This is a genomic window from Paenibacillus pectinilyticus, assembly GCF_001700435.1.
GTDB classification, from domain to species: domain Bacteria; phylum Bacillota; class Bacilli; order Paenibacillales; family NBRC-103111; genus Paenibacillus_E; species Paenibacillus_E pectinilyticus.
On the sequence record NZ_LYPC01000019.1, the window covers coordinates 57672 to 107162 of the forward strand.

The window sequence follows — 49491 nt, forward strand, 5'->3', positions numbered from 1 at the left end:
TTCGCGGAACTCATCCCATGTTTTCGGAGCATGATCAATACCGGCCTTCGCCAAGAGATCCTTGTTCCAGTAAAAGTGCTTCGTTCCTGAATACCACGGCATAGCCACTAAATGCCCATCATACGTCACTGAGCCAAGGGATGATGGCGTCATTTTGCTTTGTACATCCTTAGGAATGACATTGCTCAGATCTTCAGCGAGATTGCCTTTATAAAATTGTCCCGCCCATATCGTATCCATCTCTACAACATCAAGATCTGCGGAGTTCGACATCGCGGAAAGCGTGATTTTGGAATATAAGGAGTTGTAGTCCACGCCCATAATATTGACTTTAATTCCTGTCTGCTCGGTGAACTTCTTCACCATGGCAACCCGAGGGCTCTCTGCGCCTTTGGATACTGCCCAAAGCACATTAATTTCTTGGCCTTTCAGAGAGGGATCGCTGGTCTTGCTCCAATCCAACCCAGTAGCCGTCTGGGATCCGCTGCTATTTCCTTTATCCGTACTTTTCGCGGTTCCCCCCGTATCCGGTGTCCCGGCACAGCCAGCAAGCAGCACCAAACTCATCGCAGTCATCGTCAACACTTTCCATTCTTTCTTCATACCTACACCTCCGAATGATATACTTGCCTAATTTGTTCCTATGAATTGAATAATCAAAGAGGATTGCATGGCAGCAAACATCGCCGCCTAAACTAAAACAAATTCAAACAATTCATCCTGTTGTTATAACAAATTAATCCAGCTTGATGCTCTTATTTACGGATCCCCCCAAAATCGTATCGCAACAGTCCTTCGAGATTTATCCAATACAACAATAAGCAATTCATTACGTTGTAGTAACAAATATGGATACAATCAACTTCAAATGACTGCTTTTATTAACCGAGTATAGTATGCTCACTGTGTTTGTGTCAATTATAATTACATATTTTTTGTTTTAAAAATTTGTAAGCGATTTATAATGAGGTTAAATTTCATTTGTGTGAGGTTAAATGACACGTCTTTATTAATAGTAAATAAATTTTTAATTTCAAGCTGGCTGTTATCTTATGTAAATTTATATTGTTGTTATAACAAATTTTCAATGGTATGATGATGAAGGACAGTTCATATCTGGAGGTTATTCACTACAATGAAAAAAGAGGGCATTGCACTTTATTATACAGTTAAGGAAAAGCTCCACGAAATGATTGAAGAAGGAAAATACGCACCAGGACAGCAATTTCCTACTGAATCTGAACTGTGCGAGAAGTTCGGTGTAAGCCGTACGACCATTCGACAGGCACTGAGTCAGCTGAAATTAGAAGGACACATCTATCAGGTTCAAGGAAAAGGTACATTTGTCTCTTTACCTAAACTCGAACAGTCCGTCGCACCATACCGCAGCTTCAACGAGCAGCTCAAAGGACGCGGCCAACAAATCGATACGAAAGTTGTTGAACTTACGGTCGTATCTGCCGATAAGCGGCTCGCGAAGAAGCTCGAGATTCTCGAACAGGATGCTGTGTTCCGTCTTGAAAGAATCCGATACGCGGATGATCTCCCGTTATTGTTTTCGATCACCTATATCCCATGGAAGGTGACTCCTGGGCTTATGAAGGAGGATTGCTTCGGTTCCTTGTATACGCTTATGAAAGAGAAATTTGCTGTCGAGCTGTCTCATTGCGTGGAATCCATTGAACCTATCCTCATGGATGAAGCCATCGGCAAGCATTTGAACACCCCCGTTGGAGCTCCTAGCTTCTTACTCAATACGGTCACTTATGCGAAGAATAACAAACCTGTAGAATATTCACACGAAGTGTTTAGAGGGGATCGTGCTAAATTCACTATTGAACGGAAGTTTTGATCGATTGGGACCCGTCCTGCTGTTATTCACCGGGTAGCTAGGCTCCTCCCTTGTTTGGACTTTCCCCAAATAGATGGAGGTAAAATACGAAAATAGCAGACCTACGTTCCGTAACTCTACGATCTATCGAGACTTCACTGAAATAGCGGAAACACGTTCCGTATTTCAATCGTCTCCCGAATAAAAACCGCAAAAAGAGCTGCCGCAGCAGCTCCTCCTTAACCAACTTAAGCACTAGTCCCTGGCCCCGCCACGGGGACCACTTCCTCATGGCTCGACAGCACCTCACGCTTCATAAAGAAGCATGCGATGAACGCCACCACCGCGAACCCAATGCCGATTGTGAAAATATGCTGAAAGCTGTCAGCAAACACGGTTTTAATCCGCAGCATGAGATCTACCGGCAGCCCTTTCGGGATGCCGCCATTCAAGATCGTTTCCGCTGTGCCAGCTGGGAATTGATCCGACATGCCTGCAAGCCCTTTCGTAATGTTCCGTGACAGCAGACTGCCAAAGATACTAAACCCTAGCGTCGTACCGATCGCTTGGAACAATTGCACGGTCGCTACGCCCACGCCGCTATGCTCCTTCGCGACCGACTCCTGCACGATCAGATTATCGGAGCCGAACAATACGCCGATGCCTAGTCCCAGAATGAAAAATCCTACGATAATGTACATCACCGTCGTATCCACATGAATCCGCGACAGCAGGATATAGCTGGCGATCGGGAAAATGAACGAAAGGATGAATAGGTTTTTATACGCTACCTTTGTGATCAAATTCCCACACAGAATGCTCGCCGGAATGGCCCCTGCCATGAAGGCAAGTGACAAGTAGCCGGAGGCTGTCGGTGTCATGCCCATGACATTTTGCGCGAAGAACGGGAATCCAGACATACCGCCCATCACCCCCAGCATCGTGAGGAACACGATAATGGAGAGCACGACAACAGAGCGATTCTTAAAGAGCGTGAGTGGAATAATCGGCTCCGCCGCTCTCATTTCAATCTGGATAAAGAGCGCCGTGAATCCAACGAACAACGCCAGAAGTCCAAGAATCGCCGGCGACGTCCACGTGTAACCTTTGACATCAATGAGAACCGGTGCCAAGAGCAAGGCGAACATCGCGAGCACCAACGTACAAGCGCCTGACCAATCGATCGATTTTTTCTCCGTTTTTACTGACTCGCGCAGTCCCTTCACCATAATAATCGCCGAGAAAATACCAATCGGAATATTGATGAGGAAGATCCAATGCCAGTTCACATGGCTAACGAAGTAACCGCCTATCGTTGGACCCAGCAGTTGTGGCAGGATGAGCAGCGGTCCAATGAAGCTTTGCAGCTTCGCACGCTGTTCCAGCCGGAACGTGTCACCGATAATAATCATCGCAAGCGGCATCAAGCCGCCGGCCCCGATTCCCTGAATCCCTCTGCCTATGAGCAGTACGGTCATCGAATCAGCCATCCCGCAAATGATCGACCCCGCCAAGAACAACACAACACAGCTCAAATAAATTTTCTTACGACCGTAGATGTCGGCCAGCTTCCCAAAAATCGGCATAAACATCGTAATGGACAGCATATAAATGCCCGCCACCCAGCCATACAACGACAACCCGTGCAGTTCGCGGATAATCGTCGGTAATGCCGTAGAGACAACCGTCTGATCTAGCTCCGAGAAAATGAGCCCCAGCATCAGACCAATGAGTACTAGTTTCTTATTGCTTCCTTGCTCCGTCATAAGTACCTCCTATTTCTTCTATTCATGGGCTTCACCAGCCTGGAATTCACGTTGATTGACTCTTTTATCATAAAGCAACACCAACTCCCACTCATCAGGCGCAAGCTTTAACCTTTCCTCGGTCTACAGATGTAAATTGGCAAGCTATGGTATACTGTCCACATATCTTACTTTTTGAAGGAGTTTGCGTACCGGTGGACGTGCTATTCAAGGAACTAACCGCTCATCACGACATTACCATTTACGATACAGACACCTTCGCAGGTGAAAAAGGACGCTTTCGCATCCTAGAATTCTCCAACCACGCCATGCAGGGCGCCATGGATCTACGACAACCGGATCGCGTGCTTTTCGAGTATCCGCGGGCGATGATTCATCTCATGCAGGCAAATAACCACAGCTTTCAGCGGGTTTTCCTGATCGGGCATGGGATCGGCTCCATTGCCTCTCATCTGAAAGAGAAGCGCTTCACCGTCGCAGAGCTGGACGAGCATGTCGTCGCGCTGAGCAGACGCTACTTTGGCTATAGCCAAGACAATGTACGTATAGGCGACGGTAGACAGCTCCTCCGTGAAGAGTCAGCAAGCACCTACGACTACATTCTTGTCGATGCTTTTACCGAGAAGGGCACGCCCCTGTCGTTAACGTCATTAAGCTTTTTCCAAATGGCTGCGCAAAAACTCGACGCCGAAGGCGCTATCCTCCTTAATCTGATGGGTAAGGGGGAGCAGGACCCGCTCCTTGCCGCGATTCATACCACACTTCACGAGGTATTCCCGTATGTCAAAGCTTATAAACTTCCGTCCGAGGGACGTCGCGATCCCCAGAATATCATTCTGATGGGTCAAAATAAGCCGATCACCGCCAATCTACGACAGATGGCAGGCTTCGTCGAAATGATGCCAGGCTATGGGCATATCCTGATGGATAACGAATAAAAACCCCATTTTTCCACATCTGGGGAGTTGTTTGCACCCACTCGTTTATAATAAAATGTAAGAAGAAAAAAGTTCAATAGAAAAGGTGTCATTCATGAGCATATTAAATGTAGAACGACTTAGTCACGGCTTTGGGGATCGCGCGATCTTCAACGATGTCTCTTTCCGCCTGTTGAAGGGCGAGCACATCGGACTTATTGGCGCAAATGGTGAAGGGAAATCCACCTTCATGAATATCATTACCGGCAAGCTGCAACCGGACGATGGGAAAGTGGAATGGTCCAAGCGCATGCGCGTTGGGTACCTCGATCAACATGCTGTGCTGACCAAAGGCATGACGATGCGCGACGTACTGAAGGGTGCTTTTCAATATCTATTCGATATGGAACAAGAAATGAACGATATGTACGGCCGCATGGGCGACGTTAGCCCAGAAGAGTTGGAGCGTTTGCTCGAAGATGTAGGAACGATTCAAGATACGCTAACGAATCAGGATTTCTACATGATCGATGCCAAAATCGAAGAAACGGCCCGCGGTCTGGGTCTGACAGATATCGGCTTAGATAAGGACGTAAACGATTTGAGCGGCGGGCAGCGGACGAAAGTTCTGCTTGCGAAGCTTCTGCTCGAGAAACCAGATATTCTGCTCCTCGATGAGCCTACGAACTATTTGGATGAGCAGCATATCGAATGGTTGAAGCGCTACCTGAATGAATATGAGAATGCCTTCATCCTCATCTCACATGATATTCCCTTCCTGAACAGCGTAATTAACTTGATTTACCACATGGAAAATCAAGCTTTAAACCGCTACGTCGGTGACTATGACCATTTCTTAGAAGTTCATGAAATGAGAAAGTCGCAGCTTGAGTCCGCGTACAAACGCCAACAGCAGGAAATTTCTGAACTGAAAGATTTCGTTCAGCGTAACAAAGCCAGCGTCGCGACACGTAACATGGCGATGTCCAGACAGAAGAAGCTCGACAAGATGGATGTCATCGAACTGGCCAAAGAAAAACCGAAGCCGCAGTTCAACTTCAAAGAAGGGCGTACGGCAGGCAAGCTCATTTTTGAAGCGACAGATCTGGTTATCGGGTACGACACACCATTGTCCCGTCCACTTAACCTGCGTATGGAGCGTGGGCAGAAAATTGCGCTCGTCGGTGCCAACGGTATCGGTAAGACGACGTTACTTCGCAGCATTTTAGGCGAAATCCCGGCTCTATCCGGATCTGTGCATAAAGGTGAAAACCAACAAATCGGCTATTTCCAACAGGAAATTAAGGAATCCAATAACAATACGTGTATCGATGAGGTTTGGAACGAATTCCCTTCGCTCAACCAATTCGAGGTTCGCGCGGCGCTTGCCCGCTGTGGACTCACGACGAAACATATCGAGAGCAAAATCGTTGTACTCAGCGGTGGCGAGAAAGCGAAGGTTCGCTTGTGCAAGCTAATCAACCGCGAAACGAACCTGCTTGTGCTCGATGAGCCGACGAACCATTTGGACGTCGATGCCAAAGAAGAGCTGAAGCGTGCGCTTCGCGCTTACAAAGGCAGCATCATCCTGATCTCTCACGAACCTGATTTCTATCGCGATGTCGTGACAGAAACGTGGAACTGTGAATCCTGGACGACGAAAGTATTCTAAATGTTAGTAAAGGGAGCTCACTTACTCGCCTCGGCGGTAGGCGGGCTCTCGTTCTATTTCCGAGTAACAGAAGGAAAAGGTTGACCAACTCTAACGTTGCATGTTAGAATAACATTTACTCAGGTCCGTAGCTCAATGGCAGAGCAACCGGCTCTTAACCGGTAGGTTGTGGGTTCGACCCCCACCGGGCCTATATAAGTAATCCCCCTCGATCTTTAGCGGATCGCGGGGGATTTTTTCTTTGTGAAGCATGTTGTGTGTGATACGTTCTGGACAAGTCCCTCCTTTTAATGATACATTATGTATCAGATACATATCAGATTCTGATTACATTTGTATCAAAAGAAAGCTAAGCCACGATCTGTATCACACCACAGAAAGCGAGGATCCCTATGCCTGACCTTCGTTCCTTGTTCAGGAGCAAAATGCTGATCTTGCTGCTCATTCTATGTTTCTCTGACGCCTTATTCACGGATGTAGGCCTGCATCTAAGCTTCATCGAAGAACTCAACCCGTTCATACGCAGTTTATACGAATGGCATGTAATCGCTTACTATGCAGTTAAACTTATTTTCCCTGTTACCTTAATGATCCTATATCCGTATATCCACCAGAAAATGTGGGTGCATCCCGCTCTGACACTAACCGTCATCGTCTATGCTGGCGTCAACGCATATCACTGTGTTTGGCTAACCTACGGACTGACTTATCTTGCGGGACACGTTTAGATCTAATGATGGTGTGCCAAAAAGGGGAAAACCGCATGCTGATTGTCTGTGACGATGCAGACCCGTAAGGCCCTTTTTGGGCGTTTCGACGTCAGCAGCTCCGACCAAGAGGCGATACTACCTGCGGTAACGACCTTTTTGGGCGTTACAGCTCGGTTACGAGCCAAGGCTCGCCCCGTAACGCCCTTTTTGGGCGTTACGACCCCAGCAGCTCCGCCAAAAAGGCGATACTACCTGCGGTAACGACCTTTTTAGGCGTTACAGCTCGATTACGAGCCAAGGCTCGCCCTGTAAGGCCCTTTTTGGGCGTTACGACGCCAGCAGCCCCGCCCAAAAGGCGAAATCACCTGCGGTAACGACCTTTTTGGGCGTTACAGCTCGACTACGAGACTGCTGAAAAAACAGCAGTAGACACAAACAAGGATCTAAGCGCACAAGCCGCTTAGATCCTTTTCCAGCAATCGCGTCAATCTCGATCACTATGCGAAGATCCGTTCCCTACTGTACCTCACTCACCATAACAGCCTTGCCCTTACCCAGTATGCCGTCTATCTCCTGCTGAACACGCAGTAAGCGTGCACCGCAAACCTCCGCATCCATGCCATGTTCCAATTCCTTCTCCATGCTGAGCACCTCCGCCACTAGAGCTTCTGCGTAGAAATTCACGGCAATCCCTTTCAGCGTATGGATCTTCCTGCTTACGATGGCTTTCTCCCCGCTGCTCACGAGCAGCATAACTTGCTCATAGAAGCTGCTATAATCTTGTCTAAATTTCTCTATCATATACTGGAAAATATGAAGCTTATGATCAATATTCCGCATCAATTGCTCGGTATCTACACCTTGTATCTCTAATAGCCAGCTGAGCCCTTGCCATTTCGTCAGCATATCGGTCAGCTGCCCTTCCGTTACAGGCTTGGTGAGCAGATCGTTCATGCCCATCTTCAAAAGCTGCATACGATCCTGCATCAGCACATTCGCGGTGAGCGCAATGATCGGAACGCGATTCAGGCTTTTTTGCTGCCGCAGCTTTTGCGTAGCTTCATAGCCATCCATCTCCGGCATATGAATATCCATCAGGATGAGTGCCCACTCCTGACGATCAGCAAGCGCCAAAGCTTCCCGGCCATTCTGCGCGATCACCACGTGATAGCCTAATTGCTCTAAGAGCTCTGAAATGACAAGCTGATTAATCTCATTGTCCTCCGAGACAAGAATGTTCCCTCTGGACGCAGTGACGCGCTTCTCCACGGAGCGAGTCACCAGGCAAGGTTCCGTTGCAACGGAGCGTGCTTCCTGTCCCTCCAAATTCTCAATGGTCATCCTCAATGTCCTTCTGCTTACGGGTTTCACGAGCACGGCATCTGCCTGTAAGACCACCGGCAGCTCAGACATCTGTTCTCGGCCATCTAGCGTAGTATACGCGATAACCTTTGTGCGCGAGCGATCGATCGGCGCCATTACTCGCTCTAAGCCATCCTGCTGCTCGAGGTCTGCCATTTGCATATCGAGCAGCAGATAATCAACAGGATTAGCATTCCACGCATCCTGCTCTAAAGAAGTCACCAACTCCGACGCAGTCGTCACGGTATCCAGTTCTAGCTGCATGCCTCCGAGCAACGCTGTCAGGTGCTGCGCCACAAGCGGATGATCTTCGGCCACTCGCATACGCCGATAAGGCGCATCATTCTCGCCGATCATCCTAATGCTTGTATCCTCTATAGCCTCTTCGGAACGGACTCGTCCTAGCAGCAAGCTGAAATAAAAGCAGCTTCCTTGGCCTAGAACGGTATCCACCTGCAAGACGCCGCCCATCGACTGCACTAAGTGCTGGCAAATCACAAGACCTAATCCCGTCCCGCCGTATCTGCGGCTCATCGACGTATCCGCTTGTGAGAAAGGAACGAAAAGCTTGGTCAACTGTTCCTTCGAAATACCAATGCCGGTATCCTCCATGGCAAATGAGACTAAATAAGTTTCATCCGCGGTCTCCTCGAGCGCTACTTTTAACCGTAGATAGCCATTTCGAGTGAATTTAATCGCATTATTCGTTAAGTTGATCAGGACCTGCTCCAACCGGAAAGGATCACCATTCACCAAATCGGGCAGATCCTCAGACGTATCGAGCATAATCTCGATCGGGCTCATGCCTAGCGAGACGCTCGCTAGATCTGCTACCTTTTGCAGGGACGCCTCTAAAGAGAAGTCTACGGTTTCTAACGACATTTTACCTGCTTCCAGTTTGGAGAAATCAAGAATATCGTTAATCGTAGTTAACAGCACATTGGAGGAAGAATCAATTTTGGTCAAATAATCCTGTTGGATCGCCGTTAATTCGGTTCGTTGTAAGAGCAGCGATAATCCGATAATTCCATTCAGCGGTGTCCGTATTTCATGACTCATTCTAGCTAGGAATTCGCTCTTGGCTCTGTTCGATTGATCCGCCTCTTCACGTCTCTTCAGGTCCGTAATGTCGTGAACGGTGCCCATTACACCCTCAATTTCGTTCTCTCCATCCTTGAAAAGAGGGGATAACGTGACGTTATACGCATGTTCCGTCCCGTCGGGATGCTGTAGATGAATGCCGAATTGCTGCGTTTTCCGCGCAACAATCGTTTGCTCAAAGCCTCTCTCCCATTTCTCAGGGTCGTCCATCTGAATCACATCCGACAATTGACGTCCCTTCACTTGGCTGGAATTCATCTGATACGTAAGGTACATCTTACTGTTCGATGAAGCAATGGTCCCATCTAACCGAAACCGGAAGATGAAATCCTCTGAATTTTCGACCAAAGTCCGATACTGCTCATCTCTCGTCCTCGCCTTATTTAAGGCTGCACGATGATCCGTAACGTCACAAGCGGAACCGATTAATTCCATCACAACACCATATTTATAGATCGGCTGTAAACTGACTAGCAGCGTATATCCATTAAGGGAATCATACTCGTAGGTAACCCGCTCCCCCTGCCACGCTCTATCATACTTTTGCTTGATCATCGCCACAAAGTTCTTATCCTGAAATGCCACATCATCGACACGTTTGCCAATGAATTGTATCGGCCGTAAACCAAGCTGCTCCAGCAGTTGGCCCTCGATCACAATGTAAACGTATTCACCGTGATGTTTATGAAGCTTGAATGTAAAACCAGGTTGATACCGCAGCATGTCGATCAACTCATCTTCAACTTGACGAATCTGCTGTTTATATTCGCGAGTACGAACCAGATAACGTATGAAAATACTAACGACGAAAGCGCATACCATCTGATACATAATGTATATCGAGATCGTACGGAGCGGCGTCCCGTATAGTAACCACATACACGTATAGTAAAAAACGAAGAAAAAGGTCACTCCGTACAGCCATTTCAGCCAAAAGGAACGCGTCCTTGCGAAGATGATAGCCGTTCCGGAAACCGCAGCTAAACCGATAATCAGCAGCGGGAGATCAATGGCCCCCTCAAAGATGAACCTGCTGACCCATAAGCACACAAACGTAATAAGTATAGATAAGAAGCCGCCCATATAAACCGACAATAACAAACCTATCCCTCGAAAATTCAGACTCACATGCGGATCAACGGACACACTGAATCGCATCAGCAGTATCACGAGTGCACCATGTACTAAACCACTGTACACTTTGAACAACCAGGTAGGCTGTTGATCTAGCTTCGTTAATAGAAAGATTTGTTCAACAAATACGACAAACACCGTAATCAAAGCAAAGTTTATTATCAAATCTTGTAGCAAAGCTATCACCAACCTGTTTTCGATTCCTGCAAGAACGTCCTCATTTCTCGTCGCTTACTCATTGTATCCTACATTTCAGATAAGATGAACTAGCATTTCTTCAATATGCTGAACCTCAACCGGTTTACTATAATAATAGCCCTGCACGAATCGGCAGCCATACGCCCTTAGCGCTTGCAATTCCTCTTCTGTCTCTACCCCTTCCGCCACCACGAGGAGATTCAGGTGCTTCGCCATCGTAATCATCGTATTCACGATCACCGCGTTGACGGTTTGGTTCTGTAAGTCTTTAATGAAGGATTTATCAATTTTCATTTTATCGATAGGGAAATCACGCAGATAACCGAGGGAACTGTATCCTGTTCCGAAGTCATCCATCGCAATGCGGACCCCAAGCTTCTTCAGCTCGCCAAGCGTATCAGAAGCCAGCCTGGCATCCACGCTCAAGCTTTCCGTAATTTCGAGCTCCAAGTACTTCGGTTCCAGACCCGTTTCCTCCAGAATTTCAGCAATCGTCAAACTCAGCCGGCAATCGTTGAACTGCTTCCTGGATAAATTCACAGCCACAAACATCGGAGGAAGACCTGCCTTCTGCCACTTCTGATTCTGTGTACATGCCTCCCGCAGCACCCATTTGCCGATTTCATGGATAAGTCCACTTTCTTCTGCGATTGCTATAAATTCAGTTGGCGGAACGTGACCTAGATGTCGGTTGTTCCAGCGAAGCAGACACTCCAATCCAACCACGCGGCTCGTATGAATTTCAACTACGGGTTGATAGACGAGCTTAAATTCCTGCAGCTTGAGCGCCTTACGCAAATGAAATTCAATATCCATGCGCCTGCGCAGCAAAACTTCATTGAACATTTGGGAGCTTATCTCTGCTAATTCGGCATTTCCGTCCATTTGAATGGCTGCAGGATAGACGCCCTTAACCCCATTTTGAATCGTTAATTTGCACCGCTCTAAGAAATAACTGATAATCCCCTCTCTATGTAAACCTTCAACAAGCATGTCTTTATGAAAATAATCTGCTGCCCCTAATCGCATCGCCTGGATGGTTAGCACCGAGCCCTCCGATGTAGACGTGCTAAGGACAATGACTGGAGTAGGACTATGTTCCATAATGAGCTGGAGAGCCGTAAGACCTAACAATTCAGGTAAAGCCATATCAATCAGGACTAGATCCGGTTTATCACATAGCATACAAGCCAATGCCGCATGTCCATGCGCAGCAATCCCGACCAAATTAAACTGCTCATCCTGCTCGAACAGGGTCTTTACAACCTCCTGTGAATCTATTGATTCACTCACTAATAGTACCCCGTACCTGTCCCTTGGTCCCATTTTCCCGCCACCTCTACCCGCCATTCTTACTTATAACCACATTGTAGCTTCCACTTATTAGGTTACTTACTTAAATCTTATGAATTTAGACCTTTTTTTTCGCTAATATTTTACTAACATTTCATAAAATTTCGTTGATGAAAACGGTTTACTCTTAAATTTCGACAGCGTATAATGGATATATTAGCAAATTATTAGCGAGGTCACTCACCACTTCACATTTTACAAATTTAATTAGAAAACTATGCGTTAGGGGGGACTTCTAATGGACAGAGTTCTATTAATTGAAGACGATGATATTATCGGTGAGATGATTTGTATGTATCTGAAAGAGGAAGACTTCGTCGTTCTTAGGTGTCACAATGGACAAGAGGGCCTTGCAGCTCTGCATCATTTCCAACCCGACCTGATCCTATTGGATCTTATTCTTCCTGATTTCGAAGGCACAGAGCTTTGTAATTCCTTGCGAGGGTTAACGCCTGTTCCTATCATTATCATCTCTTCCAACTCCAAGGTAAGTGAGAAGATTGAAGCCTTTACCGTAGGAGCCGATGATTATTTATGCAAGCCCTTCAGTATGCACGAAATGAAAGCTCGCATACAAGTTCTGTTGCGTCGGTTCAAAAGAGAACTACCTGCAGAACAACAGCAGTCTCCTCCTCCAGAGCCTGCTCCCAGTCCGCAACGCGTAAGCGTGCCTGCTACGGAACTGCAAATTAATTTAGAGAAACGTACACTCCACGTACGAGGCGCTTCGATTGAAATGACCTTCTCCGAGTTCGAACTGATTCGTTTATTAGTCGAACACCCCGAGCGTGTATATCGACGCGAGGACTTAATCAATGCCTTACGCGGATTCGACTCCTACATAAATGAGCGTGCGATTGACGTACATATAACGAATTTGCGCAGGAAAATCGAAGTCAATCCCAAAGAACCTAAATACATTAAGACCGTTTGGGGCGTAGGCTATAAATTTGTGATCTAAATAAGCTGGTTCATACACCAAACCCGATCCTAATTAGGATCGGGTTATTTAACCTATTTTTAATAAAATTTAACAAAAATTGGTGGACTACTTTTCCACATTCTGTTAGTATTGGAATTCCGAGCACGATTCAGCGATAACCATACTAGAAGAATTATGGGTGAGGTAATGACATGCACATGGATATGAAGGACGACGCCAACGAAGTTGCCAACAATCTAGAGAATGCTTACCATTCGATCAATCAGACAGAAGATATGCGCGTGAGGAAGACGATCATGGGATTACTTATTCCCAGTGATCTCGATGTGATTCACATTGGAGCGCACAGTATCCATATCTTTATTCGTCAGGATGACACCACTTTCAGGATTCAAGGCGGTATATGCGAGCTTAATCAACAATTCGACTTACTGGAACCTCCGCATCAAAGACAGATTGCCACTTGTATCAAATGGCTTTCTTGTCGGCTGCCACCATCTTTACAAACCTTCGCTGTTATAGGTGATGGTGTTCAAGCGTTGTGCCCGCCTCAAGTGGAGCTAGAACAACATATGTTTTGCCTGCGTGAAGATTTCATCCGCTTCGCACAGCACATTGCTTTTCAAGAGGCTCGTATCCTACAAACAAACCCAATTGGCGACTCCAACTGTTTGCAAAAAGATGTTGCTCTGCATTGTGTAATACTAGCAGGATTGTTCAAATCAGGTGCCTCGAAATTTATGCCCTACTTCTGATAACCCCTTATCCGCGGCTCCTTCACTTCCGGTTATTCGGCTGCAATAAACCCAAATAAAGCGCATGCCTCTAAGCGAAGCATGCGCTTGTTTATATGCGTATCTTACTCTTCACATGGCCTACAAGGCTTTGAAAAAAACTCGACCCGGTTCATGACTTGTCTAATGGTGAAACTGCTCAAGTATTCAATTGTTCGCCTTTCAGCCTCGAATAGAATCTTCTCCAGCTCCATATCCAGCAGGTCCCCGGCCTCACCGCAGCCAGAACTCTCTTCAGGCTCTACACATCCGGCACTTACTGCGGAAAAGACTTCCCCAAGCGTGATGTCATCAGCAGACTTCCGCAGCATGTAGCCGCCCTCTCGCCCGCCCTTGGACTCCACGAGCCCCGCATCAGCGAGGGATTGCATCACTCTGCGCATGAAGGTCGCGTGCGAATCCACTTGATTAGCAATCGCCGCACTGGATAACAGGCACCCGCTGTTGGCTAACCAGACTATGCCGTGAACGGCTATTTTAAAACGTGGAGGACCAATGTTGACTCCGCGATTGGCTGTACTCATTCGACACCACTCCTAATGATCAGTAGGACTTTAAACATGCTGATTTCGTACGCTCATTATACCATTGCAATGATGCGCAAAGAAAGACCACTTGGCATAGCCAATTATTTTAACGCAAATAACCCGGCACAAGGCCTCATGGCCTACCGGGTTATTTCACATTCAGATCAACGATTTTTTCTATATTTCGCCGTACGCGTATCCTCGATAACACCGCTCCAATTCAGTCCGAAGGCAAAATCATACGTATGACCTTCCGAATCTTGGTGGCACAACATGTCATGCGCTACATCTTCCAGCTGCTCTTCAACCGTTCTCATATTGGCCGGCATTTGCATCGGAAGCAAACCGGATGGCTCATAGGCTCCCGACAATACATCCAGGATTGCCTGATCCTGCACGCCAAAGCTCACGATAATCGCATCCACTTCCGCTTCGAACTCCGCGACAACCGCTGGATTCGCCAGCAGCATCGAGACGATGACAGGTTTGCCTTTCATCATTTCCTTCGTCTCTAGGACGATTTCCAGATCGTTCGCATTCTGTGTGGTTACCGTTTTGCCTTGATAAGAGCGGTTAAGCACGTCATGTTCCCTAGGGTCGCCTGCAATACTTACTTCACGCGCATGTTCCGCTGTATAAGGTTTGTACTGAAGGCTAATCGGCACGTACCCGTTGCCGCCCTGTTCGGCATCCTCCTGGCTGTAACCAATGCCTGATTTCGGATTCTGGATGAATACAAGCCCGAAGTCGGCTTCCTCTGGATTGTCCGTCGTATCATAATACGTTTGTACAACCGCTAAATTAGCCAAGTGCTCTAATCTCTCTGGCGTTGGCATACCGAACCAATTCCTTCCGGCCGGTAAGTAGCGCTTTGGAATATAGACTTTGCTTCTCGGTTTCATCGGCAGGACTTGCCCCTTGTTCTTCAGAAGAACAACCGACTTCAGCTGCGCATCATAACCTGCTTGGATAAATTCAGGACTGCTCACGATCTTCGCACTTTCCTCTGGCTGCACATAAGGATTCTCGAACAGACCTAGTCGGAACATATTCAACAGAAGACGAACTGCCGATTGTTCGAACCGGCTTCTCATATAGGCCTCACCATGCTCGGCTACACCGATCTGGTAAGCCTCCAACACAGGCCCCGCTTCGTTATTACCGCCAAACTGATCCACACCAGCCATGATTAGCTTGTAGTGACGCTCTGCAACAGTTAAATGCTCAACTCCCCAGGACTTACCGGTCAAAATGGTATCCTGAACGCCTGTCTCATCGCCCGTAATCATCCAGTCTGTGCATACAACGCCATCATAGCCGTATTGTCCACGCAGTAAATCATTGATTAAATAGGCATTATACGCGTTGCCAACATTCTCCCCATTCACGTTATCCTGATCAAAAGAAATCGTATAATACGGCATGACAGCAGAAGCCTTGCCTGTTTTGCCATCTAATTGAAAGGCGCCATCGATGAATGGCTTCAAGTGCTCTTCGAAATTATTTCCCGGATACACCGCATATTTCCCACAAGCGAAATGCGCGTCTCGGCCTCCCTCGCCGGAGCCGCCTCCCGGCCAGTGCTTCACCATCGCGTTCACGCTGTCGAAGCCCCAGCCTTCGGCTAACTCCCGTTCACCTACGGACGTTTGGAAACCATCCACATAGGCACGCGTCATGTCGGTCGTCAAGGCAGAATCCTCTCCGAAGGTTCCATTGAAGCGGAACCAACGGGGATCTGTCGCGATATCAATTTGCGGAGACAGGGCTGTCGCAAGTCCAAGCGCGCGGTATTCTTTGGAAGCAACCTCCCCGAATTTACGGGTGATTTCGGGATCGAATGTGGCTGCAAGCCCCAACGTTTCAGGCCACATGGATACCCGTGACTCTGTCCCTGCGCCAATATTGAATTCCGAGCTGGCATCCGACCCATGCCGTGGATCTGAGCTGTTGTTCGCAGGAATGCCTAAGCCTGACTTTTCTGCGAATGCTTGCAGTAAGTTGTTCCAGCGTGCGCCTGTTTCTGGATTGGCAATTGTCGTCACGAGCACATGGCGTAGGTGGTCATCCGTCAAGAATGCGATTTGTGCATCCGTCAAATCCCAAGGATTTGCACCGCTCTCCTCGTAGGATTTCCCGCCATATTTCCCAGCGAACCAACCGCCGCCCGCAGCAGGTACCGCTTGATGCCCACTGTATAACATCAAGCCCGCAATCTCTTCTACTGACATTCTAGCGGCAAGATCCTTGGCCCGCTCCTCAGCGGGCAAACGCCAGTCCTCATAGGGCTTCAAGACACCGTCTTTGCTTACATTTTTAAAAGATAACCCATCTTGCTCTATGATTTGCGCACCGGATGAAAGGGAATACCCAAGTGTAGGTCCTCCCTCATTATGGATGAATGCGATTGATTCTTTATCAGCAGTTGTTGTATTTGTTTTGTTAGACATCGTTGTTTCCTCCCTAACCTATTAGGATATTAATTTATTAGCAGTTGGCATTTCATTGGTCATGATTTCAGGACGCTCACCTGGTAGTTGACCTACCTCAGGCAGCGGTCTTGTGGCCAAGATCCCGCCGACTACGCAAGCAGCCAATGCGATGTAGAAGAATGACCAGCCGCCGATAGCGAGCAGAACGGGTGCAATGGCAGGCACGATCGATTGTGGTAAGGCATTCGCGACGTTCATGAGACCGAAATCTTTGGCAGCATCGTCTTTATTAGGCAGGATTCGCGTAACTAACGCCATATCTACCGCTGAGAAGCATCCTCCGCCAAGGCTGATGATGACAGATGCTAGGATAAAAGCCATGTACGTTGGCACGAAAGCAAATAGTAAGATACCCATAATCATAATGATGGCAGAGCCATATAAGAATGGCTTTTGAATTTTGAACTTATCCGAAAGCATCCCTCCGAATACGCTCGTTAACGCCATCGCAAACAATGAAATAATTTGAATCGTACCTGCCGTTGAAGTCGCTTCACTCTCCGTGTAACCCATCCGATTGACGAGCATGACGGTTAAATAGAGGGAACTGCAAAAACCCATCATAAGTAAGAACTTCGATACAATTGCCCAAGTAAAGGATGGGAATTTACGCGGATTCGGATAGACTTTGCTTAATTTCTCTGCAAATGAAGTGCGGCCGCCTTGGACTCTTACGATATCCACTTTGCCCTCTTTAATAAAAAACATGCTGATGAGGGGGCCGACGATTCCGATAATCGACACCAACAGCCATTTCGTGCTCGAAGCAGCGTTCGGCATAGCCATCATAATTCCCATACCAACGGACATCGCTATAGGAACGATGAGACCGATTAAACCGGAAAGCGTACCGCGCTTGGACTCCTCGACTTGATCAGGTACAAGTCCCGTGAACGCCGCCATGCCGAAATTAAAGAACAACTGTGCGACGGACCAACCTACCATCACCTGCCATACCTGCGTAGCCTGACTAATCCACAATAGCGACGCGCAGCCTACTAAAGAGCCAATGATAATCCACGTACGTCTGCGACCGAACCGGTTGTTCGTTCGATCACTAAGCGCCCCGCCGATTGGGTTGCCAATCAGGGCAAAAAAGGCACCTATCCCCGCTACGAGTCCAAACGAAGATGTATATCCATCTGGATCAATTTCAATCATTTTGAATGTTAAAAGCAGAACTGCCGGCGTCATAAGCGCCATCATCATGCAACCATAGCCGAACATAATGCCGAATGTTAATCTTTTGAATGATGTTATAACTGCCATTGTTAACGACCTCCCACTTTGTACTGAAAACGTTTACATATTGATTATAATAAAAACCGCCTATCCTCGGAGAGGCAGCGGTTTATCTAATCCTATAGCTTAATTTAATGTATTTGATGTAAGCGCATTCTTCGACGTAACATGAGAGATTAAATTTTGCCCTAAGCCTAACCCCTCAACCTCACCAGACAGGAATCAATTCTATCAACTCAATCCCGTGCGGCTCTAACACCGAAACCAGGGTTCGCTCATTGTTCACTTCAATTAGGCTACTGCTCATCTTCGGTCGGGATCCCGCTTTCAAGTAGAGGATCTCCTCATGCCCCATAACTTGAGGCGCCCCCATCTCCACCCAGCGGTCATAGCTGCTCCCATACGCTCGACCTACCTTATGACTAACCATCCGATAACTACCGCTTGGTATACCTGTCAGTTCCAGCTCCAGCTTGATCGTCTTCACGTCCTTGAACCCATTGTACCGATTCACCGAATCGATGAAGGAGATATCGCCAAGCGCATAGAGATCATCGAAATGGCAGTAATTAAAGGTCAATATCTGATAGCCGCCGCGACCCGCGGTAACGATATACCGCTCTCCCCGCTCAATGAGTCGGTCACCTAATTTAGCCAACAATTCATAGGCCAGCATTCCCGCCTTAGGTATTCCATGCTGTGCAATCAAGCCGAGCCCGCCGTGGAACAACTGAGGTGAGGCCGCCATTTCTTCAATATTATCGCTAAGCACCCAATATCCGAAGCCGGCGATGCTGTCGAGATTATCGATAATATTTTTGACGATATAGGCGGCTTTGTACAAGGTATCATTCGTCAGTTCGCGATGATAAGCCGTCGAATTCCACTCCGTTAGGTATAACTCGACACCCGACATCCCATAAGGTTCCAGCAACTTCATCTCGTTAGCCAGCTTATCCCTCAGAAAATCGGGATTCGGAGACACGCCGCCGAACTCCTCCATAAGCTTACGAAACGATTGCAGCTGATGGAGTTCAGCGAATTGTTCGATTTGCAGCCTGCTTTCCAACCTGTCATGCGGGTAGAAATGAAGCGGAACGAAATCAGGCAGACACTCCCGCTCCTGACAAAAAGCAAAGAAATCGTCGTAAAAGTGTTCCACTTGAAGTGTAATGATACGACCAGGTGCTCCGATTTGAAGACGCTTCGATATCCGTTTAAGTGTTAGGTAAGTCTGGGCATAGAGCTCCCGATATTCCTCCATCGTGCCTGACCAGAACGCCTTGAATTCAGGTTCATTCCAGAACTCGAATTTCCACGATTCGACCTCTTCAGCCCCGTACCGATTCATACAATTCCGTATGAACCGATCGACCAGCTCACACCAGACAGCTACGGATTTGGGTGGGCTCACGCAGCTTTTAGTATAAAAGATGGTTGTATGCGGATCTGAGGCCATCGCGGTAGGCATGAACCCGAATTCAACGAATGGTTTCAATCCGATGGATAGCAAGAAGTCGAACAATTCGTTGATCAATCTGAAGTTGAATTGCGGACGACCGCTTTCATCCTCCGTATACACCATCATGGCGTCATCGAAGATGCCGTGGAACCGTAAGTAACGAAAAGACGATCGCTCCTGAAGCAGCTTGAGCTGCTGCTGAACGTCAGCGTGCAAACCTTCCTTCGCTTTCCCAATTGCGATTATGCTTCGCCATGTGTGCCCGATACGACTCCCTGTGACAGCTACATCAATCTGGTTGACCTCCGTTTCAAAGCCAGTGATCTCTTGGGATGTCTGCTGGGAGTGGCTTCTCTGCAGATACTGCTGTATAATCCCCAGGGCACTGGATTGATTAAACGTTAAGTAATTGCCAGCAAACTTGTCCTTCCTTTCACTGAGCTCTGGACGAAAATGCTTCCGATAATCGTTCGGGGTCATGTTGTATCTACTTTTAAAAGCCGCATAAAACGACTTCGCATTCGGGAAGCCATGATTCATCGCGATGTCCGCAATGGGCATATCCGCATTATGCAGCAATTCCTCTACCGTATGTTTCAAACGGATGCTCGTTACATAGGATTGAAAGTTGAGGCCAATATTCTCGCTGAAAAATTTCGATAAATACGGAAGGGATAAATATTCGCGTTCCGCAATGGCCTGAAGGGAAATTGGATCCCGATAATGCTCATCGATGTAGGTAATAATCCGCAGCATCCGCTCCATGTATTTCTCATTCATCGCACCATCGGATGCTTGCACCTTGAATTGCTTCAGCAGAATCGCGAATACTTCGAGCATGCGAATTTGCATATCAATTTCGTAGACATCGCTTTTCTTATGTTTGAGTTGTACCATCTCGGCTAGAAAACTACGGATACGCTCCAGGGCATGACGACGTTCCTTGTCCTTCGAACCCGAGTAGCAATCGAAGCTAAGGTCCTCTGCCCCTGTCAGCTTCTCTCTCAGATAATTAATCGGGATCAGAAATGTCGCAATAATATTCATATCCAGACCGATCACTTCATGGACATGGCATTGATTAATCAACAAGACGTCGCCTTCCGAAAGTGTCAGCTTCTCATGCTTCACCTTCACCTCGAGGGTACCGCGCAATACGAAGATGATCTCGACACTGTTATGCCAGTGACTCGGCACATAATTGACATTATGAAGCGAGACATCGAAGGGGAGTCTATCGTTCGTCTCCACTAATTCGTACATCGCATTCCGCATACCCTTCACTCCCTTTTATCTGTGACCCTAACTGACCCTAATGTCGCGTTCTCAGGTAGTACATGCCCCCTCGACTTGGACAATCCGATGCGTTGTGACGTGTAGATCCCCGTATGTCCGGAGAACAGATAGCTCACGATACAGGCCATGAACATGTAGATGATGCCTTCGGAGCCGAACAGCTCGATACCCATGATAAAGCAGGCAAGCGGCGTGTTCGTTGCCCCGCTGAATACCGCGATAAGGCCAAGACCGGCCAGGAACGGTGCGGAAAGCCCTAACACATCGGCAAGTGAATTACCGAGCGTAGCCCCGATCACGAATAGCGGCGTCACTTCCCCGCCCAGATAACCTGCACCCAGCGTGAGCGCGGTGAAAATCGTTTTCCATAAGAAAGCGAAATGAGCGACAGGCTCTACGAAAGCTTGCTGCAGCAAAGGAATGCCTAGTCCTAGGTAATCTCGAGTTCGGAAGATCGCAACCAACAGGATGATCACCAGCCCGCCGATAAAAGCTTTCAACATCGCATTTTTGAATAGGTAGGTGTACAATTTCTTCAAACCATGAGTCAATTCACTGAACAAGATGCTCGCTAAGCCGAATAGGATCGACGCAAACACGACTTTGACTATAACCCCTGTGGATAACTCAGGCACAGCCCCCATGGCATAATGAATATGATGAATGCCCCATGCCGTAGTTACGAGGTTCGCAACGAAGCTGGCGATAAAACAGGGAATTAACGCTTGGTATCGCACCATCCCGATGCTGAGCACTTCCAAGCCGAAGACCGTCCCCGCAAGCGGCGTGCCGAAGACGGAGCCGAACCCGCTGCTGATGCCGCACATGAGCAGGATTCTCCGATCGTGTGCATCTACTCGGAAGCGTTTGCCGATCCATTCGGCTAAGCTTCCCCCCATTTGCACGGCCGTGCCCTCACGGCCCGCGGAGCCGCCAAACAAATGCGTGAGCACGGTCCCGAGGAGGACCAGTGGCGCCATCCGCAAAGGGATCGACTCCTTGCCTTCATTCACTTGTTCAAGGATCAAGTTATTCCCCTTGCCCGCGTTTTTGCCTATTTTCAGATAGATATACGCCATCAAGGCGCCGCCCACGGGTAAAAGAAATAACAACCATGGATGGGCCATTCTTTTCTCCGTCACGAAATCCAAGCTAGCCAGGAACAGCGCAGATGCAGACCCCGTCAGAACGCCGACAAGGCTTCCGTAGAAAAGCCATTTGATAAATGAACCTATAAGTGCGATATGGAGGTATTTCCCGGCATACTCGGCAAGTGCCTTTGGATATTTCAACGTCATCTTCACCCCTATTTGAAAGGCCTGCTCTTACACATTACCAACTTGATCCATCAACTGCGTACTTTCCGCATTCAAGCCGATGATCGTGACTACTGCAAAATGCCTGTAAGTATCGTCGCGGCAAATAAATACTCGATCCCATATTTGGCTACGATGGGTCCCATCAACGAGGCCATCGCTCCTGTCGCCGCCGAAATCATCCCCCTACGCCCGCCAACGATCGATATCGTCACGGCTATACAGAAAGAGGCGTATAACCCCACCATCGGATCTACGCCCGCCAAGATGGAGAATGCAATCGCTTCAGGAATCAGTGCTAGGGCAACCGTTATCCCCGCAAGCACATCTTTACGGACATTGGAGAACCATGCCATTTTAACAGTTTGAACCCACAACCCACTTCCACTCCTTCATTTCACCCGTGCTACTCGACCATTCAGCCTTAGAAAAGTCGGGTCCGTTCGTCAACTTTTCTCATTATACACCTATCGCCCGCTTCCCTCTAGCCTGTACAAGGCGTTCTAATCTTTATTCGCTTCATTAAATAGGATAAAAAAATGAGCACAGCCTACCCCCAAGTGGGAGTCTACTGTACTCGCTGTCTTATCTCTATCGATTAGTTGAACCCTGGGAAATTCGAAAGATCCGAAACGTTGATGAAGAAAAGGATAATCGCTAAAATACCGATGAAAATGATCGGAAACATTTCTTTCAAGAAATCCTTCGCACGCACATGGGCTAGTGCTCCCCCGATCGCTGTAATCGCAATCACAAGTGCGCCTGCCGCGACCCAGCTCGCATCCCAGAAACCAACAACTAACGCGGCTGCGGACACGAACTCAACCAGTCCTGTGAATACACGGAACCATTGTGGTAATCGCAATTTTTTGAAATTCTCTACGTGCATTTTGGATCCTGTGATTTTACCGATACCCGCCATAAGAAAAGCTAACGCTAATAACGATTGTAAAATAATTGAAACGACATGCATGGTTCAACATCTCCCCTTCTCATTTGTACCCCTTACAAGTATATGCGCCTAAATCAAGCACAGTATTGCTTTTAAAAAAAGAGCTGCTTAATTGCAACTCTACTAAGCACATTATAAATTAGAATGTGACATTTGACTAGTAGCAATTTAATGCGAAAAAAGCATCTCCCACTTAAGGGAGACGCTTTTCCTCTGAAACTTCTTTTTATACTGCATTAACCGGCTTCCGCTTGACGATAGGTTCTGGCTCATCCTCAGCTTGATTTACACGTTTAATGAAGAAAGACAACAATAAGCCCACAACCCCGATACCAATAATGACAAGATAAGAGTCGTTAATGCCTTGGATGGATGCCTCTTTCATAAGTTCCTTAGACGCAGTCGCTGTTCCATTCGCCGTCATCATTTCGATGAGATGGGATTTCGTTCTTGTTGTCATCACGGTGACCAATAGCGCGGTACCTACTCCGCCTGCCACTTGCTTGATCGTATTCGAAATCGCTGTCCCGTGCGCATTCAGTCTTGCAGGCAATTGGTTGAGGCCCGCGGTGGTGATCGGCATTAAGAACAGCGCCATCCCGAAGCGACGTCCTGTCGACATGAGAACTAGATACGAATAACTGGTTGAATCCGTTAAATTAATGAATCCGAGTGTCGTTACGATCGTAATGGCCATACCCACAACGGACAACCACTTCGCTCCGAATTTATCGAACAGTTTACCCGCCACTGGCATCATGATTCCCATGAGGAGTGCGCCAGGAAGCATGAGAACACCAGACTCCAACGGGGTATATCCACGTGCATTTTGTAAATAAAGAGGAAGCAGCATCATATCGGCATACATCACCATGGTAACGGCAATGTTGATCACCGTTGTTAAGGTAAACATGTTGTACTTGAATGCTCGAAGATCAAGCAGAGGGTCTTTGATGACCAATTGACGCCATGTAAATAAGATTAAAGCAATGACACCAACAATCAGAGAGACGATGACTTCCGCACTTGACCATCCTTTACCACCTGCGCTGCTGAAGCCGTAAAGCAGGAAGCCGAATCCCAAGGTCGAAAGAACCGCACCCCACGCGTCAATTTTCGGATAAGTCCGTTCAGAGACATTTTTCAGATAAATCCAAGCAACTACAATGACAATGACAGCAAATGGAATAATGCCATAGAACAACGTACGCCACGAATAATGCTCCAAAACATAACCAGCGATCGTAGGACCGACAGCCGGGGCGAAAATGATCGCCAACCCAACCATGCCCATCGCAGCTCCACGCTTATCTGGTGGATAGATGGTCAGGATGACATTCATCAGAAGTGGCATTAAAATACCAGCTCCAGCTGCTTGAATCAAGCGGCCAATCAATAAAACTTCAAATCCAGGTGCCGCGGCTGAAACAATACTACCAATAAGGAAGATAATCATAGAGGCTTGAAACAGCTCACGTGTCGTAAACCGCTGCATGAGGAATGCCGTTATCGGAATTAAGACGCCATTTACCAACATATAGCCAGTGGTCAGCCATTGGCCTGTCGACGCGACGATATCAAATTCAACCATGAGCTTCGGTAAAGCAACACTCATAATCGTCTGATTCAGAACGGCAATGAACGCCCCCAAAATCATAACAAACAACAACGGGCCTTTCTTAATCGAGCTGGTATCCAATTCTGCAGGTTTACTCATGGCAGTTAATCCTTTCTACTACGGATTCGAACTAATTGACAAAATGTTGTATAATAAACTTAATGTAAATAATATTATAGACATCCATTCTAATGTTCACAAGCAACACCTTTTTTATGAATGTTGATTAAGTAACAGCTGCCGCTCCATTTGTCGTCTATTCCAATCATCATCTACACAACTCGCAGAATTTGTCGTTTAGCATAATAATTCCATACAAGTAGAAAGGATGAGTCATGATGTCAGCACCAACACAACGTATTGACCCGCGTGTACTGCGTACACGTCTATTAATTCGAGATGCCTTTATTGAATTACTCCAAGAGATGGAGCTCGAGAAAATAACCGTGAATCGTATCGCGGAGCGTGCGACCATTAACCGTGTCACCTTCTATCTGCATTATCGCGATATACCAGATATGCTCGATCGATTGGCTGATGATATGATTAACGAAATCCAAGACATCCTGAATGAGGTTCCCAATCCTCCTGGTTTTAACATGGAGATCATGATTCGGATGCTTGAGCACATTGAACAGAATTCCAAGTTCTACAAGGTGCTGCTCGCTTCCAAACGCATGCCTGTCTTTACGGAACGACTCATGAAATTGATCTCGGATTTTATCATGGGTCGTATGGACAAGCTGGGGGCATCCAAAACGTTGAACGTGCAAAAAGATATCGCGATCTGGTACGGCTCCTCCGCCATTATCGGAACGATTGTATTTTGGCTTCGTAATGATATGCCTTACACGCCACATTTTTTGGCTTCTCAACTTTCAGAATTATTCCATCTCCCGAAGAATGAAACCAACAGAGTTCCCAAGAAATGACCTCTTTCTTAGTATTTGTAGAAGCTTAGGATTCCTTACATGGATCCTAGGCTTTTTATTTTCGTTGAATGGTTCTATACAACAGGTAAAGGACACTTTGTAGATTATCCTCAAGATCGGCAACAGATTGTTTTCTTTTATAAAGTAATCAACATTTCCTAAGAATCTGTCGCTTGTGAACCACCCAAGTGATGATTATAATTTGTTTACAAATAGTTTAGTATACAACAAAGTGTTTATTAACTTTATTCCCAAGATCAGCTAGGAGGTGAGTCTACCATTAAAATTGGAATTATGGGTACAGGATACGTTGGTTTAGTTCACGGAGCCGTACTTTCCAGTTATGGCTTTCAAGTCACTTGCATGGATGTAGATGTGGATAAAATTAAACACTTACAGGATGGCAATTCACCGATTTATGAACCAGGCTTAGAGGAACTTCTCAGGCACAGTTTACGGGATGGACTACTGACCTTTACAACAAGTCCCCAACAGGTTATCCAGGAAAGTGACGTTATCTTTATTGCCGTTGGCACACCTGCCAAAGAGGATGGTGGTGCTGATCTTTCTTATGTTCGAGACGTTATTCAGCAAATTGCTACCTATATAAATGGTTATAAAGTGATTGTTTGCAAATCAACTATGCCAGTTGGCACTAGCCGCCGTATTGCGACTTATCTCGACACATTACTGACAGACAGACGGTCAGACTTCAGGGCAGATGTCGTGTCTAACCCCGAATTCTTACGCCAAGGGAAAGCGGTAACTGATGCCCTATCACCATCTCGCGTAATTATTGGTACGGAGAGCAGCCAAGCTAAAGAAACCCTGCAAACGATCTATCAGGTACACATCCAGCATCATGTACCTTTTCTATATACGAACCTAGAAACAGCCGAAATGATCAAATACGCATCCAACTCGTTTCTGGCCGTCAAAATTTCTTTTATTAATGAACTTGCCCTTGTATCGGAAAAAGTGGGCGCCAATATTCAGGATATTGCCACTGGCATGGGTCTCGATGAGCGCATCTCTCCTCATTTCCTACAGGCAGGCCCGGGTTATGGTGGCAGCTGCTTCCCCAAAGATACGCAGGCCATGCTGGATATCGGCGAAAAAAATGATGAAGACCTCTATATCATCCGTGCTGCCATCGCGGCTAACGAGAAGCAAATGAAAAGCATGATAAACAAAATAAGTGAAGCTTTGTCGGTTAACGGCACCTTACAAGGAAAGACCATTGCCATATGGGGACTTTCCTTCAAGCCAGAAACGGATGATATTCGCTATGCGCCGAGCTTCGAAATCATTAAGGGGCTACTGCAGCAGGGGGCCATGGTTAACGTATTTTGCCCGCAAGGGATGGAACAAGCCAAGCGCATGTGGTCTGATTTTAACAATCGTATCCACTATTGCCAAAGCGAAGCAGCATCCGCCCAAGATGCCGATGCGATCGTCCTGATGACGGAATGGCACCAATTCCGAGCACATAACTGGCCTATGATCGCCAAAACGATGCGCGGTAATGCCTTTTTCGATCTACGAAATATGTTCACAACAGATGTACAGGTACGTGAACAATTTCAGTACTATTCGGTTGGCTCCAGCTGACCACAAGGAGGATTCATGAAAACCTATTGCATAACAGGAGGAGCAGGTTTCATTGGCTCCCATCTTTGTGAGCGGCTGTTACAACTCGGACATCGTGTCGTCTGCGTTGATAATTTCAACGATGCTTATGACTACAGGATTAAAATTAGAAATCTTCTGGATGCTGCAGGAATAGCCATTCCTTTTCCTTTTACCAACAAATCAGCCGATCTGGTGCATCTGCAAAAGCTTGTGAATACCGATCAATTCTCTTTGATCGTTGCAGATATTCGCCATTCAGAAGATATGGATGACGTTTTTGCGCATAAACATATAGATACTGTTATTCATCTTGCTGCTATGGCCGGCGTCAGACCATCTATTGAACAACCGCTTCTCTACGAAGACGTGAATGTGAAAGGGACGCTCACGGTGCTCGAGGCCATGCGTAAGCATGGGGTACGCCACTGGCTGTGCGCTTCTTCCTCATCCGTCTACGGCAATCAGACCAAGGTTCCCTTCTCGGAGTTAGACAGCGTCGATCGCAGCATTTCGCCGTATGCCGCCACGAAGAAGATGTGTGAAGTGCTGGCGCATGCCTACCATTATTTGCATGAGATCAATACGATAATGCTGCGCTTCTTCACGGTGTATGGCGAACGCCAACGGCCCGATTTGGCCATTCACAAGTTTGCCAAGTCACTTGATCGTGGTGAGGAACTCACGCTTTACGGGGATGGCTCCACTCGCCGAGACTACACGTACGTGGGTGATATTATTGAGGGTATCATCGGAGCCCTGCACTACGTTGAGCAGCAAGACGAATTGGTGTATGAGATTGTGAATTTAGGCACGAATCGGACGATCACACTCCGCGAATTGGTCCAGCAGTTAGAAGCCGCATTCGGTACCAAAGCCCGCATCCGTCGGATGCCAAACCAACCTGGGGATGTCGATCAAACCTACGCTGATATTTCCAAAGCCAACCTTTTGTTCGGCTACAATCCCCTGACTGATTTTGAAACAGGAATAACTAAGTTTGTGACATGGTATAGGGGGAATACAAATGGTCAAACTCTCGATTATAGCACCCATCTATAATGAAGAAGACAATATTAAGCTGCTTCATCAAGAAATAACGGATGCTGTCCGCGGCAAGATTGAAAGCTATGAAATCGTGCTTGTTAATGACGGCAGTAAGGATCGGAGCGCAATTCTATTAAATGAGCTGGCTAAATCGGATCCAGCCGTTAAAGTCATTCATTTTGAAAGAAATAGCGGGCAAACGGCGGCCATTTCGGCCGGGCTTAAGCAATCCAGTGGCGAGCTTGTCGCCTTGATTGATGCTGATCTGCAGACAGATCCTCGTGATATTTTCAAGCTTATGCCTTATATCGTGAACATGGATTTCGTAAATGGTAAACGCGTCCACCGGAGGGATACCTTCGTTAAGAAAGTGTCTTCTCGCGTCGGCAACGGCGTCCGTAACTGGCTAACTGGCGACAAAATCTATGACACAGGCTGCCCCATGAAGCTCATGAAACGCGAAGTCGCGGACAGTTATTACTTGTATGAGGGCATGCATCGCTTCCTACCGACATTAGCGAAAATCAACGGCTTCAAGGTCATCGAAGTAGGCGTATCCCACCGTGAGAGACAACATGGCGTTTCCAAATACGGCGTATTCAACCGCGCCTTCGTCGGACTTATGGATGCGATCGTCATTGGCTGGCTGCGCAAACGAGTCATTCATTATCAGATAAAGGGACAATAATATGTGGTGGCATTTTGCGGTTAACCTGTCGCCCTATCAAATTGGCTGGATTGTGTTCGGTTTTATCGGACAAATCATGTTTTCCATGCGATTTATTACGCAATGGCTGGCGAGTGAGAAAGCGAAAAGAACCGTCATTCCCCTCTCTTTTTGGGTATATAGCATTCTAGGTAGTGCTGTCCTTTCGATCTATGCCATTTATCGGAAAGACCCTGTCTTTCTGCTTGGGCAGCTGCCCAGTGTGTTCATTTATTTCCGCAACATCGTACTGAACCGTAAAGCCACGGCACGGCCTGCTGATGGTACGTACAATTCTGTTGATTCTTGATTCTTAATTCTGGATTCGGAATGAAGAAGCCCTTGGTCCCTCCTATTGGAGAAAACAAGGGCTTCATTACGGTTATCGTGCAGTTTTTTGCATAAGCCGCGGTGTGGAAGTTCATCCAATCACGGGATAAAAACCACACGTTTTCCGTGATTAGTAGGAGCATTCCACACTTTCTCCACGTCAGAGAGCGGGAATGATTCCGCATTTACGGTAAGCTTACCAGCCGAAATCGCTGCGATCAGATCTGGGAATTCCGCTACATATCCAGCCGTCGAGACCGAGCCTTGGCCACTGCCAATCACTTGGAAGTTGGCAGATCGAAGGGCGACTGAAGGCACCGCAGCTGTCGGGCCGGCAACGGAGCCTATTTGGATCCACGTTAATGCACGGCTGCGATCTGATCTCTTCGTCAATATCGGCAGCATGGCAAGCTCGGCTGGTTTCCCCCACAGATAGTCGATAACGATATCTACTTCAGAAGCAGCCTCTCCTAGCCTTTCTGCAACCTCTTCCGGATCTCCGGCAAGAGAGACTAGATCGTCCGCGCCTAGCGCAGCAAGAGCATGGAGCCGCTGCTGATCACGCCCAGCGCCAATCACGTGACTTGCGCCTAGAAGCTTGGCAATTTGGACAGCCATCTGTCCCGAATTTCCTGTCGCTCCGAGTACTAGCACCTTTTGCCCCGGTTGGAAATCCACTCGGCGTTGCAGTGCCACCCATGCTGACATAGCGGGATTCATGGCTGCTGCGATGAGAACAGGATCAACACCTTCGGGCAGTGGCACACTGCGGCGCAAGTCGATAACCGACTTCTCTGCGAACGTCCCTAATGAGGTGTCAGGAGCAACGAAGTAGACACATTTGCCATCTGGCAGCCGCCCAACGCCGTCAATCCCAGGGATGAGCGGCAATTGATCTGAACTGGTATAGTGTGAGCCATTTGCCTGAGACCGCACGCGCGTGTGTAACCCGGCAGCAAGAACATCGACGAGAATCTCATTTTTTCCGGATGGCTGTGGTGTATCAAACAAGTCATATTGAGGAGCCTTATCGAAAGAACGCACAACAGCAGCATACATATAAAAGACCTCCATTTTGCGACATCGCGCATGAATTTAGTTTGTGTTACAAACAATATAGTTTGTTCCACGTACAAAGTCAATGGCTATTGTGGTATACTGTCAGGAGATGGCGACCGAACGTCAAAGACTCATCTCTTTGGCCATCGTTCGAATATTGATAAGTCCGGAGTGAACATGTTGAATAATGAACCTTTTACACATCAAAACGATCTATCCATCTTGGACAGTTTGGTCCAACTTTCCTTTCATATTCAAACCATTCTCGGGCGAATTGGTGCCGACCATGACCTGTCGATCATTCAAATCCGGCTGCTCGGCATTCTAAGGGATCGTGAACCCAGCATGCTCCAACTTGCCCAGTATCTTGGTCTAGACAAATCCAGCATCACGGGCTTAGTCGATCGCGCTGAACGCCGCGGCCTCGTCGAACGTACCATCTCTCCCGGCGACCGGCGGGGATTTAACGTGAGCGTAACGGCTGATGGTCGGCAGCTCATCCATGTCGTAGGTGCCGAGATCGAGCGCCAAGTCCTTGATGTTGTCGAAGTGCTTTCTGAGACTGATCGCTCACAGTTCGCTACCCTAGCAACCAAGATTTTAGGCGCTACCCTACACCCGAAATGATGTACATTAGCTTGCCTGTCACCTAGGCGATACACGAACGAAAAAATCCCACCGCGCTTTAAGCGAGGATGGGATTTAAGTTAGCGCTTTTACGAGAATAATGAGTCCAATTTATCTTCAACTTGCTTTAAGATTCCTTTGTAAGAAGCATCATCAAGATATCCGATACTGCCGAAGAACAGATGACCTAAGGATTCAATACCAACAAAGTCAAATATACCGGTGTCGGACGTGAGCTTCAATCCGTTGGTCATGCCAATATGATCGTAAACCTCGTTTGGAGTACCATGCGTATTGATGATAACTCCTTTTTTACCTGCGAGCAGTTTAATAATGCCTTCTTCACCCACACTATAGGCAAATCCGTAAGAGAAGACACGGTCTATATAACCTTTGAATATCGCTGGCAGACCCGTCCACCAAATCGGATAAATAAATGTTATCACATCAGCTTGGGCTATATGATCTTGTTCAGTTTGAATATCTTGCGGTGTATGCCCATTTCTCATAGCAGCCGTATCCGCTGGTTTCAGCACAGGTTGAAAATCCAGTTCGTACAAGTCACGTACCGTTACCTCATGGCCTTGTTTCTTTAACGTATTCACCGTCGTATCCAGTATGGCGTGGTTTAAACTCTCAGAGTTTGGGTGAGCATAAACGATTAAATGTTTCATTATCGTGTCCTCCTTATTTTTCCTGCCAAATGTATTTTCTCCAAAAAGCCTTCTTTTACATAAGCAAATGAATACGATTCCCCGAAGGATCTGTAGTGATCCAAGTACCGCCCTCTTCTTTAACACTTGCACCCATCTTGTTCAAATTAGTAATAGCCTGATTCCGCGCTGTTTCATTGGGGTAAACTAAGGTAAATGATCGAAGACCAACACTATTTTCAGCTGGTTGCGGAGCACCCTCACCGTTCCAAGTATTTAATCCAATATGGTGATGATACTTGCCAGTTGAGATGAAAAGCGCTTGCGTTCCATAGCGATTAACAACTTCAAATCCGAGACCTTTTGTGTAAAATTGTTCTGTCTCTTGTAAGTCGGAGACATGCAAATGAATATGCCCCATAACCGTACCTACCGGCAGACCGCTCCACACTGGATACTCTTCAATCCCAACAAGGTCCCTTATATTCAAAGGGTCAACCGCCATTTTCACGTCCCCATTCTGCCATTGCCATGCCAAAGGATCGCGGTCTCTATATACTTCAATCCCATTCCCATCTGGGTCTGACAGGTAGAGAGCTTCACTGACAAGATGATCGGCAGATCCAAGCTGCAAACCTTTATTAGCAAAATGAAGAATCATTTGTGCCAAATCGGACCGCGTTGGTAACAGCAGCGCAAAATGATAAAGCCCTGTCGTTCTCCCGCGGCTAGGTACAACGTTATCCGGTTGTTCGAGGGATAACAGCGTCGTCTTCCCATCCGCAGTCAAGTTAGCACGCTTCTCTGTTTGCTCCAAGATTTTAAAACCAATCACATCTTGATAATAGGTAAGGGACCGTTCTAGATTTTGAACCTTCAGATTGACTTGCCCTACAAATGTATGTGGTTCACGATGAAAGTTCATTATTTTCTCTCCTCCTAATGGCATCATGACAGTTGTCGCGACTTCCAGTTACTTTATGTAAGTAATTATATTATTGTTAGTTATTTTTGTCAAGTAACTAATCTATTCGAAGTAACATTCTTTCCGTAACGGTAGATTTACTATTATCCCAAAACATGTTATAAGGAAAATATGAGAAAATCTAATCAACCTATTATTAGTCGCCGCGCTCGGCCAGCCAAAGAGCCGCTTAGCATTGAACTCATTGTCGAGACCGCTTATGCGTTACTGAAAGAGGAAGGCATGTCAGGAATGAGCATGCGCAAAGTTGCTAAAGCTCTGGATACAGGGCCATCTTCCTTGTATGTCTACGTCAAGAACCTCCAGGAACTTAGCGCTTATGTCATGGATTACGGACTCAGTCAAGTCGTCTTGCCTGACCCCGGTGAGAACACATGGAAACAATCCTTGTTTGAAGCGCTGGATGCCTATCTCATGCTACTTTACGAGCATCCGGGCTTAGCGGAGCTATCGCTCACTACGATTCCGATAGGGACCAACTCGCTGCGACTGTCAGAGTTCATTCTCAGCAGGTTGCAGGAGGGAGAAGTTACATCCCGTTCAGCGGCCTGGGGGTTAGATCTCTTCTTGTTCTATGTCTCCTCCGTGGCATTCGAGAAAGCTTCATGGAGGAAGAATGGGGATGATCAGATATCAACGCTCAAGACATCGTTCCAATCCGCCGACCCGCTTCGCTACCCTCTGATCGCCAGTCTGAAGGAGGAATTGTTCTCTGGTAACACGGACTCAAATGAGCGGTTCCGTTGGGGACTTGAAGTCATTCTACAAGGGATTTTATCAACACGATTGTCATGATGATTAGTTTCTCCTGTTAGCATGATGCGCTGCCAAGCGCACAAAAGGCTGTCTCTCCGTCATTAGATGACTTCTGAGACAGCTTTTCTTGTTTATCTTGCTCCTGTACTGCAAGAGTTACTTTTTCAAACTCGTAATGTAGTCATTCATTTGCTTCGCATACTCATCGCCGCCGTTTTATACCAGCCGCTTTGCAGCTCCGTAAATTTATCGACAGGCTCTTTGCCCATAATAATTTTCATCATCATTGTGTAATTCTATCAACAATATCCTTCGGCGTTCCTACCTTAATGAAGAACGATTCCTCGTTCGCGCGTCTCATCGTGTTCTTGCGGATGTAGTCGGTTGGAAGTGTTGCAGGCGCTACTTTCTGGCCATCCTTGATCGTATAGTCATTGCCTTCTTAGCCATCCTTCACCACGTTCCATATATCTCCGTCAGCCAGGAATTCAACAGCTCAGCGGCCTTCATCGGGTCCTTGGCAGATTTCGTGATGCCCCAGAAGCCCCACGTTCCTGTCGCGGCAATAGACCCCGTATTAAAGCTCGCTTTACCGTCTTTCCCTTTAATCCAAATATACGTGAAGAATACCTCCATCGCCGCTTAAGCGCGTGGATTCGCAAGCAGTGTCTTGTATGCGAATGCCTTTGTCGAGCGAAAGAGAAATTGAGCGCTACGGATAGTACTCCGCTGCCCGCAGGCAAGGTCGGTGGTCGCGCTTATACGGCCAGCTTTGAGGTCGATAACTTATATGTAGAAGCCAGATAGGTATTTGAAATATAACCTTGCAAACGCAAAAAAAAAGAGAAGCCGCGGCTTCTCTTTTTCCTACTTTTTGAACTCTTTCACCCTAGACTCTAAGAGCTCTATTTGTTCGTTCGTTAACTTATGCGCTTCAAACAATTTCCCCGAACGCGCTTCCTCCAGCAAGCTCAACAACCACAACTTCTCCGTTTCACCAAATTGAATGAAGCCTTGGATCATTAGCAAACTTCCACGAGGAAGGAAATCAGCTTTCAGCTCCAATACTGCTTGCATGCGGGCTACTCGTGTTTCACACACGTCAAGCTGCTTCATGATGAGATCCTCGATCATCCCTGGATCACCGTGGCGAACAAATGGCATAGCGAGAAATAGCGGATGCTGCGGATAGGAAGTTAGCTTAAACTGCTCCTCGAGCAGCTTCAAGAAAGCTTCACGTCCATGGGTCGTAATGCGGTAAATTGTCTTATCTGGCCTGTTATTTCCTTGATTAGCAATAACCTCAACTGCTTCAATCTGGCCATCCTCACGCAGTTGATCCACGGCATAATAAAGTGACCCGTCTCTGAGCTTGAAGCTTTCGTTCCAGTTGCGCTGCTTGATTGTTTGTCGAATCTCATAGGGATGCATGTCCCGCTCCATCAGCAAACCCAGTATTAAAAGCCTGATCGACATGATGCCTTAGCCTCCGTTATACGTAGGCTCAGGTTTGCCGCCGCCTCCACCACCCGAAGAACCTGGTTTACCTGGACCACCTTGTGAACCAGGCCCGCCAGGTCCGCCAGGAGCTCCAGCTTTATTCAACTCTAAGCGCGCGCGTCCCATCAGAAACACAAAAATCAGCGCGACGATTGGAAGAATGAGCGACCATTGAAAAATGGCAATGACCGAATTCGCAAATTGCTGCAGCATCACCTGCACAACATCCGCGCTAAGACCCATTTGTTTCTGCACGCTTGGATCAAGAAGCGCTTGACCGCCTTTAATCTGTGCAGCCAATTGAGGATTCAGATTCGGCAGCAGCTTAACATCGGATTGGAACACGGATTTCTGAATGGCACCGAAAACAGTAATCCCAAGCGCCGAGCCGATTGTACGGAAGAACGTAATCAGCGACGAAGATGTCCCTTTATATTGCGGAGGTACAGCGTTCAGTGTTGAAATGTTCAACAGGGAGAAGGAAACCCCGATACCGAGACCTACAATAATCATAAAGAGTGAAATGACGAGACGGCTTGTTGACGAGTCCATCACGAATCCAAGAAGTGATAAACCGATAATCAGCATCAACGCAGATACCAGCATAACGTCACGATAGCGGAACTTCGAAACAACACGCCCACCAATTTGACTGCTCACGACAACACCAAGCATCATCGGAATCATGACCGTACTCGTTTGTGTGGCCGTTTTATGGAATACACCTTGAATGAAAAGCGGAATATAGGAAGCTGACGCGATCATCACGCCGCCATATAGCACCGAGATGCCCATGCTGCTCGTGAACACCTTATTTTTGAAAAGACTCAGTTTAATAATTGGATCTTTCGCTACTCGTTCAGCTAAGAAGAAAGCAATAAGGAATACGACACATGCGATGAAAAGCGAGATCGTTTTCCCGGAGTTCCAAGCCCATCCGTCTGTGCCACCAAGCTCCAGACCGAACATAAGGAATAGCACGAAACCAGTTAGTGTAATCGCACCGATCCAATCGATCGATTGTTTGCGTTTATTTTTATTCTCATGATACGCATTGGCAATGAAGAGCAGAGAAAGAATACCTAGAGGAACGTTAATGTAGAAAATCCAGCGCCAGCTGATATTATCCGTTATCACTCCGCCTAGAATAGGGCCAAACACGCTTGAAATACCAAATACAGCGCCGAAAAGCCCCATCATCTTGCCGCGTTTCTCAGCTGGGAACAAATCGAAAATGATCGTAAATACAATTGGCATCAGCGCCCCGCCGCCAACCCCTTGGATAGCACGGTAAATGATGAGCTGCTCCATATTTTGTGCCGTTCCACAAAGAATGGATCCCAGCATAAATAGAATAAGCCCGATCATAAAGAACGACTTGCGCCCAAACATATCCGAGAGTTTACCGAAAATCGGTGTGGAGACAACCATTGCGATCATATAGGCGGAGTAAACCCATACAAACTTATCCAGCCCTCCAAGTTGTTTAATAATCGTACCCATAGCGGTCGATACAATTGTCTGATCCAGCGCGGCGATAAATAAGCCGAGAAGCAGACCTGCAATGACCAGCTTTACATTACTGCGATTAGCATCCATAGATTTCAATCCTTTCACCTTGATTTTACTCAAATTTGAATATCCATTTGTTATTATACTCAAATTTGAGGTTTTTACAAGATGGGTAAGAAAAAATAAATGGAATTAAAATAGAAAAAGCGCCCTCCATTTCTGGCGGGCGCCCATTCCTTATTCTACTGTCACACTTTTCGCCAAATTCCTCGGCTTATCCACATCATTCCCACGCGCCAACGACGCGTAGTAGGACAGCAACTGCAAAGGAATCACAGACAACGCAGGTGTTAACACATCCAATGTTTTCGGAATAATGAACGTGCTGTCTACCGACTTCTGCAGCTCCGTTTCACCTTCCACAGCAATACCTAATACGTTCGCGCCGCGCGCCTTCACTTCTTTGATATTGCTCACGGTTTTCTCAAGCAGCTCATGCTGCGTTGCTAAAGCAATCACTGGGATATCATCCTCGATCAGCGCAAGCGTACCGTGCTTCAACTCACCAGCTGCATACGCCTCGGAGTGAATGTAAGAGATCTCTTTCAGCTTCAGCGAGCCTTCCAGCGCTACCGCATAATCCAAGCCTCTGCCGATGAAGAACAGATTATCATGCTTCGCCATCTCTTCTGCAACGACTTTCAGCGCTTCCGCTTGCTCCAAAATCTCGCTCACTTGCCCAGGCAATTCCTTCATCGCTGTAATCACTTCTGCGATTTCTTCAGGGGTTTGCGTGCCAAGCGTTTGCGCCAAGTGCAAGCCCAAGAGATAGAAACCGATCAATTGCGACGTGTAGGCTTTCGTTGAAGCAACCGCAATTTCCGGTCCTGCCCATGTGGTAATAATATCGTTCGCTTCACGCGCAACCGAGCTTCCTACCACATTCGTAATCGCCAAAACATGCGCTCCACAACGTTTCGCTTCACGAAGTGCTGCCAATGTATCCGCCGTTTCACCGGATTGGCTTACAACAATCACGAGCGTATCCTTTGTGATGATCGGGGAACGATAACGATATTCAGACGCTACATCCGTTTCCACCGGAATACGCGCCATTTTCTCAATAACATACTTCCCAACCATACCAGCATGGAATGCCGTTCCACAAGCGACGATATGCACACGGCTAATGTTGCGAATCGCCTCTGGTGTAATCGTAAGCTCGTTCAACGTAACGCTCTTTCCATCCGGTGCAATACGACTTCCCATCGTATCACGGTATGCCTTCGGTTGGTCATAGATTTCTTTCAACATGAAATGATCAAATCCGGCTTTTTCCGCCGTAACAATGTCCCAATCGACATGGAACATTTCCCTGGAAATAAAATTCCCCTCTAATGTCATTAATTCGACAGCATCCCGCGTTAATAGCGCCATTTCGCCATCATTAAGAATGAACACATTACGTGTATACTCTAGAATCGCAGGAATATCGGAACCAATAAAATTCTCGCCTTCACCAATCCCGATAATGAGCGGGCTAGCTTGACGTACCGCAACAAGACGGTCTGGTTCGAACTCCGTCAAAACTCCAAGCGCAAACGCGCCCGTCATGTGCTTAACAGCCTTTTGAACCGCTTTGAGGATGTCTCCCTCATACAAGCTGGCGATCAAATGCGAAATAACCTCAGTATCCGTCTCCGATACGAACACATGCCCTTTCGCGATTAACTCTTCTTTCAGCGTAATATAATTCTCAATAATCCCGTTATGCACAACAGAAAATTTCAGAGAATTATCGGTGTGTGGATGTGAATTCACGTCCGAAGGCTTGCCATGTGTCGCCCAACGCGTGTGGCCAATACCAACACTGCCGTTCAAAGGCGTTTCACCTAACTTCGACTCCAAGTTCGCAATACGGCCTTTGGCCTTCTTAATTTGCAAGCCATCCGCCGTATACACCGCTACCCCAGCAGAATCATAGCCCCTGTACTCCAGCTTTTTGAGGCCATCCAATAAAATCTCCTGAGAATTACGCTTTCCAATATAACCAACAATACCGCACATAGTTACAACCTCCAAATTTTTATAAGCCGCATCGTAAAGGGCTGTTTGTCAAGGATCTGAACGTACTAGCAAACATATTACATATTGAAATAAACCATCTATAAGGGCGTTCTTTACGTGTTATGTGATTGAATCGTTAATAGATGTTGGATACTTGTCTGCCCGGTCGCCCGAACGATTTTGCTCTCCAACTTAACGGCACTCCTCGTGCCGGAAGGTCCCCGCCGAATGTTTCGAACACCTTCACCTCGTCAACTCACCGCGTAGTAGCAGCCTTAAAGGCCTACATTTCCGTCCCGCTTGCGAGTTCTGGCGCTATTTGTTACGAATAACCTCTGCCCTGCCTTTCCTTCTTGAGTAACTACATCATATGCATTTTCGCACAACCGTGCAACTTATTTTTGGCATGCCTGAACCCCATCTCGCCCTTTTCTAGCAAAATGGGGGGCTAGCTGCCTATGATTATACCAATTGCTCTTGAATAACCTTCGCAATATCGTGAACATATGCTTCTACTTGTTCCTTGTCAGGGCCTTCCGCCATAACACGAATCAGAGACTCTGTACCCGATGGACGAACCAAGACGCGGCCGTTATCACCAAGCTCATCCTCCACTTTACGGATCGCTTCTTCAATTACCGCGTTATCCTTCAGCTTGCTTTTATCCGCTACACGGATGTTGACTAGCAATTGCGGGAATTTACGCATAATCCCTTTCAAATCGCTAAGCTTACGCCCAGATTCAACTAACGTATTCACCAACTGCAGGGCAGTAAGAATCCCATCGCCAGTGGAGATGTAATCTAGGAAAATCACATGACCGGATTGCTCCCCGCCTAGGTTGTAACCGCCTTTACGCATTTCTTCCATCACGTAACGGTCGCCTACAGCTGTTTGCAGAGCTTTCAAGCCCGCTTTTTCAATCCCTTTGAAAAAGCCGATATTCGCCATCACCGTAGTCACAATGGTGCCGTGGTTCAGCTTACCCTGGCGATTCAGCGCATCGCCAAGAATGCTCAAGATGAAGTCGCCGTCGACTTCATCGCCTTTCTCATCGATCGCGATCAGACGATCCGCGTCGCCGTCAAAAGCCAGCCCGATGGCTGCGCCATGCTTAACTACCTCGGCACGAAGTGTCTCCGGGTGGGTGGAGCCGCAATCATCGTTGATGTTGCGCCCATTCGGCTCAGCGCCGATGGTGATCACTTCCGCTCCCAGCTCGCGGAAGATCAATGGAGCCAGCTCATAAGCGGAGCCATTCGCACAGTCAAGTACAACCTTAACGCCAGCGAATGACGCGCTGACCGTCTCTTTCAAGAACGCCAGATAAGCGTGCTTCGCATCCGGCTGATCCGAAACCGTCCCAATCTCGCCGCCTACTGGGCGAGGCAGTTCATCCACAGCTGCGTCTAGCAGCTGTTCAATTTCAAGCTCCGTCTCATCCAATAACTTGAAGCCGTCGCCCCCAAAGAACTTAATCCCGTTATCCTCAACCGGATTATGGGAAGCAGAGATCATAACGCCTGCGTCTGCGCCTAGCTTTTTTGTCAAATAAGCAACAGCTGGCGTACTCACGACACCGATACGAATAACCTCAACACCAATAGATAACAATCCAGCTACAAGGGATGCCTCAAGCATCGGCCCCGAAATACGTGTATCTCTCCCGATCACGACTTTCGGATGCTTTGCCTGTCTCGTTAACACATACCCGCCGCAGCGTCCTACTTTATAAGCTAATTCTGGTGTAAGTTCGCCATTCGCGACACCGCGTACACCATCTGTACCAAAATATTTCCCCATTTTTTTATTCTCCTCTTTCTCTATATACCATTATGGATTTGCTGCTTTAACTGTTTTCTCGCTGATTTCGACCGTAGCCTTCACTTCTTGTGGTAATCCAAGTTTGACGAAGGTTGGCAAATTCAAAGTAATATTGAGTTCATGCTTGCCCGGAGGTAAGTTACTTACATCTAGTATCGCTTGAATGTCCCCAACTTTCAATTGATCAATAATGGTAGGAGCACCTTCTACAGTGATATTCAAAGAAGCTGTCGCTGGCTGCGTCACTTTGGTCACGTAGTTTTCATTTTGACCAATGATCGTAATTGGTACATTTTCTATCGCTTTCGTGATCGAAGGCACAATCTCGACATGGACGGTCACCTTCGCAGGATCCAGTTGTGTTACTTTATTCCTGAGAGGAATGTCCAGTGCAAAATCTTTCGTTTCCTTCACATCCTGCATACTGAGCTGCGGTCCTTGATAGAACTCAAGTCGATCCACGACATCTTGTGCGCCATACACCGTCACCTTATCAGGGTTTTGCGTAATCATTGCAATAGCAAAGCCTTTTGGCGGTTCTCCGCTTATTTTCAGCTGCAATGGGATGGTTTGGAACGGGCTCGTAATCGGTACCTCAACATCCACCACAGAAGGATTCATGTTAAGAACGACCTCTTTGCCTTCCTTATCAAAAGCCTGAAGTCTGACTTGCTTCGTAACAGCTGACTGTGCTTTATCAACGGAAACTTCGCCGCGGACATTTTCAATCTGCTCCAACTTACTCGTCTGAGCGGTTATGTACACCTTGCCAGGCTTCACAATAGGTTGTCCAGCTTTAAGGCCTGCAGCAGGCGTCCCTTTGACATTAATGACGACAGGAACTTCTTTCATCTGCAATTCTTCAATCACTACATGAACTGTCCTAGGCACAATCTGCACATCTACATCGGATGGAAAGCCTACAGGAGTAAGCACCAGCTCATGATCACCCTTGCCTACCTGTGTCAAATCGAGCTGAATCTGATAGGTATTACTTGATGTTACTTTCTTAACGGAAGCTTCCTTCCCTTTCAAAATGATCTGTACATTGGCCGGCGACATCGACGAGATGTGATAATGAGTATCATCATATTTGGTCGTGATCGCTACGTTATTAATCGTTTCTTCGCGCTCTCGCAGAGGCGAATTCCCCGTAATATTCGTCTCTTCCATATGGACAACGACCCATAGTAAGATCCCAATTACCAGAGCAACAATTCGCACAACATTCGTATTACGTAACCATTTATCCATTTGAACGGCCCCTCCATTTCAAGAAAGGGTTCTTTTCTTTTGTTTTCGCTTTCGGTTTCAACTCTTCAAAAAGCTTAGAAATCAACGATTCCTCTTTGATATCCCGTACAATATGCCCATTCATCGTTAATGAAATCTGGCCCGTCTCCTCCGATACAATCACACACATCGCATCGGAAACCTCACTCATGCCAATCGCTGCGCGATGTCGAGTACCTAGCTCCTTGGAGATGAAAGGATTTTCAGATAGGGGCAGATAGCATCCAGCCGCCATCAGCTGACCTTGCCGTATAATAACAGCACCGTCATGAAGCGGCGTATTTGGGATGAAAATATTAATTAGCAGCTCTCCGCTGATTTTGCTCTCTATGGCAACACCGGATTCTACGTAGTCCGTAAGTCCAGTCTCTTTCTCAAATACAATTAAGGCCCCAATCTTACGTTTGGCCAAATAGTTCGCAGCCCGCATCACTTCGCTGATCCGTTTATTCACATCTTGATCTTCTTCTGAAGAAGATCTGCTGCTAAATAGCTTCCCACGGCCTAGTTGCTCTAGGGCTCGTCTTAGCTCAGGCTGAAAAATAATAATGACACCCAGGACGCCGAAGGTAAACGTCTGATTCATCATCCACTGGAGTGTACTTAACTTGAACCAAATACTAATGACCCATGTAATTACAACGACGAGAATTCCCTTCATTAGCTGAATGGCTCTTGTCCCACGCACCAACAGGATCAGTTTATAAATCACATAGCTGACGATCAGTATATCGACGATATCCCTAGCCGAGATGCTCGTGATTAAATCCATTCTCTACTCCCCCAGGCGACTGTACAAAGTTCTCTCTATATAAGAATCATAACATAAACCTAGGTATACTTCTATTTATCTAGACTCGCCACGCAGGAATTGGTTCATTTTTCCTATACCGAAACTAAAAAAAGCCCCCCATAGACTCAACTACAAGGGGACATTCCGTTAAGGGGTGATTCTACCTACGAATTCACCTAATTTATACCAGACCCAGCTCAATGCTTCATCGACTTGTTTGACTTCTCCGGATATATGCGCCGTCGAGGCAAGATTGACAGATCCATCAATAACGACGACGTTCCCCGTTACATCGCCTTCAACCTTCAACTCTCCGCGTTTCACAACGAGATCGCCATTCACCGTATGCCCTTGTGGAACCGTCACGGTATCTCCTTGAATCACAACGTCCTGAAGATTAGCACCCTGCACCATCAGATTCTTATCATCATCCCACATCGACGCGAAGCTTCCGAACATGACCATTCCGAAAACAACTGCAACGGATACAGCCGGATGTCTGCGAATCCAATCCATCCACGAATTCCGTTTTTTCATCGGTGGTAGTCCGCTCATAATCTGTGCAGTTAACGTATCAGGAACTTGAATGGAGGGCAGCATTTTAACCAAAGCATCTGTTTTCTCTAATTGCTTGAAAGTGTTATGACACGCCTGACAGGCTATCAAGTGCTCCTTCAGCTGTAGAGATTCCGTCTTTGGTAAATCACCGTCGAGATATTCATGTATGAGCGGGAGGGCTTCTTTACAATTCACGAAACAGCCACCCCTTTCTTGAAATAGTAGAGTTTGTATTTCCTCCATAACGCACTCGTCCTCAGCGGACTCCGTATACAGATATGTCGGACTTTTACTTGTTGTGGTATACCATACGTTTCGAATACAAATATGTTTCAGATTCCAACAGGATTTGTGCTAACAACTTGTTCCTCTTGCTCCAACCTTTTTCGTAAGTACTCACGGCCCCTATGTACACGTGTTTTAATTGTCGTAACAGGCATCTCCAAGACATCGCTTATTTCTTGCAAAGACATATCATGCAGGTACCTGAGGATAACGACAGATTTGTATTTCTCAGGCAGCGCCTCAATCGCTCGATGAATTTGCGCCTGCGTCTCCGATACAATCAGGAGCTTCTCTGGCGTTTCTTCATCACTCGGCAGCATGGCATAGTAATCATTGCCCTCGCCATCCGTCATTTCAGCATCAAGGGAGTACGTCATCTTCCGCCGACGCAGCTTATCAATACAGAGATTGGTCCCAATTCGGAAAATCCACGTCGAAAATTTCTGATTCTCATCATAGCGATGCAAATTGGTATATACGCGCAGGAACGTTTCCTGCACGGCATCCTCGGCTTCTTGCTTGTTATTCAGCATGCGGTAAGCCAAATGAAAGATCTTATCTTTATAGAGCTCCACGAGCTCTGCAAAAGCATGGCGATCCCCATTTCTGGCCAGCTTAGCCAGTCGTGCTTCAACAAAGTTCAATTCGTTTTCCTCCGGCTTCTCGACAAGTCAACTTCTATATTAGATCATTCATCGGTGGATAAAGTCTCTCATTTAGTATATACGCAGGAGTCTAAGATTTGTTTTCAGAAATTATTATTCCTCCAAGAATTAAGGCCATTCCACCCCATTGTAACATACCGATCGGTTCACCAATAAGTAAATACGCAGCAAGGATAGCCACAGGAAGCTCCACGGATCCGAGCATAGCGGCAAGTGTACTTCCAATTCTGGGTATGCCAATGTTAAAAGATACCGTAGGTAAGGCCTGTCCTAAGAAGCCCAAGAGTAATCCCCATAGCATCAGCATTCCCCCATTTTCATGCACAAACACGGTTGGGGGATACAAGATATACATGACAGGAATCGCGGCCGTAAGCATAATCGCAGAATTCATGAGAGGAGGTAACGAGCTCACCACTTGCCCTGTGAAAAATAAAAATATGCTATATGTCAAAGCCGATAATAAGCCATACAAAATGCCCAGAAAACTGAGCTCGCTCCAGTTGGTCTCAAATACATTTACCGCGAGCAGCGTCCCCGCCAAAATAAGCACAATTGCGATGCCTTCCATCCGCTTCGGCAATCTCCGTTTAACTATACAATCCATCGCGATGGTCATCCACGTAAATTGAAAAAGCAGAATTATCGATATGGACGCATCTAACTCCTGCAAAGCGATATTGTAAAAAATTGTCGTCAACGACAAGCCAAAGATTCCGATCAACCCTAGCTTGATCCACGGACCCTTAAAGGGATTCACCCATGACTTTTTATGAAAAAGTATCAATACCCACACGAATAGGGTACCCATCGTCATTTGAGCTGGCGTAATCTGTCCATCCGTAAAACCCTGATCATAAGCCATTTTAATAAAAGAAGAGAGCAAGCCGTAGCTTGACGCCCCAATAAGAACAAGGACCATTGCCAACCATCGCCCCATGCTGCTAACACCTCCGTCTACGGGCAACTCCTATAATCGCACGAAAAGCCGAGACACCTGCATAGCTGCAAGGCTCCCGACTTTATCATCCTGTTGCTGTTCATATGTGTTGTAAGGGATCAGCCTGTATTCCGAAGACCCGCGGCAATCCCATTGATGGTAAGTAGTACTTCACGAAGCAGAATTGCATCATCTTCATTGTTTTCTCTAAGTTCACGCAGCTCAGTCAATAGTTCAACCTGCATGTAGCTAAGTGGATCCACGTAAGGGTTACGCAACTTGATGGACTCTTGAATCACAGGAACGTTATCCAGAATCTCTTGCTGACCCGTAATTTGCAAAATAATCGAAGAAGTCAACTCATACTCATCTTTAATCAAGTTGAAAATGCGATCTGCAATCGCAGACTCTTTCACTAGGCTGCCGTATTCCTTCGCGATTTGAAGATCTGCCTTCGCTAATGCCATTTGCAGATTATCAATCATCGTACGGAAGAAGGACCAGTCCTCGTACATCTCTTTAAGGACAGCCAGGTTCGCTTCATTGCCTTTTGCAAAGCTTTGTAGACCTGTACCCGCCGCATACCATGCTGGCAGCAAGTATCTTGTCTGCGTCCATGAGAATACCCACGGAATCGCACGTAGATCCTCAAACTTATCGCTATTTTTACGCTTGGACGGACGTGAACCGATGTTCAGCTCACCAATCTCCGGAAGCGGTGTGGATTCTTTGAAGAACGTTAAGAAGTCTTCGTCTCTGAAAATAAGATCTTGATACTTCGTTTGTGCTTGTTCCGAAATACCACGCATAATCGCCTCCCACTTGTCTTCCAGTGGGTGTCTTTGCGGGGATCGGGACAGCTTGGACGCTGTGATCAACGCAAAAGTTGCTTGCTCTAAGCTGCGGTAAGCAATCCCTTGTAGGGAGTAACGGGAAGACAATACTTCGCCTTGTTCCGTAATCTTAATGCCGCCACCAAGCGTTTCAACCGGTTGAGCTAAAATACTGCGGTTAAGCGGCATGCCGCCGCGGCCTAACGCACCACCACGACCGTGGAAGAACTTCAGTTTCACACCGAATAACTTAGCTGCTTCTGTAATGTCCTGAAGGGCCATACGAAGCTCCCAGTTCGCTGTAATCACGCCACCGTCTTTATTACTGTCAGAGTAGCCCAGCATAATTTCGTGCAGCTGTGTTTCAGGATCAAGGCTAGCTCGGTAAGCAGGAATCGCCAGCAACGTGCTCATAATACCAGGCGCTGCATGCAGGTCGTCAATCGTTTCAAAAAGCGGAACCGACTGAACCGTGCTTGTCACCGTGCCATCGCTCTCTCTGCGGTATAAGCCTGCTTCCTTCGCGAATACCACGACCTCCAGTAGGTCACTCGCGCCTTGCGTCATCGAGATCAGGTAACTGTTGATACAGTTGCGGCCGAATTCCTTCTGCGCTTTACCAACCGTGCGATACACATCCAAACATTCCTGTGTACCCTCGGAATAATCCAGATAAGTCGACGTGATTGGGCGAGGATCATTCAGCACGTTCGTAAGAAGCGTGATCTTCTCTTCTTCGGACAGCTTGCTGTAATCAGGCGTAATGCCCATTTTCGCCAAAATCTCCGTCATCGCATTCTCATGCTCTTTACTGTGCTGTCTGATATCCAGAGCAGCCAAGTGGAAACCAAATAGCTCAACTTGACGAATCAACTTCTTAATATATTTATCAGCCACATAGTCTGCAAAATGCATACGCAAACTAGCTTCCATGATTTGTAGATCTTGAATAAATTCTTCAGGATTGTTGTATTTCTGAGTGTCTGCTACAGCTGGATTGCCCGTGTTATGAATCTTTTCGATCATATAGGTCGTTTTGATTCGGTACGGCTCCTTCTCATTGCGCCAAACATCCTGTACATTCCCCATAGCATCACGGTCGTTCTGAATGGATGCAATCAGAGCATCGCTCACGTCCACAATGTTCATGCTAAAGCTCATGTGCTCAAGGGAATCTTTAAGAACCTCTTCATACTTCTGCAAAGCTAATTGGCGATGTAAACCAAGCGTTTCCCACGTTACGTTTGCTCTAACGGACGGGTTGCCATCACGGTCTCCACCAATCCAAGATCCGAATTTCAAGAAGGATGGCACATGCCATTTGTCTTCTGGGTAATATTTATTCAAACAACGCTCAAGCTCGTGATACACCTCTGGAAGAACATCGAACAACGTCTCGTCAAAATAATACAATCCATTACGAACTTCGTCGATAACGGTCGGTTTACGATCGCGCAGCTCATCTGTTTGCCATAGGTTGAACACTTCACCTAGCAGCTTCTCACGCAATTGCTCGCGCTCGCGGTAAGTTAGGTTAGGGTTGTCCAGCTTCATCATGTCATCTGAAATGCGCAAGTTAATATCCAACACAGCACGGCGCATAGCTTCCGTCGGATGTGCTGTCATAACAAGCTCTAATGAGATGGCTTTAAGAATCTCTTGTACTTCTGCATAAGGAATATGCGTATTCTTCAGCTCTTGTACGATACTCTCGATCGAACCTGGTTGTACAGATTCCCCAGAGGAACGCTCATAATCACGTTTACGACGAATACGGTGGTTCTGTTCTGCAATATTAACTAGTTGGAAGTATATAGCGAAAGCTCGAATCACTTGATGGCGAATTTCCGGATCTAGTGAAGAAATAGTGTTCTTAAACTCATCATAGATCTCAATGACATAGTGTGCTCTTAACGACTTACTCATCTCACGAATACGTTCAACAACATCAAGCAGATCATTTCCGCCTTGTTGTACAAGAACTTCGCCTAGTATGTGCCCAAGAAACCGAACATCTCTGCGCAGCAGGTTATTCGCGCTTTGTTTTTGTAGGACAATATCACTCTCTACCATTACTCTCCACCCCATCTATTCACTATGATGCATTAATGCTTCTCTCTGCAAAAGCTAGTCGCTATAAAAACTCATTTCAGAATATTTTACCACAATCTGCCCGCTACACATAGTATTAAAATAAAAAAACCGTACGTTTTTACGTGGTAATTAATGTATTGATAAGATTCTGTAAATATAGAAGCCATCTAAACAACACTTCTCTGTGCATACATGCCCTTAGTATTCCAGTTTTCATCATCGAAAAAACCACCCGAAGGTGGTCTTAAGTTATTATTAATCGGGATGAGCGCTTACCTAGACTATTGAAAGCTTAGTTACCGAAGCAAGTCTTACTACTGATGATTCAATGATGTGTATACGAGCCGTCGATCCCTTGGTACAATTCCTTGGTAAAAAGAAAAAACCACCCGAAGGTGGTTCATTCTTTAAGCGGGCGGCGGGAATCGAACCCGCGCGATCAGCTTGGAAGGCTGAAGTTCTACCATTAAACTACGCCCGCGTAGTTTGTAAAAATGATCGGGACGACACGATTTGAACATGCGACCCCCTGCTCCCAAAGCAGGTGCTCTACCAAGCTGAGCTACGTCCCGATACGTTTATAACCTATAATGAAGAATGGCGCGCCCTGAGAGATTCGAACTCCCGACCTTTTGATTCGTAGTCAAATACTCTATCCAGCTGAGCTAAGGGCGCTTAATAAATGGAGCGGAAGACGGGGATCGAACCCGCGACCCTCGCCTTGGCAAGGCGATGCTCTACCGCTGAGCCACTTCCGCAGGGTACCTCAGACACATGAATGTGTTTGAGGATTTAATGCGCGTAGAGGGACTTGAACCCCCACGGTCACCCGCTAGATCCTAAGTCTAGTGCGTCTGCCAATTCCGCCATACGCGCATGTTGTAAAGAAGGCAAATGGTGAGTCATGTAGGATTCGAACCTACGACACCCTGATTAAAAGTCAGGTGCTCTACCAACTGAGCTAATGACTCATAATGGCTGGGGATCAAGGATTTGAACCTTGGCATGACGGAGTCAAAGTCCGTTGCCTTACCGCTTGGCTAATCCCCAATAGAAAACATGCCGTCGAGAGGACTTGAACCCCCAACCTACTGATTACAAGTCAGTTGCTCTACCAGTTGAGCTACAACGGCATATAAAGGTAATGGTGGAGGCTGACGGGATCGAACCGCCGACCCTCTGCTTGTAAGGCAGATGCTCTCCCAGCTGAGCTAAGCCTCCATGAGAACAAAAAATGGTGACCCGTAGGGGACTCGAACCCCTGTTACCTCCGTGAAAGGGAGGTGTCTTAACCACTTGACCAACGGGCCTTGCAAAGAGAATTACTGGAGCTTCCAACCGGAATCGAACCGGTGACCTCATCCTTACCATGGATGCACTCTACCGACTGAGCTATGGAAGCAATGGCTCCCCGAACAGGACTCGAACCTGTGACAACTCGATTAACAGTCGAGTGCTCTACCAACTGAGCTATCAGGGAATATTGTTTGGCAACGTTCTACTCTCCCAGAACCCTGCGGTTCAAGTACCATCGACGCTGGAGGGCTNAAAGAGAATTACTGGAGCTTCCAACCGGAATCGAACCGGTGACCTCATCCTTACCATGGATGCACTCTACCGACTGAGCTATGGAAGCAATGGCTCCCCGAACAGGACTCGAACCTGTGACAACTCGATTAACAGTCGAGTGCTCTACCAACTGAGCTATCAGGGAATA

Annotated in this window: 38 protein-coding genes, 15 tRNA genes and 1 pseudogene (1 of these 54 cut by a window edge); 14 read left to right on the forward strand and 40 right to left on the reverse strand. The window is 47.0% G+C overall.

All coding sequences use genetic code 11. From position 1 onward, the window contains the following. Positions 1-603 carry the 5' portion of an ABC transporter substrate-binding protein gene (locus A8709_RS13635; RefSeq protein WP_065852936.1) on the reverse strand. The gene continues 765 nt to the left of window position 1, outside the view, so the window shows 603 of its 1368 coding nt (coding positions 1-603); it begins with the start codon at positions 601-603; the stop codon falls past the left edge of the window. Positions 604-1135: 532 nt separating this feature from the next. On the opposite strand from A8709_RS13635, the gene A8709_RS13640 reads away from it, so the two are divergent. Beyond that, complete coding sequence (locus A8709_RS13640) at positions 1136-1852, forward strand: GntR family transcriptional regulator (protein ID WP_065852937.1); 717 nt, start codon at positions 1136-1138, stop codon at positions 1850-1852. A gap of 227 nt (positions 1853-2079) precedes the next feature. Here the strand turns inward: A8709_RS13640 and A8709_RS13645 are convergent, their stop codons facing one another. Next, positions 2080-3597 carry an MDR family MFS transporter gene (locus A8709_RS13645; protein ID WP_065852938.1) on the reverse strand — a complete coding sequence of 506 codons (1518 nt, stop codon included), beginning with the start codon at positions 3595-3597 and terminating at the stop codon, positions 2080-2082. A 194-nt stretch (positions 3598-3791) separates the two neighbouring features. On the opposite strand from A8709_RS13645, the gene A8709_RS13650 reads away from it, so the two are divergent. From A8709_RS13650 to A8709_RS13665, 4 genes are all read left to right on the forward strand, one after another. Next, positions 3792-4535, forward strand: a complete 744-nt coding sequence (locus A8709_RS13650; protein ID WP_065852939.1) for a spermidine synthase — start codon at positions 3792-3794, stop codon at positions 4533-4535. A gap of 94 nt (positions 4536-4629) precedes the next feature. Beyond that, positions 4630-6186, forward strand: a complete 1557-nt coding sequence (locus A8709_RS13655; RefSeq protein WP_065852940.1) for an ABC-F family ATP-binding cassette domain-containing protein — start codon at positions 4630-4632, stop codon at positions 6184-6186. A gap of 121 nt (positions 6187-6307) precedes the next feature. Next, positions 6308-6379, forward strand: a tRNA-Lys gene (locus A8709_RS13660). Positions 6380-6596: 217 nt separating this feature from the next. Continuing rightward, positions 6597-6914 carry a DUF5658 family protein gene (locus A8709_RS13665; protein ID WP_141692525.1) on the forward strand — a complete coding sequence of 106 codons (318 nt, stop codon included), beginning with the start codon at positions 6597-6599 and terminating at the stop codon, positions 6912-6914. Positions 6915-7412: 498 nt separating this feature from the next. On the opposite strand, the gene A8709_RS13670 is transcribed toward A8709_RS13665, so the two are convergent. Both A8709_RS13670 and A8709_RS13675 read right to left on the reverse strand, forming a co-directional pair. After that, positions 7413-10658, reverse strand: coding sequence for a response regulator (locus A8709_RS13670; RefSeq protein ID WP_141692527.1), 3246 nt, complete (start codon positions 10656-10658; stop codon positions 7413-7415). An 87-nt stretch (positions 10659-10745) separates the two neighbouring features. After that, complete coding sequence (locus A8709_RS13675; protein ID WP_167357072.1) at positions 10746-11984, reverse strand: EAL domain-containing protein; 1239 nt, start codon at positions 11982-11984, stop codon at positions 10746-10748. A gap of 298 nt (positions 11985-12282) precedes the next feature. Here A8709_RS13675 and A8709_RS13680 point away from each other — a divergent pair, with 298 nt between their 5' ends. Continuing rightward, positions 12283-13005: a response regulator transcription factor gene (locus tag A8709_RS13680; protein ID WP_065852944.1), complete on the forward strand. Its 723-nt coding sequence runs from the start codon at positions 12283-12285 to the stop codon at positions 13003-13005. A 173-nt stretch (positions 13006-13178) separates the two neighbouring features. Further along, positions 13179-13742: a hypothetical protein gene (locus A8709_RS13685; RefSeq protein WP_065852945.1), complete on the forward strand. Its 564-nt coding sequence runs from the start codon at positions 13179-13181 to the stop codon at positions 13740-13742. 104 nt (positions 13743-13846) lie between these two features. On the opposite strand, the gene A8709_RS13690 is transcribed toward A8709_RS13685, so the two are convergent. The 8 genes and pseudogenes from A8709_RS13690 to A8709_RS13725 form a co-directional block, all read right to left on the reverse strand. Further along, the gene (locus tag A8709_RS13690; protein WP_065852946.1) at positions 13847-14305 is read right to left on the reverse strand and encodes an RrF2 family transcriptional regulator; all 459 of its coding nucleotides are present in this window, start codon (positions 14303-14305) and stop codon (positions 13847-13849) included. A 167-nt stretch (positions 14306-14472) separates the two neighbouring features. Further along, positions 14473-16758 (reverse strand): glycoside hydrolase family 3 protein, encoded by a 2286-nt coding sequence (locus A8709_RS13695; RefSeq protein WP_065852947.1) that lies wholly within the window; start codon positions 16756-16758, stop codon positions 14473-14475. A 21-nt stretch (positions 16759-16779) separates the two neighbouring features. Beyond that, positions 16780-18069, reverse strand: coding sequence for an MFS transporter (locus A8709_RS13700; RefSeq protein WP_065852948.1), 1290 nt, complete (start codon positions 18067-18069; stop codon positions 16780-16782). Positions 18070-18250: 181 nt separating this feature from the next. Further along, entirely contained in the window at positions 18251-20779 is a 2529-nt protein-coding gene (locus A8709_RS13705; RefSeq protein WP_065852949.1) for a GH39 family glycosyl hydrolase, read from the reverse strand. A 5-nt stretch (positions 20780-20784) separates the two neighbouring features. Next, entirely contained in the window at positions 20785-22092 is a 1308-nt protein-coding gene (locus tag A8709_RS13710) for a voltage-gated chloride channel family protein (protein WP_244163186.1), read from the reverse strand. 98 nt (positions 22093-22190) lie between these two features. Beyond that, a pseudogene (locus tag A8709_RS13715) lies at positions 22191-22472 on the reverse strand (SulP family inorganic anion transporter); the annotation flags it as partial. Between the two features lie 242 nt (positions 22473-22714). Next, complete coding sequence (locus tag A8709_RS13720) at positions 22715-23089, reverse strand: DoxX family protein (RefSeq protein WP_065852952.1); 375 nt, start codon at positions 23087-23089, stop codon at positions 22715-22717. A 205-nt stretch (positions 23090-23294) separates the two neighbouring features. Beyond that, positions 23295-24785, reverse strand: a complete 1491-nt coding sequence (locus A8709_RS13725; RefSeq protein ID WP_065852953.1) for a DHA2 family efflux MFS transporter permease subunit — start codon at positions 24783-24785, stop codon at positions 23295-23297. A gap of 236 nt (positions 24786-25021) precedes the next feature. Here A8709_RS13725 and A8709_RS13730 point away from each other — a divergent pair, with 236 nt between their 5' ends. From A8709_RS13730 to A8709_RS13750, 5 genes are all read left to right on the forward strand, one after another. Further along, complete coding sequence (locus A8709_RS13730; RefSeq protein ID WP_065852954.1) at positions 25022-25618, forward strand: TetR/AcrR family transcriptional regulator; 597 nt, start codon at positions 25022-25024, stop codon at positions 25616-25618. A gap of 294 nt (positions 25619-25912) precedes the next feature. Continuing rightward, a complete protein-coding gene (locus tag A8709_RS13735; RefSeq protein ID WP_208607681.1) occupies positions 25913-27229 on the forward strand; it encodes a UDP-glucose dehydrogenase family protein in 1317 nt (438 codons plus the stop codon). 15 nt (positions 27230-27244) lie between these two features. Next, positions 27245-28309 (forward strand): GDP-mannose 4,6-dehydratase, encoded by a 1065-nt coding sequence (locus tag A8709_RS13740; protein WP_065852956.1) that lies wholly within the window; start codon positions 27245-27247, stop codon positions 28307-28309. Continuing rightward, entirely contained in the window at positions 28275-28982 is a 708-nt protein-coding gene (locus tag A8709_RS13745) for a glycosyltransferase family 2 protein (protein WP_065852957.1), read from the forward strand. The genes A8709_RS13740 and A8709_RS13745 overlap by 35 nt, the downstream gene beginning before the upstream one ends. Position 28983: 1 nt before the next feature. Next, positions 28984-29310: a lipid-A-disaccharide synthase N-terminal domain-containing protein gene (locus tag A8709_RS13750; RefSeq protein ID WP_065852958.1), complete on the forward strand. Its 327-nt coding sequence runs from the start codon at positions 28984-28986 to the stop codon at positions 29308-29310. Positions 29311-29429: 119 nt separating this feature from the next. Here the strand turns inward: A8709_RS13750 and A8709_RS13755 are convergent, their stop codons facing one another. Then, the gene (locus tag A8709_RS13755) at positions 29430-30389 is read right to left on the reverse strand and encodes a quinone oxidoreductase family protein (RefSeq protein WP_065852959.1); all 960 of its coding nucleotides are present in this window, start codon (positions 30387-30389) and stop codon (positions 29430-29432) included. Between the two features lie 30 nt (positions 30390-30419). On the opposite strand from A8709_RS13755, the gene A8709_RS13760 reads away from it, so the two are divergent. Beyond that, on the forward strand, positions 30420-31016 hold the full coding sequence (locus A8709_RS13760; RefSeq protein ID WP_244163187.1) for a MarR family winged helix-turn-helix transcriptional regulator: 597 nt from the start codon (positions 30420-30422) through the stop codon (positions 31014-31016). Between the two features lie 89 nt (positions 31017-31105). Here the strand turns inward: A8709_RS13760 and A8709_RS13765 are convergent, their stop codons facing one another. Both A8709_RS13765 and A8709_RS13770 read right to left on the reverse strand, forming a co-directional pair. Continuing rightward, on the reverse strand, positions 31106-31690 hold the full coding sequence (locus tag A8709_RS13765) for an NAD(P)H-dependent oxidoreductase (protein WP_065852961.1): 585 nt from the start codon (positions 31688-31690) through the stop codon (positions 31106-31108). Between the two features lie 55 nt (positions 31691-31745). Beyond that, positions 31746-32594 (reverse strand): VOC family protein, encoded by an 849-nt coding sequence (locus tag A8709_RS13770; RefSeq protein WP_065852962.1) that lies wholly within the window; start codon positions 32592-32594, stop codon positions 31746-31748. Between the two features lie 171 nt (positions 32595-32765). Here A8709_RS13770 and A8709_RS13775 point away from each other — a divergent pair, with 171 nt between their 5' ends. Then, complete coding sequence (locus A8709_RS13775; RefSeq protein ID WP_065852963.1) at positions 32766-33449, forward strand: TetR/AcrR family transcriptional regulator; 684 nt, start codon at positions 32766-32768, stop codon at positions 33447-33449. A 414-nt stretch (positions 33450-33863) separates the two neighbouring features. Here the strand turns inward: A8709_RS13775 and A8709_RS13780 are convergent, their stop codons facing one another. From A8709_RS13780 to A8709_RS13900, 25 genes are all read right to left on the reverse strand, one after another. Continuing rightward, complete coding sequence (locus A8709_RS13780; protein ID WP_065852964.1) at positions 33864-34046, reverse strand: hypothetical protein; 183 nt, start codon at positions 34044-34046, stop codon at positions 33864-33866. Positions 34047-34277: 231 nt separating this feature from the next. Further along, positions 34278-34886, reverse strand: coding sequence for a PadR family transcriptional regulator (locus A8709_RS13785; protein WP_065852965.1), 609 nt, complete (start codon positions 34884-34886; stop codon positions 34278-34280). Positions 34887-34892: 6 nt separating this feature from the next. Then, positions 34893-36542 (reverse strand): MDR family MFS transporter, encoded by a 1650-nt coding sequence (locus tag A8709_RS13790; RefSeq protein ID WP_341833424.1) that lies wholly within the window; start codon positions 36540-36542, stop codon positions 34893-34895. A 117-nt stretch (positions 36543-36659) separates the two neighbouring features. Then, complete coding sequence (gene glmS, locus A8709_RS13795; RefSeq protein WP_065852966.1) at positions 36660-38489, reverse strand: glutamine--fructose-6-phosphate transaminase (isomerizing); 1830 nt, start codon at positions 38487-38489, stop codon at positions 36660-36662. Between the two features lie 462 nt (positions 38490-38951). Continuing rightward, a complete protein-coding gene (gene glmM / locus A8709_RS13800) occupies positions 38952-40292 on the reverse strand; it encodes a phosphoglucosamine mutase (RefSeq protein WP_065852967.1) in 1341 nt (446 codons plus the stop codon). Between the two features lie 30 nt (positions 40293-40322). After that, the gene (locus A8709_RS13805) at positions 40323-41567 is read right to left on the reverse strand and encodes a CdaR family protein (protein ID WP_065852968.1); all 1245 of its coding nucleotides are present in this window, start codon (positions 41565-41567) and stop codon (positions 40323-40325) included. Further along, on the reverse strand, positions 41560-42378 hold the full coding sequence (cdaA, locus tag A8709_RS13810; protein WP_065852969.1) for a diadenylate cyclase CdaA: 819 nt from the start codon (positions 42376-42378) through the stop codon (positions 41560-41562). The genes A8709_RS13805 and cdaA overlap by 8 nt, the downstream gene beginning before the upstream one ends. A 168-nt stretch (positions 42379-42546) precedes the next feature. Next, a complete protein-coding gene (locus tag A8709_RS13815; protein ID WP_065852970.1) occupies positions 42547-43152 on the reverse strand; it encodes a zf-HC2 domain-containing protein in 606 nt (201 codons plus the stop codon). Between the two features lie 137 nt (positions 43153-43289). Next, on the reverse strand, positions 43290-43886 hold the full coding sequence (sigW, locus tag A8709_RS13820; protein WP_065852971.1) for an RNA polymerase sigma factor SigW: 597 nt from the start codon (positions 43884-43886) through the stop codon (positions 43290-43292). A gap of 91 nt (positions 43887-43977) precedes the next feature. Next, positions 43978-44847: a DMT family transporter gene (locus tag A8709_RS13825; RefSeq protein WP_065852972.1), complete on the reverse strand. Its 870-nt coding sequence runs from the start codon at positions 44845-44847 to the stop codon at positions 43978-43980. A gap of 119 nt (positions 44848-44966) precedes the next feature. Further along, positions 44967-47753 (reverse strand): phosphoenolpyruvate carboxylase, encoded by a 2787-nt coding sequence (ppc, locus tag A8709_RS13830; RefSeq protein WP_065852973.1) that lies wholly within the window; start codon positions 47751-47753, stop codon positions 44967-44969. A gap of 431 nt (positions 47754-48184) precedes the next feature. Beyond that, positions 48185-48255 (reverse strand) — tRNA-Gly (locus A8709_RS13835). A gap of 17 nt (positions 48256-48272) precedes the next feature. Continuing rightward, a tRNA-Pro gene (locus A8709_RS13840) sits at positions 48273-48346 on the reverse strand. A gap of 26 nt (positions 48347-48372) precedes the next feature. Next, a tRNA-Arg gene (locus A8709_RS13845) sits at positions 48373-48449 on the reverse strand. A gap of 8 nt (positions 48450-48457) precedes the next feature. Beyond that, positions 48458-48532: transfer RNA gene (locus tag A8709_RS13850), tRNA-Gly, on the reverse strand. A gap of 38 nt (positions 48533-48570) precedes the next feature. Next, positions 48571-48650: transfer RNA gene (locus A8709_RS13855), tRNA-Leu, on the reverse strand. A 19-nt stretch (positions 48651-48669) separates the two neighbouring features. Next, a tRNA-Lys gene (locus A8709_RS13860) sits at positions 48670-48745 on the reverse strand. Between the two features lie 4 nt (positions 48746-48749). Further along, positions 48750-48824 (reverse strand) — tRNA-Gln (locus A8709_RS13865). A gap of 10 nt (positions 48825-48834) precedes the next feature. Further along, a tRNA-Thr gene (locus A8709_RS13870) sits at positions 48835-48907 on the reverse strand. 12 nt (positions 48908-48919) lie between these two features. Further along, a tRNA-Val gene (locus A8709_RS13875) sits at positions 48920-48995 on the reverse strand. A 14-nt stretch (positions 48996-49009) separates the two neighbouring features. Then, positions 49010-49084 (reverse strand) — tRNA-Glu (locus A8709_RS13880). Between the two features lie 16 nt (positions 49085-49100). Further along, positions 49101-49176, reverse strand: a tRNA-Thr gene (locus tag A8709_RS13885). A gap of 2 nt (positions 49177-49178) precedes the next feature. Next, positions 49179-49254, reverse strand: a tRNA-Asn gene (locus A8709_RS13890). Positions 49255-49334: 80 nt separating this feature from the next. Then, positions 49335-49410: transfer RNA gene (locus A8709_RS13895), tRNA-Thr, on the reverse strand. A gap of 2 nt (positions 49411-49412) precedes the next feature. Further along, positions 49413-49488 (reverse strand) — tRNA-Asn (locus tag A8709_RS13900). Positions 49489-49491: the final 3 nt, after the last annotated feature.

What these genes read in the sequence shown, in the direction of transcription:
- A8709_RS13725 (WP_065852953.1), bottom strand. Translation starts at nt 24,785, where the DNA reads ATGAGTAAACCTGCAGAATTGGATACCAGCTCGATTAAGAAAGGCCCG.
- A8709_RS13780 (WP_065852964.1), bottom strand. Translation starts at nt 34,046, where the DNA reads ATGGAGGTATTCTTCACGTATATTTGGATTAAAGGGAAAGACGGTAAA.
- A8709_RS13730 (WP_065852954.1), top strand. Translation starts at nt 25,022, where the DNA reads ATGATGTCAGCACCAACACAACGTATTGACCCGCGTGTACTGCGTACA.
- A8709_RS13750 (WP_065852958.1), top strand. Translation starts at nt 28,984, where the DNA reads ATGTGGTGGCATTTTGCGGTTAACCTGTCGCCCTATCAAATTGGCTGG.
- A8709_RS13685 (WP_065852945.1), top strand. Translation starts at nt 13,179, where the DNA reads ATGCACATGGATATGAAGGACGACGCCAACGAAGTTGCCAACAATCTA.
- glmM (WP_065852967.1), bottom strand. Translation starts at nt 40,292, where the DNA reads ATGGGGAAATATTTTGGTACAGATGGTGTACGCGGTGTCGCGAATGGC.
- ppc (WP_065852973.1), bottom strand. Translation starts at nt 47,753, where the DNA reads ATGGTAGAGAGTGATATTGTCCTACAAAAACAAAGCGCGAATAACCTG.
- A8709_RS13695 (WP_065852947.1), bottom strand. Translation starts at nt 16,758, where the DNA reads ATGTCTAACAAAACAAATACAACAACTGCTGATAAAGAATCAATCGCA.
- A8709_RS13755 (WP_065852959.1), bottom strand. Translation starts at nt 30,389, where the DNA reads ATGTATGCTGCTGTTGTGCGTTCTTTCGATAAGGCTCCTCAATATGAC.
- A8709_RS13655 (WP_065852940.1), top strand. Translation starts at nt 4,630, where the DNA reads ATGAGCATATTAAATGTAGAACGACTTAGTCACGGCTTTGGGGATCGC.
- A8709_RS13690 (WP_065852946.1), bottom strand. Translation starts at nt 14,305, where the DNA reads ATGAGTACAGCCAATCGCGGAGTCAACATTGGTCCTCCACGTTTTAAA.
- A8709_RS13740 (WP_065852956.1), top strand. Translation starts at nt 27,245, where the DNA reads ATGAAAACCTATTGCATAACAGGAGGAGCAGGTTTCATTGGCTCCCAT.
- A8709_RS13745 (WP_065852957.1), top strand. Translation starts at nt 28,275, where the DNA reads ATGGTCAAACTCTCGATTATAGCACCCATCTATAATGAAGAAGACAAT.
- A8709_RS13640 (WP_065852937.1), top strand. Translation starts at nt 1,136, where the DNA reads ATGAAAAAAGAGGGCATTGCACTTTATTATACAGTTAAGGAAAAGCTC.
- A8709_RS13760 (WP_244163187.1), top strand. Translation starts at nt 30,420, where the DNA reads ATGAATTTAGTTTGTGTTACAAACAATATAGTTTGTTCCACGTACAAA.
- A8709_RS13680 (WP_065852944.1), top strand. Translation starts at nt 12,283, where the DNA reads ATGGACAGAGTTCTATTAATTGAAGACGATGATATTATCGGTGAGATG.
- A8709_RS13645 (WP_065852938.1), bottom strand. Translation starts at nt 3,597, where the DNA reads ATGACGGAGCAAGGAAGCAATAAGAAACTAGTACTCATTGGTCTGATG.
- A8709_RS13785 (WP_065852965.1), bottom strand. Translation starts at nt 34,886, where the DNA reads ATGTCGATCAGGCTTTTAATACTGGGTTTGCTGATGGAGCGGGACATG.
- A8709_RS13705 (WP_065852949.1), bottom strand. Translation starts at nt 20,779, where the DNA reads ATGCGGAATGCGATGTACGAATTAGTGGAGACGAACGATAGACTCCCC.
- A8709_RS13770 (WP_065852962.1), bottom strand. Translation starts at nt 32,594, where the DNA reads ATGAACTTTCATCGTGAACCACATACATTTGTAGGGCAAGTCAATCTG.
- glmS (WP_065852966.1), bottom strand. Translation starts at nt 38,489, where the DNA reads ATGTGCGGTATTGTTGGTTATATTGGAAAGCGTAATTCTCAGGAGATT.
- A8709_RS13700 (WP_065852948.1), bottom strand. Translation starts at nt 18,069, where the DNA reads ATGGCAGTTATAACATCATTCAAAAGATTAACATTCGGCATTATGTTC.
- cdaA (WP_065852969.1), bottom strand. Translation starts at nt 42,378, where the DNA reads ATGGATTTAATCACGAGCATCTCGGCTAGGGATATCGTCGATATACTG.
- A8709_RS13805 (WP_065852968.1), bottom strand. Translation starts at nt 41,567, where the DNA reads ATGGATAAATGGTTACGTAATACGAATGTTGTGCGAATTGTTGCTCTG.
- A8709_RS13775 (WP_065852963.1), top strand. Translation starts at nt 32,766, where the DNA reads ATGAGAAAATCTAATCAACCTATTATTAGTCGCCGCGCTCGGCCAGCC.
- A8709_RS13720 (WP_065852952.1), bottom strand. Translation starts at nt 23,089, where the DNA reads ATGCATGTCGTTTCAATTATTTTACAATCGTTATTAGCGTTAGCTTTT.
- A8709_RS13735 (WP_208607681.1), top strand. Translation starts at nt 25,913, where the DNA reads ATGGGTACAGGATACGTTGGTTTAGTTCACGGAGCCGTACTTTCCAGT.
- A8709_RS13825 (WP_065852972.1), bottom strand. Translation starts at nt 44,847, where the DNA reads ATGGGGCGATGGTTGGCAATGGTCCTTGTTCTTATTGGGGCGTCAAGC.
- A8709_RS13765 (WP_065852961.1), bottom strand. Translation starts at nt 31,690, where the DNA reads ATGAAACATTTAATCGTTTATGCTCACCCAAACTCTGAGAGTTTAAAC.